Annotated in this window: 60 protein-coding genes and 6 pseudogenes (2 of these 66 cut by a window edge); 31 read left to right on the top strand and 35 right to left on the bottom strand. The window is 60.6% G+C overall.

Annotation, left to right across the window (positions count from 1 at the left end; translation table 11 throughout):
* From WN72_RS35795 to WN72_RS35750, 10 genes and pseudogenes are all read right to left on the bottom strand, one after another.
* A protein-coding gene (locus WN72_RS35795; RefSeq protein WP_038936675.1) for a low affinity iron permease family protein crosses the window boundary here: on the bottom strand, positions 1-366 show its 5' portion. 33 nt of this gene lie to the left of the window's left edge; only the first 366 of its 399 coding nucleotides appear in the window; its start codon is at positions 364-366; the stop codon falls past the left edge of the window.
* A gap of 86 nt (positions 367-452) precedes the next feature.
* Positions 453-809, bottom strand: a complete 357-nt coding sequence (locus WN72_RS35790; RefSeq protein WP_035632832.1) for a response regulator — start codon at positions 807-809, stop codon at positions 453-455.
* Positions 810-930: 121 nt separating this feature from the next.
* Entirely contained in the window at positions 931-1,302 is a 372-nt protein-coding gene (locus WN72_RS35785) for a hypothetical protein (RefSeq protein WP_014493222.1), read from the bottom strand.
* A gap of 27 nt (positions 1,303-1,329) precedes the next feature.
* Positions 1,330-1,731, bottom strand: coding sequence for a hypothetical protein (locus tag WN72_RS35780; RefSeq protein WP_014493223.1), 402 nt, complete (start codon positions 1,729-1,731; stop codon positions 1,330-1,332).
* An 835-nt stretch (positions 1,732-2,566) separates the two neighbouring features.
* Complete coding sequence (locus WN72_RS35775) at positions 2,567-3,376, bottom strand: transglutaminase-like domain-containing protein (protein WP_028170277.1); 810 nt, start codon at positions 3,374-3,376, stop codon at positions 2,567-2,569.
* Between the two features lie 126 nt (positions 3,377-3,502).
* Complete coding sequence (locus tag WN72_RS35770; protein WP_028170278.1) at positions 3,503-4,396, bottom strand: transglutaminase family protein; 894 nt, start codon at positions 4,394-4,396, stop codon at positions 3,503-3,505.
* A 227-nt stretch (positions 4,397-4,623) separates the two neighbouring features.
* Positions 4,624-5,139 (bottom strand): DUF1236 domain-containing protein, encoded by a 516-nt coding sequence (locus tag WN72_RS35765; RefSeq protein ID WP_244553652.1) that lies wholly within the window; start codon positions 5,137-5,139, stop codon positions 4,624-4,626.
* A gap of 648 nt (positions 5,140-5,787) precedes the next feature.
* Entirely contained in the window at positions 5,788-6,141 is a 354-nt protein-coding gene (locus WN72_RS35760; protein WP_014493227.1) for a CsbD family protein, read from the bottom strand.
* A 150-nt stretch (positions 6,142-6,291) separates the two neighbouring features.
* On the bottom strand, positions 6,292-6,798 hold the full coding sequence (locus WN72_RS35755; protein ID WP_049803101.1) for a hypothetical protein: 507 nt from the start codon (positions 6,796-6,798) through the stop codon (positions 6,292-6,294).
* A gap of 50 nt (positions 6,799-6,848) precedes the next feature.
* Positions 6,849-7,716: pseudogene (locus WN72_RS35750) on the bottom strand (fatty acid desaturase).
* Positions 7,717-8,358: 642 nt separating this feature from the next.
* On the opposite strand from WN72_RS35750, the gene WN72_RS35745 reads away from it, so the two are divergent.
* Positions 8,359-8,559, top strand: coding sequence for a hypothetical protein (locus tag WN72_RS35745; protein WP_014493230.1), 201 nt, complete (start codon positions 8,359-8,361; stop codon positions 8,557-8,559).
* Between the two features lie 56 nt (positions 8,560-8,615).
* On the opposite strand, the gene WN72_RS35740 is transcribed toward WN72_RS35745, so the two are convergent.
* Both WN72_RS35740 and WN72_RS35735 read right to left on the bottom strand, forming a co-directional pair.
* Positions 8,616-9,392: a sensor histidine kinase gene (locus tag WN72_RS35740; RefSeq protein ID WP_028170281.1), complete on the bottom strand. Its 777-nt coding sequence runs from the start codon at positions 9,390-9,392 to the stop codon at positions 8,616-8,618.
* 89 nt (positions 9,393-9,481) lie between these two features.
* Complete coding sequence (locus WN72_RS35735) at positions 9,482-9,865, bottom strand: response regulator (protein WP_028170282.1); 384 nt, start codon at positions 9,863-9,865, stop codon at positions 9,482-9,484.
* Between the two features lie 855 nt (positions 9,866-10,720).
* Between WN72_RS35735 and WN72_RS35725 the strand changes: the two genes are divergently transcribed.
* A complete protein-coding gene (locus WN72_RS35725; protein ID WP_014493234.1) occupies positions 10,721-11,011 on the top strand; it encodes a DUF1488 family protein in 291 nt (96 codons plus the stop codon).
* Between the two features lie 223 nt (positions 11,012-11,234).
* Here the strand turns inward: WN72_RS35725 and WN72_RS35720 are convergent, their stop codons facing one another.
* The 3 genes from WN72_RS35720 to WN72_RS35710 form a co-directional block, all read right to left on the bottom strand.
* Positions 11,235-11,549: a hypothetical protein gene (locus WN72_RS35720; protein WP_014493235.1), complete on the bottom strand. Its 315-nt coding sequence runs from the start codon at positions 11,547-11,549 to the stop codon at positions 11,235-11,237.
* A gap of 683 nt (positions 11,550-12,232) precedes the next feature.
* Positions 12,233-13,591: a tyrosine-type recombinase/integrase gene (locus WN72_RS35715; RefSeq protein ID WP_014493236.1), complete on the bottom strand. Its 1,359-nt coding sequence runs from the start codon at positions 13,589-13,591 to the stop codon at positions 12,233-12,235.
* Between the two features lie 363 nt (positions 13,592-13,954).
* Entirely contained in the window at positions 13,955-14,116 is a 162-nt protein-coding gene (locus tag WN72_RS35710) for a hypothetical protein (RefSeq protein ID WP_014493237.1), read from the bottom strand.
* Positions 14,117-14,127: 11 nt separating this feature from the next.
* On the opposite strand from WN72_RS35710, the pseudogene WN72_RS47210 reads away from it, so the two are divergent.
* The 3 genes and pseudogenes from WN72_RS47210 to WN72_RS35700 all read left to right on the top strand — a co-directional run.
* A pseudogene (locus WN72_RS47210) lies at positions 14,128-14,375 on the top strand (transglutaminase family protein); the annotation flags it as partial.
* 549 nt (positions 14,376-14,924) lie between these two features.
* The gene (locus tag WN72_RS35705) at positions 14,925-15,197 is read left to right on the top strand and encodes a hypothetical protein (protein WP_080588817.1); all 273 of its coding nucleotides are present in this window, start codon (positions 14,925-14,927) and stop codon (positions 15,195-15,197) included.
* 1,254 nt (positions 15,198-16,451) lie between these two features.
* A complete protein-coding gene (locus WN72_RS35700) occupies positions 16,452-16,682 on the top strand; it encodes a DUF6894 family protein (RefSeq protein ID WP_014493239.1) in 231 nt (76 codons plus the stop codon).
* Between the two features lie 65 nt (positions 16,683-16,747).
* Here the strand turns inward: WN72_RS35700 and WN72_RS35695 are convergent, their stop codons facing one another.
* The 3 genes from WN72_RS35695 to WN72_RS35685 form a co-directional block, all read right to left on the bottom strand.
* Entirely contained in the window at positions 16,748-17,140 is a 393-nt protein-coding gene (locus tag WN72_RS35695) for a hypothetical protein (RefSeq protein WP_014493240.1), read from the bottom strand.
* Positions 17,141-17,219: 79 nt separating this feature from the next.
* Complete coding sequence (locus tag WN72_RS35690) at positions 17,220-17,711, bottom strand: Hsp20/alpha crystallin family protein (protein ID WP_014493241.1); 492 nt, start codon at positions 17,709-17,711, stop codon at positions 17,220-17,222.
* A gap of 81 nt (positions 17,712-17,792) precedes the next feature.
* Positions 17,793-18,254 carry an Hsp20 family protein gene (locus tag WN72_RS35685; protein ID WP_028170284.1) on the bottom strand — a complete coding sequence of 154 codons (462 nt, stop codon included), beginning with the start codon at positions 18,252-18,254 and terminating at the stop codon, positions 17,793-17,795.
* Positions 18,255-18,578: 324 nt separating this feature from the next.
* Here WN72_RS35685 and WN72_RS35680 point away from each other — a divergent pair, with 324 nt between their 5' ends.
* Both WN72_RS35680 and WN72_RS35675 read left to right on the top strand, forming a co-directional pair.
* The gene (locus tag WN72_RS35680) at positions 18,579-18,803 is read left to right on the top strand and encodes a hypothetical protein (RefSeq protein ID WP_038935526.1); all 225 of its coding nucleotides are present in this window, start codon (positions 18,579-18,581) and stop codon (positions 18,801-18,803) included.
* Positions 18,800-18,979, top strand: coding sequence for a hypothetical protein (locus WN72_RS35675; protein WP_014493244.1), 180 nt, complete (start codon positions 18,800-18,802; stop codon positions 18,977-18,979). Before WN72_RS35680 ends, WN72_RS35675 begins: the two co-directional genes overlap by 4 nt.
* Before the next feature lie 480 nt (positions 18,980-19,459).
* Here WN72_RS35675 and WN72_RS47200 read toward each other — a convergent pair whose 3' ends face one another.
* On the bottom strand, positions 19,460-19,876 hold the full coding sequence (locus tag WN72_RS47200) for a hypothetical protein (protein ID WP_049803007.1): 417 nt from the start codon (positions 19,874-19,876) through the stop codon (positions 19,460-19,462).
* Between the two features lie 156 nt (positions 19,877-20,032).
* Between WN72_RS47200 and WN72_RS35665 the strand changes: the two genes are divergently transcribed.
* Positions 20,033-20,359, top strand: coding sequence for a gamma-glutamylcyclotransferase family protein (locus tag WN72_RS35665; RefSeq protein ID WP_244433047.1), 327 nt, complete (start codon positions 20,033-20,035; stop codon positions 20,357-20,359).
* 333 nt (positions 20,360-20,692) lie between these two features.
* Complete coding sequence (locus tag WN72_RS35660; protein WP_014493247.1) at positions 20,693-20,863, top strand: DUF2934 domain-containing protein; 171 nt, start codon at positions 20,693-20,695, stop codon at positions 20,861-20,863.
* Here WN72_RS35660 and WN72_RS35655 read toward each other — a convergent pair.
* Genes WN72_RS35655 through WN72_RS35645 form a run of 3 tightly spaced genes read right to left on the bottom strand, consistent with a single transcriptional unit; the run spans position 20,853 to position 22,973 of the window.
* Positions 20,853-21,296, bottom strand: coding sequence for a DUF3147 family protein (locus WN72_RS35655; protein WP_092212454.1), 444 nt, complete (start codon positions 21,294-21,296; stop codon positions 20,853-20,855). The two genes, WN72_RS35660 and WN72_RS35655, sit on opposite strands and share 11 nt — an antisense overlap.
* A gap of 5 nt (positions 21,297-21,301) precedes the next feature.
* Positions 21,302-21,628: a DUF3147 family protein gene (locus WN72_RS35650; protein WP_202557240.1), complete on the bottom strand. Its 327-nt coding sequence runs from the start codon at positions 21,626-21,628 to the stop codon at positions 21,302-21,304.
* Positions 21,629-21,662: 34 nt separating this feature from the next.
* A complete protein-coding gene (locus WN72_RS35645) occupies positions 21,663-22,973 on the bottom strand; it encodes an Nramp family divalent metal transporter (protein ID WP_041958803.1) in 1,311 nt (436 codons plus the stop codon).
* Between the two features lie 395 nt (positions 22,974-23,368).
* On the opposite strand from WN72_RS35645, the gene WN72_RS35640 reads away from it, so the two are divergent.
* The 3 genes from WN72_RS35640 (at position 23,369) to WN72_RS35630 (ending at position 26,079) form a co-directional block, all read left to right on the top strand.
* The gene (locus WN72_RS35640) at positions 23,369-23,923 is read left to right on the top strand and encodes a phosphatase PAP2 family protein (protein ID WP_039227682.1); all 555 of its coding nucleotides are present in this window, start codon (positions 23,369-23,371) and stop codon (positions 23,921-23,923) included.
* Positions 23,924-23,925: 2 nt separating this feature from the next.
* On the top strand, positions 23,926-24,534 hold the full coding sequence (locus WN72_RS35635) for a cysteine hydrolase family protein (RefSeq protein ID WP_014493253.1): 609 nt from the start codon (positions 23,926-23,928) through the stop codon (positions 24,532-24,534).
* A 144-nt stretch (positions 24,535-24,678) separates the two neighbouring features.
* Positions 24,679-26,079 (top strand): carbohydrate porin, encoded by a 1,401-nt coding sequence (locus WN72_RS35630; RefSeq protein ID WP_092213044.1) that lies wholly within the window; start codon positions 24,679-24,681, stop codon positions 26,077-26,079.
* A gap of 102 nt (positions 26,080-26,181) precedes the next feature.
* Here WN72_RS35630 and WN72_RS35625 read toward each other — a convergent pair.
* The 3 genes and pseudogenes from WN72_RS35625 to WN72_RS35615 form a co-directional block, all read right to left on the bottom strand.
* A pseudogene (locus tag WN72_RS35625) lies at positions 26,182-26,379 on the bottom strand (DUF6496 domain-containing protein); the annotation flags it as partial.
* A gap of 400 nt (positions 26,380-26,779) precedes the next feature.
* Positions 26,780-27,295: an inorganic diphosphatase gene (locus WN72_RS35620; protein WP_014493256.1), complete on the bottom strand. Its 516-nt coding sequence runs from the start codon at positions 27,293-27,295 to the stop codon at positions 26,780-26,782.
* Between the two features lie 66 nt (positions 27,296-27,361).
* Positions 27,362-27,877, bottom strand: a complete 516-nt coding sequence (locus WN72_RS35615; RefSeq protein WP_014493257.1) for a YciE/YciF ferroxidase family protein — start codon at positions 27,875-27,877, stop codon at positions 27,362-27,364.
* Positions 27,878-28,066: 189 nt separating this feature from the next.
* Here WN72_RS35615 and WN72_RS35610 point away from each other — a divergent pair, with 189 nt between their 5' ends.
* Entirely contained in the window at positions 28,067-29,572 is a 1,506-nt protein-coding gene (locus tag WN72_RS35610) for an FAD-dependent oxidoreductase (protein WP_014493258.1), read from the top strand.
* An 89-nt stretch (positions 29,573-29,661) separates the two neighbouring features.
* The gene (locus WN72_RS35605; RefSeq protein WP_080588674.1) at positions 29,662-30,825 is read left to right on the top strand and encodes an NAD(P)/FAD-dependent oxidoreductase; all 1,164 of its coding nucleotides are present in this window, start codon (positions 29,662-29,664) and stop codon (positions 30,823-30,825) included.
* Here WN72_RS35605 and WN72_RS35600 read toward each other — a convergent pair.
* Positions 30,822-31,100 (bottom strand): hypothetical protein, encoded by a 279-nt coding sequence (locus tag WN72_RS35600; RefSeq protein WP_014493260.1) that lies wholly within the window; start codon positions 31,098-31,100, stop codon positions 30,822-30,824. The two genes, WN72_RS35605 and WN72_RS35600, sit on opposite strands and share 4 nt — an antisense overlap.
* A gap of 271 nt (positions 31,101-31,371) precedes the next feature.
* Here WN72_RS35600 and WN72_RS35595 point away from each other — a divergent pair, with 271 nt between their 5' ends.
* The 5 genes from WN72_RS35595 (at position 31,372) to WN72_RS35575 (ending at position 37,340) form a co-directional block, all read left to right on the top strand.
* Entirely contained in the window at positions 31,372-34,083 is a 2,712-nt protein-coding gene (locus WN72_RS35595) for a PAS domain S-box protein (RefSeq protein ID WP_092212450.1), read from the top strand.
* Complete coding sequence (locus WN72_RS35590) at positions 34,083-34,562, top strand: response regulator (RefSeq protein ID WP_014493262.1); 480 nt, start codon at positions 34,083-34,085, stop codon at positions 34,560-34,562. The genes WN72_RS35595 and WN72_RS35590 overlap by 1 nt, the downstream gene beginning before the upstream one ends.
* A gap of 102 nt (positions 34,563-34,664) precedes the next feature.
* Positions 34,665-35,939, top strand: coding sequence for a DUF892 family protein (locus WN72_RS35585; protein WP_028170291.1), 1,275 nt, complete (start codon positions 34,665-34,667; stop codon positions 35,937-35,939).
* A 92-nt stretch (positions 35,940-36,031) separates the two neighbouring features.
* Positions 36,032-36,379 carry a hypothetical protein gene (locus WN72_RS35580; protein ID WP_014493264.1) on the top strand — a complete coding sequence of 116 codons (348 nt, stop codon included), beginning with the start codon at positions 36,032-36,034 and terminating at the stop codon, positions 36,377-36,379.
* A gap of 16 nt (positions 36,380-36,395) precedes the next feature.
* Positions 36,396-37,340, top strand: coding sequence for an arginase family protein (locus WN72_RS35575; RefSeq protein WP_039227688.1), 945 nt, complete (start codon positions 36,396-36,398; stop codon positions 37,338-37,340).
* A gap of 17 nt (positions 37,341-37,357) precedes the next feature.
* Here the strand turns inward: WN72_RS35575 and WN72_RS35570 are convergent, their stop codons facing one another.
* Positions 37,358-38,149: an SDR family NAD(P)-dependent oxidoreductase gene (locus tag WN72_RS35570; protein ID WP_028170292.1), complete on the bottom strand. Its 792-nt coding sequence runs from the start codon at positions 38,147-38,149 to the stop codon at positions 37,358-37,360.
* A 122-nt stretch (positions 38,150-38,271) separates the two neighbouring features.
* On the opposite strand from WN72_RS35570, the pseudogene WN72_RS35565 reads away from it, so the two are divergent.
* From WN72_RS35565 to WN72_RS35555, 3 genes and pseudogenes are all read left to right on the top strand, one after another.
* Positions 38,272-39,446: pseudogene (locus WN72_RS35565) on the top strand (zinc-dependent alcohol dehydrogenase).
* Positions 39,446-40,492 carry a DUF305 domain-containing protein gene (locus WN72_RS35560; protein ID WP_038935518.1) on the top strand — a complete coding sequence of 349 codons (1,047 nt, stop codon included), beginning with the start codon at positions 39,446-39,448 and terminating at the stop codon, positions 40,490-40,492. The pseudogene WN72_RS35565 and the gene WN72_RS35560 overlap by 1 nt, the downstream one beginning before the upstream one ends.
* A gap of 84 nt (positions 40,493-40,576) precedes the next feature.
* Positions 40,577-40,804 (top strand): con-10 family general stress protein, encoded by a 228-nt coding sequence (locus WN72_RS35555; protein WP_014493269.1) that lies wholly within the window; start codon positions 40,577-40,579, stop codon positions 40,802-40,804.
* A gap of 68 nt (positions 40,805-40,872) precedes the next feature.
* Here WN72_RS35555 and WN72_RS35550 read toward each other — a convergent pair whose 3' ends face one another.
* Complete coding sequence (locus WN72_RS35550; RefSeq protein WP_014493270.1) at positions 40,873-41,892, bottom strand: ATP-dependent DNA ligase; 1,020 nt, start codon at positions 41,890-41,892, stop codon at positions 40,873-40,875.
* Positions 41,893-42,034: 142 nt separating this feature from the next.
* Complete coding sequence (locus WN72_RS35545; protein WP_028170295.1) at positions 42,035-42,757, bottom strand: DUF72 domain-containing protein; 723 nt, start codon at positions 42,755-42,757, stop codon at positions 42,035-42,037.
* Between the two features lie 300 nt (positions 42,758-43,057).
* On the opposite strand from WN72_RS35545, the gene WN72_RS35540 reads away from it, so the two are divergent.
* The 4 genes from WN72_RS35540 (at position 43,058) to WN72_RS35525 (ending at position 44,429) form a co-directional block, all read left to right on the top strand.
* On the top strand, positions 43,058-43,513 hold the full coding sequence (locus WN72_RS35540; protein ID WP_014493272.1) for an Hsp20 family protein: 456 nt from the start codon (positions 43,058-43,060) through the stop codon (positions 43,511-43,513).
* A gap of 87 nt (positions 43,514-43,600) precedes the next feature.
* Entirely contained in the window at positions 43,601-43,924 is a 324-nt protein-coding gene (locus WN72_RS35535) for a hypothetical protein (RefSeq protein ID WP_014493273.1), read from the top strand.
* A 107-nt stretch (positions 43,925-44,031) separates the two neighbouring features.
* A complete protein-coding gene (locus WN72_RS35530) occupies positions 44,032-44,256 on the top strand; it encodes a hypothetical protein (protein ID WP_092212448.1) in 225 nt (74 codons plus the stop codon).
* A complete protein-coding gene (locus WN72_RS35525) occupies positions 44,253-44,429 on the top strand; it encodes a hypothetical protein (RefSeq protein WP_014493275.1) in 177 nt (58 codons plus the stop codon). Before WN72_RS35530 ends, WN72_RS35525 begins: the two co-directional genes overlap by 4 nt.
* 301 nt (positions 44,430-44,730) lie before the next feature.
* Here WN72_RS35525 and WN72_RS35520 read toward each other — a convergent pair whose 3' ends face one another.
* The 3 genes from WN72_RS35520 to WN72_RS35510 all read right to left on the bottom strand — a co-directional run bounded on the left by WN72_RS35520 (position 44,731) and on the right by WN72_RS35510 (position 46,398).
* A complete protein-coding gene (locus tag WN72_RS35520; RefSeq protein WP_014493276.1) occupies positions 44,731-44,898 on the bottom strand; it encodes a hypothetical protein in 168 nt (55 codons plus the stop codon).
* Between the two features lie 66 nt (positions 44,899-44,964).
* Positions 44,965-45,282 carry a hypothetical protein gene (locus WN72_RS35515; protein ID WP_014493277.1) on the bottom strand — a complete coding sequence of 106 codons (318 nt, stop codon included), beginning with the start codon at positions 45,280-45,282 and terminating at the stop codon, positions 44,965-44,967.
* A gap of 21 nt (positions 45,283-45,303) precedes the next feature.
* Positions 45,304-46,398, bottom strand: coding sequence for a DUF1236 domain-containing protein (locus WN72_RS35510; protein ID WP_092212447.1), 1,095 nt, complete (start codon positions 46,396-46,398; stop codon positions 45,304-45,306).
* A 214-nt stretch (positions 46,399-46,612) separates the two neighbouring features.
* On the opposite strand from WN72_RS35510, the gene WN72_RS35505 reads away from it, so the two are divergent.
* Complete coding sequence (locus tag WN72_RS35505) at positions 46,613-46,840, top strand: hypothetical protein (protein ID WP_014493280.1); 228 nt, start codon at positions 46,613-46,615, stop codon at positions 46,838-46,840.
* A 213-nt stretch (positions 46,841-47,053) separates the two neighbouring features.
* Here WN72_RS35505 and WN72_RS35500 read toward each other — a convergent pair whose 3' ends face one another.
* Together WN72_RS35500 and WN72_RS35495 are read right to left on the bottom strand one after the other, a co-directional pair.
* Positions 47,054-48,082: a glycosyltransferase family 4 protein gene (locus WN72_RS35500; protein WP_014493281.1), complete on the bottom strand. Its 1,029-nt coding sequence runs from the start codon at positions 48,080-48,082 to the stop codon at positions 47,054-47,056.
* A 444-nt stretch (positions 48,083-48,526) separates the two neighbouring features.
* The gene (locus WN72_RS35495; protein WP_014493282.1) at positions 48,527-48,931 is read right to left on the bottom strand and encodes a hypothetical protein; all 405 of its coding nucleotides are present in this window, start codon (positions 48,929-48,931) and stop codon (positions 48,527-48,529) included.
* A 212-nt stretch (positions 48,932-49,143) separates the two neighbouring features.
* On the opposite strand from WN72_RS35495, the gene WN72_RS35490 reads away from it, so the two are divergent.
* On the top strand, positions 49,144-49,458 hold the full coding sequence (locus tag WN72_RS35490) for a hypothetical protein (protein WP_014493283.1): 315 nt from the start codon (positions 49,144-49,146) through the stop codon (positions 49,456-49,458).
* 12 nt (positions 49,459-49,470) lie between these two features.
* A pseudogene (locus tag WN72_RS35485) lies at positions 49,471-50,098 on the top strand (hypothetical protein).
* A 432-nt stretch (positions 50,099-50,530) separates the two neighbouring features.
* On the opposite strand, the pseudogene WN72_RS35480 reads toward WN72_RS35485, so the two are convergent.
* A pseudogene (locus WN72_RS35480) lies at positions 50,531-50,893 on the bottom strand (formate dehydrogenase accessory sulfurtransferase FdhD); the annotation flags it as partial.
* A gap of 299 nt (positions 50,894-51,192) precedes the next feature.
* On the opposite strand from WN72_RS35480, the gene uvrA reads away from it, so the two are divergent.
* Positions 51,193-53,742 carry an excinuclease ABC subunit UvrA gene (gene uvrA / locus WN72_RS35475; RefSeq protein WP_014493286.1) on the top strand — a complete coding sequence of 850 codons (2,550 nt, stop codon included), beginning with the start codon at positions 51,193-51,195 and terminating at the stop codon, positions 53,740-53,742.
* A gap of 28 nt (positions 53,743-53,770) precedes the next feature.
* Positions 53,771-54,294: the 5' portion of a sensor histidine kinase gene (locus WN72_RS35470; protein ID WP_014493287.1), read on the top strand. 427 nt of this gene lie beyond the right edge of the window; the window shows 524 of its 951 coding nt (coding positions 1-524); the start codon lies at positions 53,771-53,773; its stop codon lies off the right edge, out of view.

Raw genomic sequence — 54,294 nt, 5'->3', positions numbered from 1 at the left:
TTGCTTGATTTCTTCATCCGACGCCTCCTCGATGCCCGCAATGCGGTTGCTTGCGGCCTTTGTCGCCAGGATCAATTCGTCGAGTTTCAACTGCAAGGCCAGCGTGTCGCGGTTCTGCGTTGCCTGGATCAGAAAGACCATCAGGAACGTCACGATTGTCGTGCCCGTGTTGATGACGAGCTGCCAGGTATCGCTGAAGCCGAATAAGGGACCTGTGATCGCCCACACGAGTACGACGGTAACTGCCAGCAGAAAGGTCGTCGGTCGGCCGGAAATGCGCGAGGTCGCAACTGCCAGCCGGGCGAACCAATTGCCGCTTGGCTGAGCATTCGCGGACGTAGAGCCTATGGGCAGATTTGCGCGCATTGAATGATTTCCTTGGCGAAGCGGAAGCCACACCGCAGATGTCTGCAAGTCAGCTATTGGCGATCGACGGACCGCAAGGAGCGCCGTCAGCTGATGGAAGGAGGCCGTCTTTCTTTTCCCATTTGTCTGACCGCTTCGACGATGCGGTCGGGTTGGTAGGGCTTGTGCAAGGTGAGACTGCCAGGCACCGGACGGGCCTCGACGGGCGAGAAGCCGGTCGCGTAGATCACCTGCAGCTGGGGATCATGCTCCCGACAACGTTCGGCGATCTGCCACCCGTCAACTCCGCCGGGCAGCCTGATGTCGGTGACCAGAACGTCCGCGATCTGCCTCTTGCACAATGCCAGCGCTTGCTCACCATTGGAGGCGTGAAAGACCTCGTAGCCTTCCTCGCGCAGAGCGTCGACCACCAATTCGCGGACAAGTGGATCGTCCTCGACCATAAGTATTCGCACCGGTGGCTCCTCAATACTCTTGACGACCGTTGCAAGTCTGGAACGGCCCAGCCTTGAGAGGGTTCCGCGGCGACGCTGCCAACGTCGCAGCATTCTCGGAATCAGAGACTCAGGCCATCCTGTGAAATGCCGGTGGCAACGTCTCTCGAACCAGTTGACTCAGATCCAGCGCCTCCCCGCTGTCCGCAATGTCGGAGAATAGAACCTCGACGAAGGGATGCTGTCGGTTGAATACCGCGCCTCGCTGGTATTTCGCGCTCACGATCCGCTGAAGTGCGGGAAGGTTCAGTCTGCCAAGCGCATTGTATTGATCGCGAAACAGGCTTTGTCGCCCTCCACGATGCTCGATGGAATCCGCCCAGACGTCCATCACCTTCCGCCCAATGAACGCCTCCACGCCATCATTTCCATCCTGAGCGAGAAGCCTTAGTCCATCCATGACGTGTGGTCCGTCATCGACCCGAAACTGTGTAAGCGACATGGGAGTCCTCCTGTTATCGGCGTCCATCTACATCGGCGGGCAGTCGTGGACTGCTCCTCCCTCGTTGTCCCATCGCGACAGCGCCAGGGCACTTGATCTTGCATCGGCAGGCGAGTCTTCTGTCACCGGCAATTTGCCGCGACCGGCATCATCCTTGTGGTTGTGGAGAAACCGGGCGATTTGGCTGCGGAGCGCCGATGTCGCCAGTAACTTGCCGACCGACCCCGCAGTGTTGAAGATCTGCCGTTGCAGCGTTGTCGGCAGGGCGTTCCATCGTATGATGATGGCCGCGCCCAGACACCGCAAAACACGTTCTTCTCGGGCCGCAAGGGCTGCACCGTACGAACGGTTCTCATCCGGAGCGGGCGGGTGCTTGGTCAGTTCGCCGTGCTTGGCTTCTCTCGCCCGAGATTGCTGAGATCTAAACATTCCGGGCCCCCTTTCGTTGAAAGTCGCGGCCCCTTCCGAACAACCCCCGATGGGGTGATCAGACTCAAATAGATATGGGGATCAAAGGTCCGGACAACGAGCCCAAAGTCCAAATAAACTTGCACGATAGTTGGCATCGTTTGGCGTCCAGTTGCGTCGTGCAAAGAGCATTGCCGCGACAGCGGACTGCGGTGATCCCGTCAAACTCCCGGTCGTGAGCAATATTGACCAGCGGGCGGCGCTGCCGGGTCCATACTGCTGCGATCGCCGTGGACGCCGATCGGTGAGAGTTCGATAGTGCCGCTGCCCTTATTCCGCAGGGGGCGAGCGTGCTCGGGTCACAAGCCAGGGCCCCTAACGCCTCGCGCGATGTGGCGACCAGTGCTGCCTTTGGAGTGCAAGGTGAGGACGATGAAATGACAACGCTGCCGCGCAACGATCTGGACTGTCACGATTGGGCTACCCGGGCATCCGAGGCTCTTGCGCAAGCAAGGCAGTTGCCGGCTTGGAGCGATCCGATTCGAAGCCATCAGAAAAGCCGAGCAACTTGGCTTTGCCGCTGAGATGAGGAAATGGCTGATACCGAAGAAGCCCAACCGCGCCCCGAAACGGACTGGCTGACGGCGATCTCAGTTTCGAAGAGTAAAGTGCTGCTTTGCGTGAGAAGCTCCGGCCCAGAGAGCAGATCAGAAGGGCACTCCTAAAGGAACGGCCCCAGAGCGTGGGGGCGCGCTGGGGCCGTCATTTCATCGGATGCGTGGGGGCACATGCATCCGGTCGCCGTCACCAAGTAACGCCGCAGACATTCGTTCCAGGAAATGCCCAAGTCGCGATGCTAGGAAGTGATCTCGTCGGTCCACACCTTGAAGCTCACCAGGGTGTTGGGCCCGAACGTCTGCGTAATCGGGACGTCAGCGGCGTCACGTCCCCGCGCAATCAGGATACGTCCAATCCGTGGCACGTTGTTGCGCGGATCGAACGTGTACCAACGTCCGCCAATGTAGGCCTCGAACCATCCGGCGAAGTCTCCTGGCGCATAGGGGGGCGGCATGCCGATGTCGCCCAAATAGCCGGTGCAGTACCTTGCCGGAATGTTCATGCAGCGGCAGAACGTAATGGCCAGATGCGCAAAGTCGCGACAAACGCCCTTGCCCTCGTGGTACACTTCCCGGGAGGTCTTGGTGGCGCGCGCGTGCTCGTAGCCGAATTGAATGTGATTGTGGACGAAATCGCAGATCGCCTGAACGCGCGCCCATCCGGGCGGCTGCTTCTCGAAGAGCTTCCACGCGGTGTCGGATAGCTGGTCGGTTTCGCAATAGCGACTGCCGAGAAGATACACAATCGTCTCTGCCGGCAAGTCCTCGACCGCGTGTTGGGAAGCCGAGGGCACGGTGGCGTCCGGCAAGCCCGTGTCGCGAATGATGCCATCAGCCGCCAGCCGCAGTCGACCGGCTGGAGCAACGATACGGCTGCACCAGTTACCGAAGCCATCGCGGTATGGGTTGATCGCCACCGGAGGATCAGTGGTCAGATAGTCAGGCACGATAACGTCGGAAGCCCGGGTAAAATGAACGCCCAGGACCATGATCATGGGTGTGGGTTGCGGAAACTCGTAGACCATCTCATAGCCGACCCGGATCTTCACTCGGCGTCCTCCAAAGTCGAGAAGGCTGCTCGACTACTTCGATCTTGTGTGTGCTCACCCTACACTCGCGACACGGCGCGGCGCGAACCCCAACGCCCTGGTGGTGCTTGTGTTCCAGCCACTTCATCACAGCAGCAAAAATAGAGCCGACGCCGTTTTGACGTTGACCTCCACATTCATTCCAAGCTCGTCCTCGCGACTTCCCCAATAGGTGCCGAACAGGGGAATGGCCTGGCTCGGGATTCTGGCCACCGCGACGCGAATTAAGTCCCGGTTTCCGACGATGCCGTTGGTCGGATCGAACTCGACCCAGCCCGAACCGGGGACGTAAATCTGGCACCAGGCATGAGTGGCTCCCCCACCCAGCCAGGTAGGTCCATCGCGATCCGGTACGTAGATGTAGCCCGTGATAAAGCGCGCGGCGAAGCCCAGACTGCGTGCGGCTTCAATCATCAAAATGGCAAAGTCCCTGCAGGTGCCTTTCCTCAGTTCAAGTGTGGTGGAGGGAATTTGAGTTCCTGGCGCCGTGCGGCGGTCATATGCGAAGCCATCCGAGATTGCTTCATTGAGGGTCATCAGGAGCTGGCCCGTCGGACGTTTCGTCCCCCGCGTGAGAAAGGTGTCCAGCCACCGGCCAACATGATCTTCCGGGTCGGAGAACCATCTCTGAACATAAGGTGCCAGGTCAGGCGCCTCTTCGTCATGATACGTGAATGGATGGTCCTTCGCGTAGTCCTCAATCCTAAAGTCCGGGGCGTTCTCCGGAGTGTGGTCAACCTTGATTTCACAGTCGAATCGCAAGTAATCGCTCGCGCGGTCAAATTCGATGTGCGCGACGCAATTCCCAAAGACATCATGAAGCCATCTCACCTCTGAGGGCTTCGGCGTCACATCGAGCGAGAAGTCAATCAGTCGTTGATCGAAGCTGTCCCTCGGACGTGCCATTAGCTGATGCCGGCCGAGCCTTACCTCGCGCTCGTACCGGTACGTTGTACTATGCCGGACGATGAAGATCGCCATGATGTCGCCGGTCGACGAGGGTTAAGGGCTTACGATCCGCTCGAATGATGGAGACGGATCGCATTCCGACGGGAATGGTAGCTGGATTTGCCAGCAACTGGCGAAATCTTCGCAAGGCCGTGGCGCAAGTGATGCCAGGGCAGGGTCGCACGTCTGGTGGGATCAGACAATAAGGGCGGCTCTCGAGCCGCCCTCGTAACTGCCTGTCATACGCCTGGCGTGGTCGCCTAGCCTTCGATGATGTAGACGATCTCGTGGGTGCGCGGGCGAAGAACAATGTACCTTCCGTGCACGAGGATGAAATCGTATCCACGCCATTCCGGATAGATCTCGACGATACGTGCTGGCATCGGGTAATAACGGACGCCCGCCGGCACGGCCGTTCCGATCGAGAGGTTGAAGTTCACGTTTGCAACTTCCTCGACCTTCTCTTGCTTCATCGCCGAACTGATCTGGGTGCGCTTCTCGGCGGGAGGCGTCGCTGTCGCTGCGGCTGCGGCGTTGCCGGTCGTCTTGTTGTCCGAGGTCGAGGGCTTGGTCTCGGCAGTCGGAGTCTTCAAGTCCTTCGAGGTCGCGGCCGAATCAGACGATTTCGTCTTGCTTTCGGCTTTCATCTCGCTCGCCGCCTTGCCGCCCGAAGGCGACGTCGTTTCGGCGGCCGGATTCTTCAGGTCCTTCGTGGCGGCCGGCGTCGTTGACTCCGAGGCCTTCGACTTGCCATCGGCCACCGGTCGTTTTCGCATCCGGCTTGCCCTGCGCTTGTTGGGGCGCCATCTCCTTTGACCCAGCACCTGGGGTAGCCTTCTCGACTCCCTTTGCCGCCGGTGCATTCATCGGCGCCGCAGGATCACCTTTCGGCGAAGCGGCCGTCGGAGAGTCCTTCGCCGCTCCTTGGTTGGCGCCTTGAGCTGTCGCAAACCCGGTGGTGGCCAATAGGGCCGCAACGGCCGCAGAAACCATTAGTGACTTTCTCATCTGATTTTCCAATTCAAATTCAATCTATGCCGACGGACGCCGGCCATAGGGTGCAACGGCTCCGACCTCCTAGAGTTCCGCTTTCTCCGATTGAACCATCACTCGAGCTGCGCAAGCCGTCATCGACGGCGGGCGATGGCAACTCCCAGCAGGAAGGCGACCAGCAGAGAGCCAAGAGGGCTTCGCGCGCGATATTGCTCAGGATGCTCAGCGGCATTCCTGGCTTTCGTCCAGCCTTTATCGCGCCCGCAACCCGATTGGCCGTCCCCTTCACGGCGTGGGAGACTTCCGCGATAGGAGATTTCGGCTCTGAAGCAGGATCCAGGCCTTCGTGCGGGAAGGGGGGCGAGCGGGATGTGGTCACTCATGATTCAATCTCCAATCCAGCAATTGCTCGGCTGCACCCGTCCCAAACGCTATCGCGTGCGCCGCGTCGGGCGCGCCAGCCATTGCGCCAACACAAATCCGATCGCGCCGGCGATCAGCATCGAACCGAGCGGATTATCCTGCACCTTCCTGGCGATCGCTTGTGTGCCCTCGCGGAAGGTATCGCCGCTGTTCTCATAGGCGTCCTTGGCGTAGTCGGCGGCGGCATCCGTAACGTCGCGCGCGGCGTCCTTGGCTTGGCCGTACAGGTTCTGCGCGGTGCCCTTCGCCTCGCGGAACCGGCCCGCTGCCTGGCTCTTTGCATCGCCGGCGATATCGCCGACGGTGCCCTCGAGCTTACCGGCGAATTCCTTCGCCGAGCCGGCAATGCGATCGTTCTCCATAGCGGATACTCCCTGGGGTGAAAGTCTCGGAGAGCTAACTGGTGGGATCACGCGGCGTTCCTGCGCGCACAGAGCGCGGCCTGCAAATGTGGTTGCGATCTGAGCTCCCAGCAGTCCACGCCTGCCGCTCGACCGCGCCGAAGAGACGGATCAAGATCGCCAGGAAAGCCGCTTTCGCTTCTGCGCAGCCTTGAATTCCAGGGCATGTCGTTGAACGGCGTGCTTGGCATTGAAGCTCCAACGACGCACGAGTTGCCATGCCGGCAGGGACGCGACCCAGTCCTGGCCTTGGCAAAACCTATCGTGGCACCAGGCGAAAGCAGGAATTGACATCAGCTTGTCGCGGTTGACGCAGAAGAGCCGCTCGATGAGCAGGAGTTTGAGAAGCTCGCCGACGATGAGGAGCGCAAACCCGCGACCGATGTGCCCGGTCGCCGTCAGGTAAGCCGCAAGAGGCTTGACAGGTTCAAGCAAGATGACCGGCACGAGGAACAGTGCCAGAGCCGGATACGGGCGAAGCGACTCGATCCACGCTCGCACGCGCTCGAAAAACCAGCAGTTCGCCAACCGGCGAAAGACAGGTTTGAAGAGAGTGAAAAAGACCGCGTCCACCAGGAAGTAGATGGCTGCGATCAGAAACACAAAGGGTTTGAACATGCGGCTCAAGCGGGTTCTCCAATGAACCAAGCGCGAACCCATCGTTAAGTTCACGAATTCAAGCGGCGAATTCCAGGACCCGCAACGGAACCATTGCTCTGCGTCCCCTTATGGCGCGCGACCAGACCTATTTTGGCGTCTCGGAACGAAATGAGCCGTCGCTCCTTCTCGTCCCACAAGGCCTTCGGCACACATCGCAAGCTCTGGACGAGGGTGATTCGGCCCACATTTGCGAGCTCCGGATGATCCCGGAGCACGTCCGGCAGCCGATAGCAGGGAATTCGACTGCATAGATGATGGACGTGGTGGACGCCGATGTTCGCGGTGAACCAGCGCAAGAACCCACGGCAAGTGATAGTGCGAACTGCCATAGAGCGCAGCTTCGTGAAAGCTCCAGGCTTCATCGCATGACCATGAGGTGTTCTCGAACTGGTGTTGGACATAGAACAGCCAGACGCCGATCGACGCAGCCAGAACCATGATCGGCAGATGCACCAGCAGGAATGGCCCAGGGCCTACCAGCCGGATCATGCCGACGATCAGAACCGCGATGGCGACGTTCGTGCCCATCGTGCTCAGCCATGGCTGCCAGCCGTTACGCATCATCCCAATCGGCAATCGATGCCGCAAGATGAACAGATATGTCGGGCCCACGCCAAACATGACGATCGGATGCCGGTACAGGCGATAGAGGATCTGGCGCCATCGAGACCGTGCGGCAAACTCACTCACGGTCAATGTATCGATGTCGCCCGAGCCTCTATGATCGAGATTGCCTGAACTCGCGTGATGCCGCGCATGGTTGCGCCGCCAAAAATCGTAGGGAGTTAAAGTGACAACGCCGATGGCTCGGCCGATCCAATCGTTTGCAAGTCGGCTGCGAAAGAAAGACCCGTGGCCGCAGTCATGCTGGATCATGAAGAGACGAACGAGCAGGCCTGCCGCGGGCACGGCCAGCAGCAGGCCAATCCCATGGCGGCGGACAACGCCGACGAGCATCAGAGCCCAGATGACAGAAAAGGGTACTGCCGTGATCACCAGCTCGAAAATGCCGCGCGCGTCATCGGGTTGGCGATACCGGGCGAGCAGCGCTGCGAGCGAGCGGGCTTCCGGTGGATATTGAACCATGTCTAACTGCTTTCGGAGTGAGCCGCCAAAGCCAGGCCGCGACATCATCGACGACCGGAATGATCACGACGAGCCCGGGTTCGGCACGAGGTAACCCATGACACCGAGCACCGCGCCGATAAGCGACGCGGGCTACCGCAGGACATGCGATGATCGAACCCAATGCTAATCCGCGTCCGGATGTCTTGCTGAGCAATATTGCTCAGTCCGGGAGCCGGCACTTCAGAAAGGACGCGGGTTGATCGAGGCTACGGGGTGTACGCTTTCGGGATGCGGCGAATGCGGGCCGGACTCCTTGACCGATCTTGCAATCACTTCTCGGAAAATGTGAGCAATATTGATCAGCAGCCGGTCAGGTGGTGCGCGATTTTGGTGCCGTCCGATTCGCTTCACGACCATAGGTGAACGGCCCCGACCCGGAAGGAGCATCACATGCCCGAAATCTTCGCGCGCCCCGAGCCCTCGCTTATTCCGATCGCACGACCGCGCTGTCCGAAGTGCCAGGGCCGCATGACGCTGACCCGGATCGAATCCGACCACGGCAATCCTGACCTGCGGACTTTCGAATGCTCCAATTGCGAGCTCGTCTGCCGGCTGCCGGCAGATGAACAAGTAAAATCACTCAAGACCTAAGGGCCCGAAGCCCGAAAAGGGAGTCCACTCACGTCACGCGATACGTCGCGCACAAGCTATGTGGCCGGGGTGCTCAGCGCGGCTATTGGCACGTCGAACGTGTACGAAAACCCCGTCGACGCATAGGCTAGTTGCACGTCACCCCGCAACTGCTTGCCCAGGGTTTCGATCAGCCGTGTTCCGAAGCTGCGCTTTGCGGGCGGCTGGACGACCGGGCCATTCTTTTCGGTCCAGGTGAGGTGCAAGCGTTGTGTCGCTTGGTCCACCGTCCAGATGATGTCGACGCGTCCCTCCGGGACCGACAGGGCGCCGAACTTCGTGGTATTCGTGCAAAGCTCGTTGAGCGTCATCGCGACGGCGATGACGGCACCCGACGCCATCCGGATATCGGGCCCCGTGATCGAGAATTTCGATTCGTCGGGATTGTCGAAGGCTTCGATGGCGCTGCGAACGACCGTGCCAAGATCGGCGCTGGACCATTTTGCCTGCAGAAGGAGATCGTGCGCCCGACCGAGTGCCAGGAGCCGGCCCTCGATGGCGCGCTGCGCGTGCTCAACCCCCTGCAGGTTGCGCAGGCTCTGGGAGACGATTGCGGCGACGGTCGCGAGCGTGTTCTTGATGCGGTGATGCAGCTCTTCGAGGATCAGCTTCTGCAGCTTGTCGGATGCCTCGCGTTCTTTGGCATCGATACCGGCCTTGGCAAGCAGGCTCCTCGTATTGATCTCAGCCTGCGCCAGGAGTAGTCGCAGGCTGACATTCTCCGCCGCCAGAAAGTCCTGGTGGAATTCTGCGCCGCCGGGGCGATTGTCCGTACGGAGATCAACTTCAAGCATTTGCAACTGTATCACCTTGGGCTGGGTGCCGCACTTGAATTCGGCCGAGCGTTCCCTCTGGCGGCATCCAGCGCCAAGAACGACGAGATTCAGGCGTGACCAATCATGCTGCGTAACTCAGCTATGATCTGCCAGGCTTGGAGTGGTTTGCCAAAAAATCTGCTGCAGGGGGGAAGATCGATGCTCGATGGGTTCAATTGGCCCGACACCAGGATGATCTTGATCGCCGGCCAACGCTTATGCACGGTATGCGCAAGACCCAGGCCGTCCATGCCGCCGGGCAACTGAATGTCGGTGTATATGAGTGCGACGTCGGACCTGGATTCCAGGATTGCGACGGCGTCGTCGGTATCCAGGGCTTCAATCGGCGTGTAACCGGCGTCTTCCACCATGTCGACCGCGTGCATGCGGAGCATCGTCTCGTCCTCGACAATGAGAACGACGGCCGGACTGCGCGAAAGATCGTGCACCATCGGATGGGCATCCACGGGAAAACGGGTGTGACTGAAACAAGCGATTGATCTGAGACAAGCATCTCGGTGCCCCTACGATCCATGCCCGGGTGCTGTTTTCCTAAATATCCGAGTTTGGGCCTGAGCGGTGGAGCGCGAAAAGAAGATAGCTCTCAACCGTCATTTTGCTGGCACGCCGACCCTGCCGCTGAAATGCTCGAGCATTTCAGCGGCGTTCTCCAGGATCGTAGCCATTTTCATCGCCTCCGCGCGCTCGTCTCCCGGCGGCATCTTGCGGGCTCCATCCAGGGCGTCTGCCGCCCGGATGTTCAGCTTGCAAGCTAACGACGATTGGACTCGCTTGACTGGCCGGAATGAGCGGTTGGCTTCAGCAGACGGCGCGGGCCCAACGAGGGAAATTACCACTGAATAAGCATCGCAGCAGCGATCAGCAGCACAAAGAAGATCGGCAGCAGTACCGGAGGCACCAGCCACTCGCGAACGCTGAATTTGGAGATATCTGACATAGTAACCGCCTCTAGGTCGCGGCGGGAGCACAATGCTCTCAGTCACCGATAACAGCCGAGGGGCGGGCGGTGATGTCTAGGATATAGTGCCGATCCGCAGAATTACGAGGCCAGGCGCAACTATTTGCTGTGACAGGATCGAGCGGGGTGGTAATCCGCTTCCAGCATAGCAATTTGGAGGGTGGCGCAACCGGATCGCTCCAAACTCCCTCCCTTCGCGCCAAGCTTTGGCTACCGCACATCTTGTCAGCGTATCGACCGGTTGCACGCAAGTGCGTCGGAGACAGGATCGGCTATCGCCATCGAATATGCCGCGACGCAAATCGCGTGCAGCCGGCACGGAGGTCTCGTGCTCCGACAACTGATCGGCCCCGACAACATGATCGAGTTTCCGAACCATAGCCGGTCTTATGACCGCACGCGGCGTGCCGTCCGATTCTGGGGACACGACAGCGCTATTGAGGCATCGTTCTTCATCAACGAAAATGCGCTGAAGCGAATTCAACCGGATATCGGTTGCGATGAGCCGGGCTTCCTCCGCGCATTCGATTCCAATCGTGACTTGATATGCGCCGCCGCTGCCAAGATGTACGTCCGCGGCAGCAGGGGCTCTTACGACCTGGTCGCCGCAAATTTTTGAACCGATCGTGCTTCTGGATTTCGCCTGATCGGCGAAACTGCTTGATGTGCTTCGATCTGGCCATCTGAATACTCTCGACTGACCACGAGGGGTAGCGGCAGAGTTTAACCGAGACTGAGCGTCAGACGCCGAGTGAAGCGTTCGATCTATGCCATTTGAAGATGGCCTCAATGAAAATGGCCGCGGAGTACTCCGCGGCCATTCATAGATATCCCGTCGTCTCTCAGTAGCGGTCGGTCCCGATTCCGACGCTCACGCCGGGAGCGCGGAAGCCGACGCCGGCACGGTCGTCATAGCCGCGCCGCTCGATGTAACGCTCGCGTGGAGCGTATCCGTAAGCATCGCGCCCGTCGCGGATGATAACATGGCGTTCGCCGCGTTCACGCCAGCAGCGACCATCTTCATTGCAGACCATGCGAACGTTTTGAATGTTGCTCTCCGGTGCAATCGATACACTGGCGAAAAGCGGGGCGGCTGAAGCGGCGGTCACAATAAGTGTACTTGCGGCGGCTGCCAGAGCGATTGCGAAGGTTTTCATAATAGCATTTCTCCAAAAGTGATTGTGTCAGTGAGCCAATAGGCTCGCGACAGGATGGTTCCAGGAGCTCGACTGTGAATATTTTCAACGCAGGTGCAGGCGAGGAGCAGGGTTTCCAAGTTGATGGCGGCTTGATACCCACACCCGAGAAAACCCGCCTGACGTCGGACGCGAAGGGGCGCGGGGCCCCTCGGTTAATCGCGACCTAGACTGGAAGTCGGTATCGGTGATTACGTCTCCGGGATTTGAGCCTGCTCGCGATCATATTAGACCGCAATGATGGCGCACGAACCCCCCGACCCTTGGATGCATCGATCTGCCGCCAGTAACCCGCTGCCACGCCCGCAACCCCGGTGGCGTTCGGACCCTATCTTCACTGGGAGAGGAGCTTCATTATTTGGAAATGCTTGCTAAGCAATTGATGTTACTAGCGGCGAATTCGGCTATTTTTTTCCAAACGCGCTTTGAAATCGTTGAATAATCAAGCAGGTTTTTGATTCCGCCATTCGGATTCTGATCCGTTGCCCTCAAAAGGACGCTTAAGCCCGTGAGTTCGTTACGTACAGAAGGCCGGTAGGCGCGGGTCCTTGGGGGCGTTTGGAAACCGCTGCTAACTCTCGGCACACCGTCCAGAACAGTCTCCCGAGTTACACTGTCACACTCCTCAGGCGGCCAGTTCGAAGTCATGCTACCTGCTGAGTTCGTTCTTGCCCCTCGCCCAGAGTGTTTGGCTCCAATCGGACTTGGGTAACGGTGCTTCGGCTAGCCCCGGGACCGAGCCAATTGATCAGAGCTTTATGTTCCTTTAGCGACTCACCAAGTGCGGAAAACACGACGGTACTGATAGCTTGCTGTTGGCTGCGCAGGTGGTCTTCAACCAGCTTGTGCCGAGTGACATAGCCTGCGTTCACGCCAGGGATAGAATGGTTCATGAGGAGCTTAGCATCGAATTCGGAAACGCCGGCAGCGGTCGCAATCGTCCGAAATGTTTGACGAAGGTCATTGCCCCATTTTGACAAGACCTCTCGATCTTCCTTTGTTTCCGCTAAGTGTCCAGAGGCGCTCTCAGCGGGGAACAACCACTTTTGCGCCTGAGACGGCTGCATTTGCCTGCCGAAACGAAGCACCCGAATGAGACACAGGATCATTTGCCGAGATAGCGGGATGTCGAACGCTCGCTTGCTGCCTCCTTTGGGCTTTGGGATGTGAAGCGTACGCCGTCGAAAATTTATGTGTTCGGGTCTGGCCTGCTGCAAGGCGGTGGGTCTAGATCCACACAGCAATGCTAAAAGATGGAATTCGCGCCGGATTGGGTTCTCTAGATTGGCCAGTTCGAAAAACCATCCTTTCAAATCGCCGGTCCCCATACCAGTATTCCTGCGCTCTTCCTGATTCCAATCGACAGCATCTGCGGGGTTGTCACGCGGCAGCGATCGATTGGTCTTCCGCGCATGATTGTAGATGGCCCGCAGCGTCCGCATGCTGCCATTCGCGATGTAGGGACCGTTCTCCTTAGTAAGCTGATCATGCTTTTTGGCGACGCGAGCGGGATCATTCGCAAGATCCAGCAAAGGGGTCTTCAGCCATTCCGAAAAGAGGCGTTCAACGTGATCGCGATACCCGCTGATCGTTTTCTCGCTACGGCCTTTTCGGATCAAGTGGGCTTCCAGGTAGCGTTGCCAAGTCTGCTCCAGGGTAGCGGCCCCTACAGCACCATTCCCATCGGTCGCGGCTTGTTCTGAGTTTCCGTTCTCCCTCGCTTTCGGGTGCTGTCCCTTGCTGATCTGAGCAAGATATTCCTTGGCAATCGCGCGGGCTGCCCTGGTCGTCAACTCGCTGGCGTCACCGATCGATACTCTGATGGAGGAGGCCCGCTTTCCTCGTTGTCTAAGATCACCTTGAACAGTGAAGGTCCTTTTTCGCTTCCCGACGACCACGAAGAAGCCTTTCAACTCGGTGTCGCGAGCCAAATACCAGCCATCTTCAGGAGTCGGCAGCTGAGCGATGGCCTTATCGCTGAGAGCAATGCGAATGTCGGTCATGAGGGTCGACGTGAACTGCTAAAACGGTTTTCAAACGGTTTTGGCGAACTGAGGTGTTTGAAGGTCAGGGTTCGCTGGGCTGCGAAGCTATGCGACAAGTCTCTATAAATAAAAGACCTTTCTCGACTTCATCGTAGTGTGGCGCAGATTCAGAAATCGCAGAGAGGCGCCGGTTTTGAACTCTTAATCAGCGGGTCCCAGGTTCGAGCCCTGGTGCGCCCCACCAAATCAGTAGTTTAGCGGGCAAAACCGTTTGAGCGTCTGATTTTTCAAACGGTCTTTTTCAAACCAACGGCCAACAGCGCCCGATAAAGAGGGGCGTCGCGCGACACTCAGCAGTTTGTTGGGATGACGGAACGGATCCTAGGCGTCGATCGGCAATTGCAGGCCGCGATCATCGCGAAAGTTGAGCAGTGCCGCAGGGCAAACCAAGTTGATGATCCAGTGACGGCTCAACGTCGCGGCGATCTTGCGGTCAAATATATCCATCAGATCAAGAGCGCCGCTGTCGAGTAAGTCCGCCAACTAAGGCGTCCTCGCGCTGTTGCACCGGCTGTCTCGGCGACATCGGCATCCCGGCGTCCCACGCCGCCCGGGGACTTTGCAGGCTGGTTCGAAGCCTATCTTGGCGCCGCTGGTACACATTCGATGCAGGCAACAGCACTCCGCGATTCGGCCGCGTCCTGATCGCGCAAGGCCGCGATGCGGCGGATGTTCCGATCGCCCAAACTTTCGACCCAACACGCTCGTCAGCTTCAAGGTGCGGACTGATGAGCGTGTGTAAAGGGCTCGCCTTGGGCGATTGGCTACCAGGCGGCTGAGATTGATCTCGCTAATTGGTTAGAAGGCTGCTACACAGTTCACATCACCGCGCGCTACGTGGCTGTTATCGGTGACTGAGAGCGTTGCGCTCCCGCCTCAACCCAAGAGAAGGCGGTCAGATGTCAAATTCCGACAAATTCGACATTCGTGAGTGGCTCGTACCACCCTTGTTGGTACCGGTCTTCCTCGTACTGCTGATTGCGGTGACGGCCATTTTATAGCGGTAAATCCGTTCAAGCACGATGCGTCAGAACTGCAAACCGGGGCGTTGAGCCAGTTCAGGCCAAACGGGAGCCCAAAATGGCAAACACGGCAATCATCAGGGATGCCTACGGGGTTCCGGCAATCTTCGTTGGTTCGAAGACTGGCCGGGACGATGCGCCCTTTGTCTTCGTGAGGGTCGGAGGTGAGGAGCGCCGGATGCGTTGGTCCGAATGGGATGCTCTTCCGGCCTGGACCGGCGAGAGCCCCACCTGGGCGAGTAAAACCAAATAGCTATGGAGTGCTCAGCATGAGGATGGTTCGAACAGGCAGATGGACCGCGGCGCTTTTGCTGACATCCGCACTGGGCACATTCACGCCAGCAGCTGTTGCCGCGGAGCCGAATTGCCGTGCGATCGAAAGCACCAGCGCCCGCCTTTCCTGTTACGATGCGGCATTTCCTCCAAAAGCCAGGAAGCCCGCCGAAGCCGGCATCGACTCATCGTCAGGCTACAAGGATCCATTTCTTGCGGAAGAAGCCCGAACCGCCGCGAAGCTCAAGAATATTTGCCGCGGTTGCTGAGTTTCGCTTCCGAACATGCGCGCCAATTAAGAGACCTATAAGATGACGAACGATGCTAAAGATCGCCGAGTGGGCCGCCAACGAAAGCGCGCTCTTCATCTGGCGGGCACGGCTTTGGATGGGAGGGCAGACCACTCTGCGATTCTAAGGACCCATCGGCCAGAAAGCAGCGCCTGCTTGACGGGCCAGCGGAATTCAAAGCGGTCCGCGTCGATCGTTCGAAGAGACTTCAAGCGATGCTGAGTAACCGAGGTTTGTCGCCGCGTACGGTTGCTTTAGCCCCATAGTCGTGATCGCGTATGGAACATCAGGGCATTAAATATACGGTGGTCCAGACGATCAATCCGCCCGGCTGGAAATGGTCGTTTGAGCGAGACGGTCGGTCACCCCGAACCGGAATTGCCTTCAATCGAGTGGAGGCTGTCAGCGCAGCTGAACGAGCGATCAGCCGATCGCTCAGAGATCAGCAACGCCAATAGAAGCGCTCGGTGTGCAGCTCCTGCTTCAATTTGAATTTGGCCTCTGTCGTAAGGCGCAAGTGCTGATCACAGAAAGGTCGGCGCCAGGGCGGAGAATTGCAAGAGAGTTGCTCCCTGCCAGTACTGCATTGCAGACCATCGACTAGCTTCCGGCACTTCGCAAATAGTTCCTGCCAGGAACCGAACAAAGCGCTCGCTATTCGACAGATAAAGGCGCACTGTCCCACTGCCATCGAACGGCCCATAGCATCTATCGGTGGTGTGAACGCAAGTTGCGCTCCCGCTCAACCCCGCAGCGGAGCGTCATACATGCCGGCTCAACGGTCCCTAGAACAATCCTCGACATTCGAATACCGCCTCGCGCAAGAGGCGATCAATCTCCGCCTACAGGCCAGGGGAATGCCCGCTGGCGTCCGCCGCACGGAGCTTCTGCGAAAAGCCCGGCAGATCGATGTTGCCGGGGACATCAACAAGTGGCTAACCTCGCCGGGACTGCAGCCGCCATCTTGAATTTTGGTCTCGTTCTTGTCCGACGTGATGAACTTCAGCACGCCATGCGGAGACCAACCTTTATCGGGATTTTACTCTCACCTTCCCGGGGCTGGTAAGCCGCCGCCTGCGCTTTATTTAAGCGGGCGGCGTTTTTGCTTGCGATGGAAAGCCATTGAATGCGATGTCCAGCGGCCGACTGATATAGCCGCAGTCACGCAGAAGGCCTCCGCGAGGAACGACGTAACAACGGTTGCATTGCCCTTCCTAAGCGAAAGGGCCAAGCATGACCCGGTACTACTTCGACATCCGGGACGACGCCGGCCTTTGGCCGGATGAGGAAGGCTTGGAGTTCGATACTCAGCAAGAGGCAGAGGTGGAGGCCGCCCAGTCACTGGCAGGCTTGGCTAGGGAGTTTGCCTCGATACAGCAAGACGTTGCCGTCGAAGTGCGAACGGATATTGAGCGCGTGTTCCAAGCCGCGTTCATCTTCGATAGAAGCACGACGAAGCAGTAGGACCTGGCATCCTCTCGCATCCAGTCGCGCGCATGGCTTCACGCTGCGCCGCATCCAGATCGCGCCTAGTTCTTGCCGGGCGCTTGGATCGTCTCAAGAACCTCGCCGTTGGCATCCCCTGCGTGAACGTCATGCCGACTCCACAACGCGGCGGCCCAAGGCCGCCGCAACCGCATCGGCACCCCGCCGCGCGGCGGTGGCTCGTCGTCGTCTCCGTCGAGGCGACGCAGCGCGGCGAGGATGTCGGCGAGCCGGATCGTGTGGCCCATGCCGGGGATCTCGCGTAGCGCGGGGCAGGATTCGACCGCGAACATGTCGGACGCCCAGGACGACAAGATGATCCGCTTCTCCGGTGCGGAGAGTTCGTTGTCGTTCAGGACATCCTCCGGAGACGCATAGTGCGCGGCCGGATGGAAGAATGGATTGAGATTTCCGGTGTTCGTGTTGGCGTTGCTCATCGGTTGGGCTCCCCTTTACGCTCCTTTTCTCGAGATCGCTTTCGGTTCGGGCGGCGACGACCGTCGCCCGAACTGGTCGTTACTGCTTGTTGATCGCGATGCGTTTGACCCCGGCGCGCGGGTTCTCGGACTTCGGGAGGGAGATCGTCAGGACGCCGTTCTTGAACGACGCCTCGGCCCTGTCCTCCTCGACGTCCTCAAGGGCGATCTGCCGCTGGAACGAGCCGTAGTGGCGCTCGGTGAAGTATCTGCCTTCGTCCTTCTGCTCGCTCTTTTTCTCGCCTCGGATGGTCAGCACCCCGTTCGCGATTTCGATCTGGACGTCATTCTCCGTCATGCCGGGAAGCTCGGCCGAGATGGTCAGCGCCTTGTCGGTCTCGCTGAGCTCGATCTTGGGCCAGCCGAATTGCCCTTCCATGAACGGCGACAGGCCCGTCCCGCCGAAGCCGCGGATGACATCGTCGAACATTCGGTTCATTTCGCGATGCAGCGTCATGAACGGATCGTGGGGGCCGCGCGCCGGCGCAAGCTCCTGGTTTCTCGACCAGGGAATGAGATCACGAACTGCCATGGTTTTCTCCTTCGTTGCATGAGCCAGGGAGCGCGGCCACGCTTGCGCGCACCGCGTTCCGCTGTCGAACCTGATCCGGTGTCAGGCCGCCTTCTTCTGCTCGATCTGCGAGGCGGGAGAGGCGCCGCTCCCAATCTGGATCCGGCGCGGCTTCATGGCTTCCGGCACCTCGCGGACTAGATCGATGATCAGCAGTCCATCGCGGAAGGAAGCCTCGTTCACCTGAACGTAGTCGGCCAGGTTGAACACGCGCCGGAACGGCCTTGCGGCGATGCCCTGATACAGGTACTCGCCGGCCGCCTTCTCAGGCTTCCTGCCCTCGATGGTCAGCGCGTTCTGCTCGGCCGTCACGGCGATGTCGTCCGGGCCGAAACCGGCGACGGCGAGCGAGATCCGGTAGTGGTCTTCACCGGAGCGTTCGATGTTGTAGGGGGGATAGTGCTCTTCGCTTGCCTGGCGCAACGTGCTGTCGACGAGGTCGGCCAGGTGGTCGAAGCCGATGGTGGAGCGCCACAGGGGCGCGAAGTCAAAGGTGGTCCTCATAACCAAGTCCTCCAAAGAGCAAGCTGGATACAAGGAGCGCAAGGCAGGAGTCAGAGCGGGTCTGATACCGGCCCGGCGCCCGCGCCGGACCCGTGAAGGCGCCCGGCACACCGCTCTCGCGGCGAAAAATGACTTAGAAAAGCGCAAAGGCCTTTCAAGAGGTGGCCGAAAAAAATTGCGGGTGGCTGCGTGCCCGTCGACCCGTGCCCGGGACGACAGAGGCGCTTGACAGTTATTCGAGCCCGGATATTTTGCGTCGGGAATTCGCTTTCCCGGTTTTCTCAACACCGAAAAGGACCGTGACGACCGTCAGGAGAGACGACGATGCTCGACGAAGATCTGGCCCGCATCCGTGCGCACCGCAACAATATCCATCGCTATCGGCGACTGCTTCGGACGAAGGTCTCGGAGTTGGAACGCCAGTTCATCGAACGGCGCCTCGCCGAGGAGCAGACCGCACTCGATGCGCTGACCGCCGATACCTTCCCCGTCGCGTTTGCGATGCCGAAAGGTTCGGCTGGCTCCGAAGGGGCGGGGGCCGAGCCATGAGCGACATCCGCGGCCTCCTGATCCGCGGCAGCGAGAAGGTCATCGGGCACTACCGGCTGTTGCTGGCGAGCGCCAAAACTGACAGCGAGCGTCAGCTCTATCAGACCCGCATCGACCGGGAGCAACGGCTGCTCGATCAGCTCCAAGGTAACTTTCCGGATCGGTCTGCCGCCTGATTGGTGCCTCGCATCAGCTGCCTTCTTTCGAAGCCCTGAGCTTCGGACAGCTGTCCCAAAGCGAAGCCAGCGCCACGCTAATTTGAGCGACGGCTTCGTCCGCGGCGATGCCAAGCGGATCCTGACAGGTCGGTTGGAAGGCGTCGCCGCGGACATGCGATCGGGGCCTCAATGCAACTGCATGCGGAGTCTCTTGATGATCTCCCATAGATCGTTCGCGTACTCCCCGATAGCTCGCCGGGTCTCCGCCACGCGCGACGGCTTGGCCTTCGGCGTCTTCCTCACCGGACCTCGCTCGTCGGGCTGGTTCATGGGAAGAAAGTTCCGCTCAACCGAGCGGGACCACTGACCCAAATCAAAAAAGCTCGAAACGATGTGCCAGTGTTCGATTTTGCGCAATGAGGATGCTGAATGAGATGGTTGACCTTCCAAGCTCGCTCGGTGTGTGCCCGCCTTCTCCATCAGCGTCGTCCCGCGCAGCTACGGCGACTTCGACGACACCGAGGGCGCTAACCAGGCCTCAATCTTGGCCGAACGCTCAGTCAGCTCGGCCTTCCGAAGCAGCCTCTTGCGTTCTTCGCCTTCCGGAGCCTCTTCCGCCCGCCGCCTGGCCAGCTTCGCCATCGCCAAAAGGCGCTCTTGCAGCGAACCTGGGGGGCGGCTGCGGTTACGTTTGACTGACACGACTGAAATCTCCAGTTTCTGGTCCCCTAACGGTTTAGGAACATCGCGGTTCCTAGAGAATTGACCCGCAATTCGGCCAAGCGTCCCGTCGGGGGATTGCATGAAACAGCTCGATGAGCCTACCAAAACCATACGTGATGCCGCCCTCGAGAATGCCTGCCGCACGGCGACGATCATCTTTTCCGAAAAGCGATAGCCCAGAAGCTGATCCACAGCGTGAGTCGGCGAGCCGCAAGTCGGCTTAATGATCCACGCGATTTGGCGCGCGAAAGAGAGCTAGCGTCTCATGCCGCACGTCTTCGTATTCGGCACGTTGAAAAGAGGACGCCCCTTCATACGTGCGGTCTGGATGGGGCGTTTCCGCTGGGCGTGTATCAGACGGTCGAGCCTTTTCCCCTTGTCATTGCCGGGCCATGGTTTGCGCCGATGATGTTCAATGAGCCCGGTCGTGGACATCGGGTCTTCGGCGAAGTTTATCGCATTGATGTCGGCCGTCTTCAAAAGCTCGACCGGTTGGAATCGCTCGGCAAGCCGGGCAACTTCCGGGTCGCTATAGAGGTCGTCCCACTTGGCGTCGGCCAGCCGGTCCGGGCCTTTGTTTATTTGAAATCGCGCGAACTGGCCGGCGGCGCCTATCACAGCGATCTCCTTGAAAACTACGAAGCCGACCGATTTGTCGTTCCTTGGCGACGGTAAGAGGCCACGACGTTTTCACGGTGCGCAACAGTCGTCGCACGCCGCAGGGTGTTTTGAAGATAGATCCGCGGTTTCTCCGAGCGCGACGCGCGACCGTGTCTGCGATGACAGTCCGCCGAACAAGGTCCGATGCGCGCAGAATCACCGCGATGCCAGAAGCCATTTTCAAGTGCGACGGCCTTGACGCTAGGCGCATCTCGCAAAAGGCTGCACTGTACAGCTAGCAACCTCCTCTGACGAGATAATCGTGGAAGCGAACACTTGAACGGTGTCAAGTTGGAACCCGCGACAGAGGGCCGCGTTGCGCTCCGCAATATGTAGTGGGAGGACAGCATGGAAAAGCCGACGGACGAACAGAGTCGGGAGCGCGCTCACTTGCTGTGGCAAGCCGCGGGAGAGACTGAAGGGCAGCAAGATCGGTTTTGGTTTGAAGCCGAGCGCGAGCTCATGCAGCAAGATCCCGCCATGAATACCGATGAGAATTCTGGCACCTTTACTGAGTAGCGATGCCGGGCTTGGGCAACGCGCGCCGCAGCCGCCACATACACACGGCGACGGCGAACCAAACCAGAGAGGCGGCAGCTAGGCAGAGCGGCGGATTGAGACCGGGGGCCTGCCACGAGATCATCAGTGCGAAGCTGGCCATGCCGATGCTACCCCAGCCGGCTCCGGCGGCATCAAGCGCGGCCGCCCCCTTGCCCCGCTGCTCGCCAAGCAGGCCCCTTTGTTGCTTGCGTTCACGTTCATGCTTCTCGATTAAAGTCGCGCTGGCGCAGAAAATTGCCGGGAAGGCGAGCATCAATCCGCCGGCCTCAGGCCCTGCCCAGTCTGCCACCAGACCGGCAACGACAGTCGCCAATCCGCCCAGCGCAAAACGCACGATGTACTCGTAAGTATGTCCCTGCTTTAGCGCCGAAAGTTTGAAGCGTACGGCCATAATTGTCACCCGATCAAGACTTGCTTGAGGCCTGCCGCCACCACAAGCCAGACGGCAAGAGCGGCGAGGGTGGCCTTCAGCGCCGACCAGTCGGCCCGCATCAGCAACTGACACACAACCATGCTATAAGCCGCCAGCGCGATCGAACCCAGGATCATCGAGCGGCCTTCGATCGCCACATAGTCGCCGCCGTGCTTCCAGAAAGCGAGGCCGAGCGTGGCAAGCGCAACGGAGGGCGCGGCGCCAAACAATCCCGCGAAACTCTTGGGTCGCAGCACGTCGCCTATGACCGCAAACAGTGAGACCACAAGGCCGCCGATGATGAAGCGCAAAGCGTAATCCACGACACCTCCTTGCTTGTCGCTTCTAGGATGTTGTAGGCATCAGCATGCTGACGGCCATGCCCACGATGCAAAGAGCCATCGCGGCCGTGGATGCCCAGCCAAGCCAGTACAGCCAGCCTTCGACGACAAGCTTGCCCATGACGTCACGGCGCCTGACCAGCAGCATCAGCATGGTCATCACCGGCGCCGCCAGCACGCCATTGATGACCGCGCTCCAGTAAAGCGCCTTGATCGGATCGATGGGTGTGAAATTGAGCGCAACACCGAGGCCGACCGAGAGGGCAAGAACCGAATAGAAAGCCACCGCCTGCTTCGGTTTGCGCGCGAGACCAACCGGCCATTTGCGGCCTTCGCCGATGGCATAGGCGGTCGATCCGGCCAGCACCGGCACGGCGAGCAAACCCGTGCCAATGATGCCGAGCGCAAAAACCAGTTCGGCCAGCGGCCCCGCGATCGGCTTCAAGGCGGCGGCCGCCTGAGCCGATGACTGCACATCGGTCACCCCCCGCTGATGCAGCGTGGCGGCTGTCGTCATGATGATCGCGATCGCAATGATATTCGAGAAGGCCATGCCAATCATCGTGTCGAGGCGAATGCGCCAAAGCTCGCGCTCTTCAGTACGCGCGTCCTCCTTGAGCGGTTTCTTGTCGGGATGAATGCGCTGCTCCTCGGCTTCCTGCGAGGATTGCCAGATAAACAGGTACGGCGAGATCGTGGTGCCGAGGATGGCGACCAGCGTCGTCAGAAAGGCGCCGCTCCATTCGACCTTCGGGATGAACAGTCCCTTGAGCGCGTCAGGCCAGGGCACTTTGACGACCGCCAGCGCAACCACATAAGCAAAAAGCACCAGCGTCAGCCATTTGAGGATCGCGACATAGCGCTTGTAGGCGATGAAGATCTGCGCCAGTACCGAGACGACCGCAAAGGCAACGACATAGATGATCGCCGAGCCGCCAATCACCAGCTTCGCGGCATCCGCCATGGCGCCGAGATCGGCCGCAACATTGATCGTGTTGGCGACAAAGAGAAGACCGACGAGCGACCAAATCACCCAGCTGGGATAATTGCGGCAGACATTGCCGGCGATGCCGTGACCGGTCACCCTTCCGATCCGGCCCGAAATCTCCTGGATCGCTACCATTAATGGATAGCTGAGAAGCATCGTCCAGCCGATGCCAAAACCAAGCTGCGCGCCGGCCTGGCTGTAAGTGCCGATGCCGGAAGGATCATCGTCCGATGCGCCCGTAATCAGTCCAGGACCGAGCCGTTTCAGAAGGCCATTCTTCTCATCCGGCTTTTTGTCATCCGGCGTTTTGGCCTCGGCTTTTGCCATGTGCTCCTCGGGATCAGGGCTGCGCAGCGTCCCGTTTGCCACGTCAAGAAGCAATGAGGACTTCTCCGGTCAAAGTTCAACGCGCGACAGGGGACGCCCGCGCCGCCGGGGACGCGGGCTCGCCAGCCTAATGGTGCCAGAAGATCGCCAACAGCAGAATGATCGGCAGCGGGATGCCCAGCAACCATAACAATGCGCCTCGTCCAAAACCCATGGCTCTTTCCTCCAATCATCTGTCCCACGCTTTCAACGCCACCGTCCGCCGCACAGTTCCTCGCTGGGAACGGTTTTCGCGGCTGTCGATTGAGAGACCGAGACGACCTGCTCCGCTTGCCAATCGCTATTTTATGGGGATTGCGGCAAGGCCGATCGTGGAAAGGAGGTCAAGGCTATCGATGACAATACGCGTGCACCCTTTGCCAGCCGACACCGCGCTCGCACGCATAATCGCGCGCAACACACGGCCTCTGCCTGAAGACGTATCCTCGATCATCACTTGGGGAGCCGATGGACATGTCCTGACGGCGCTCGCCGTCGGATGGTGGCTCTGGTCGCGTTCCAAGTCACCAGCACAGCGACGGGCGGGCGATCATGTGCTGCTGACGACGTTCGCGGCGGTTCTGCTGCCTCACCTTTTGAAAACGCAGTTCGATCAGGTGCGGCCCGATCGCCGGACCGTGCGCGGCCATCTTCATGGCATTCCGCTCTCGGGCAAGGCGCTTGATGCGTTTCCTTCGGGGCACGCTGTGCATGTCGGCGCCCTTGCTTCCGCCGCAACCGAGTTGCGGCCAGCCAAGAGAAACCTTGTCTGGGCCATTGGTGCCGTTCTCGTCTCGACGCGCATCGTTTTGCTCGCGCACTGGGCAAGCGACGTGATCGCGGGACTGGCGATCGGCGCGGTCCTCGAGCGCCTGATGCGGCGGCTGACCGGCTTTGGAAGGTCGGGCTAGTCATGGGCCAATTGCTCTCGCCGCCTGGCCCGCATGCCGTCCATCTCTGCATCGACATGCAAGGATTGTTCGCGCCCGGCGCTGCATGGGCAACGCCCTGGATGGAACGTGCGCTACCCGGGGCGGTCAGGCTGATTGCACATGCGCCACAGCGTACCGTGTTCACGCGATTTATACCGGTCCGCAACAAGGCCGAGGCGCGCGGCGTCTGGAAGGCCTATTACGAGAAATGGGAATGCGTAACACGTGATAGGGTCGATCCGGCGCTGCTGGAGCTGATGCCGGCCCTGCTACGCTTCGTGCCGCCTGCCACGGTCATCGACCGCCAAACCTACTGCGCTTTCGCCAATGGGCGGCTGCACGGCTTCCTTGATGGGCATCAGGTGGATACGCTGATCGTTTCCGGCGGTGAGACTGATGTTTGTGTGCTGGCCACCGTGCTTGCCGCGGTCGATATTGGCTACCGCGTGATCCTTGCCGAAGACGCGCTATGCAGCTCATCCGATGAGAGCCACGACGCGCTGATCGAGCTCTATACCAAGCGCTTCAGCCTGCAGATCGAAGTGGCATCGGTTGACCGCATTCTAGCGAGTTGGGCGGTCGATGATTGAGCGCGTAGGATGATGGTACTTCTAGGGCGCGCTTAACATAGGTTAGACTTGCGCTTGCAAAGCAAGCACTTCGATCAACGGGCTTGAATTGAAGCCGATCACATGGCCCGATGGGTGGGCGTTCCGCCAATCAGGATCGAAACTGTGAGCCGTACCAAAGGGCGCCTTTACCAATTGCTTCTCGCCGCCGCGCTGCTGGCGGCGGGGGCAGCGGCCGCCCAGGAAAACAAGAAGACCGACGACGATAAGCCGGTCGATCCCGATACGGGCGAAAGTACCTTGGAGGAAAAGACGCTGGGTCTCCTTCCCAACCCTTTCCAAAAATACGGCGTCAAATTCGCAGCCACCTATATCGGCGAAGTGCTGGGCAACCCTTCGGGCGGACTGAAACAGGGTTCGGTCTACGAAGGTCGGTTGAATCTCGCCGTGGACCTAGACCTGCAAAAGCTCGCCGGCCTCGATCAGCTGACATTCCATGCCAACATGTTCCAGATCCACGGCGGCGGGTTGTCGCGCGGCAGTCTACAGAACTATTTGGTCGTCAGCGGCATCGAGGCATTGCCGTCCACGCGTCTTTACGAGGCGTATTTTGAAAAGCAGTGGGGCAGCGAGAAAGTCTCGCTCAAAGTGGGACAACCCGCGGCCGACAGCGAGTTCTTCAATACCAAATATACCGACGTCTTGACCAACGCCTCGATGGGCTGGCCGGCGATCACCTCGCTTGATTTGCCCAGCGGCGGTCCGTCGCCTCCCTTGGCTGCCATGGGAGCCCGGCTTCTGGTGAATGTCACTGAGCAGTTGTCCGTTCTTGGCGGCATCTTCGATGGCGATCAGGCTGGGCCCGGCCCCGGGGATCCGCAGGAGCGTAACCGCTATGGCGTCAACTTCCGCGTCAACGATCCGCCCCTCCTGCTCGGCCAGATCCAGTATGCCTGGAATAACACGAAGGGCGATCCGAACCCGGCCGGCCAGATCAAGTTTGGCGGCTGGCGCCATTTTGGGTCTTTCGCCGATCAGAGATTGGCGTCCAATGGCGTCTCACTCGCTTCACCCGTTAGCAGCGGCGAACCTCTGCTCTTGTCCGGTGATGTCGGCGGTTGGATGGTATTCGAGCAGAAGCTCTATCGTGTGCCGAAAAGCGACGACCGTGGCATTGGCATCTTTGCGCGTATCTCGGGGGCGCCTGCCGACCGCAATCTTATTGATCGCTACGCCGACGCCGGCATCGAATTCATCGGACTCGACGACCGCCGTCCCGACGACAAGTTCGGAATTGCAGCCGGCTACGCACATGTATCGAAGCGCGCACAGGCGCTCGATGCAGATTATCGAACATTTGTCGATCCAACCTGGCCGATGCGAAGTTTCGAAGGCCTTCTGACAGCCGTGTATCAATATCAGATCAGGGACGGGTGGACGTTACAGCCCAATCTTCAATACATCATTCATCCGGGTGGAGGTGCCACCAGCCCTTCCAGTGCAATGCCCGGCAAGGCGCTTCACAATGCGACCGTGCTTGGCCTGCGAACGACCCTGAAGTTTTGAGCCATGTGCCTGGAAACCTGGCGCCACGCGTGGCAGGGAACGTCGAGACGGCCCGAATGACGCGTGACTGCGGAGTGCCTGCATATTGCCCCGTTACTTCTTTTTCTTGGGGACCTTCTTGCCTTTTTTGCGGGCCTTGGAGAGGCCGATCGCGATTGCCTGCTTCTTGCTTTTCACCTTGCCGCCCTTTCCGCCACGGCCGCTTTTGGCGGTCCCCTTCTTGTACCGTCGCATCTCGCTCTTGACGTCCGAGCCCGAGCTCTTCGAGGTGCGACGCTTCTTCTTTGCTTTCTTTGCCATGGGTTTCTTCCTTTCCGTGTTCGGATAACGACAGACGTTGTCAAGACGGCGGGCTGTCACCCCCACCGACCATCCAATCCTCGATGCCTTCGTCGTCTTCCTCAGTACTCAGCCGCCAACTGCGTCGGCGGACTCGGTCGGACATCTGTTGCTTCAGCTGAGTTCTGGTGCGGCGCATCGATCAAGGGTACTCCACGCCATCAATCATGCAACATCTGGCGGCGTTCCTATGCGGTCAATCCTATTCAGCGCGTGCCAGGTCGGATGCGCGGAGCTGTACCTTGGAATTTGCCCGCGCCATCGAAATGTGTCGCCACACAGCTTAGCCGGGCGACGGATCAGCAAGATACACGCTCTAGTCACCAGTGATGAGTTCGATGGCGATGACTGAGAGTGCAGCTCAGCGGGCCAGCCGTTTGATGGCCTTGGTCGCACGGTTTGGCCCATGCCAGCCGAGAAACTTCAGATCCTTGTTCTCCAGGGCATTCGTTGCCAGGAAGAACTGTTCGAGATCATCGCGCGCATGCGATGGAAGATTGCGGATATCCTTGAGATCCGTTTCGAGCGGTGACCGGTCCGGTACCGCAAAAATGCGGTCGTTTCGCTCGCTCTTGCCCTTTTTCTTCTGCTCGACTTCGAGAATGCCGATCGGCCGACAGCGTAGCACAATACCGGGATAGGTTTGCGCGTCGTGCAGGATCAGCACATCCAGTGGATCGCCATCCTCGGCCTTGGTCGAGGGAATGAAACCCCAATCGTAGGGATAGGTCAGGCCCGCCATCAACGGCTTCGCCAGAGCAAAAGCACCGAGCTTAGGATCGAATTCGAGCTTGCACGAACTGCCGCGCGGCGTCTCGACCACGGCGAAGATGTTGTTATCGTCAGCCCAACTCGGCAGTTCTGTCAGATTGGTCATACGGATGACTTGGCCTCGAAAGGAGTAGCAGGCCCGATGGAAAACGATCCGTCGGGCCCTGCCGGATCATGCGGCGGTGGAGGCCTTCTTGTTGACGCCCTTGCGCAACGCGACTGTGTTGAGCTTGGTGTTCGCCGCCTTCTCTTCGTTGAGGTTCGTCGTCAGGAAGCGCACGATATCGTCGTGGCCGAGCTCTTCCGCCCAGGCGATCAGTGTGCCATAGCGGCAAATCTCGTAATGCTCGACGGCCTGCGCGTTGGCGACGATCGCTGCATCCAGCACCGTCTTGTCTTCGATCTCGCCGGCCGTTTCGTCGGCTTCCTTGATGATGCCGTCGATGGCCGGGCATTGCGTGCCGCTTGGCGACTGGCCAAGTTTCTCGAAGACCTTTTCGAGACGCTCGATCTGCTTGTTGGTCTCCTCGAGATGATTCTTGAGGCCCGTTGCCAGATCACGGTTGGTGGCCTTGTCGATCATTTTCGGCAGGGCCTTGGTGATCTGCTGCTCTGCATAATAGATGTCCTGCAAGCCATGCAGCAGCAGGTCATCCATCGTCTTGATGTCCTTTGTGAAAATTCCCATGACGTCGCTCCTCCAATTCAAAGCGATGGAACGGCGGCGCGACGGCTTTGTTCCTCGCGCGTTTGCCGCTACCGGACGGGCGAATGCGGTCCCCGAGCGTGAGCGGCCTTCCACAGCGACTGGCTTCCCGCGCCTTCGCAGGAACCCGCGACAACAGCCCGCGTTTTGCCTCTTTGGGTGGAGTTCAACATGGTCAGCACCTCGCTCTGGATGGAGACCGAGATCCTGCCGGAGGCGGGGGCGCTTGGAGGTGATGTGCACTGCGATGTCGCCGTGGTCGGCTCCGGCGTCGCCGGGCTCTCGACGGCGTACGAACTCATGAAGCGCGGCCGGTCAGTCGTCGTCATTGATCGCAAAGGCATCGCAAGCGGTATGACGGCGCGCACGTCGGCGCATCTTGCGCCGCTTTGCGATGATCTGATGAGCGAATTCAAGAAGCTGCGCGGCGCCGATGCCGCCAAGCTGTTCTACGAAAGTCAGGCTGCCGCCGTCGACCGGATCGAGGACATCCAGGCCGGCGAGAATATTGCCTGCGACTTCCTCCGTACTGACGGCTATCTTTTTCAGGGTAACGGCATGCCGGCCGATATATTCGATGAGGAGCTCGAAGCGGTGCGCGAGGTCGGCGCTCCCGTTCATCGGCTGGTCGGCGTGCCGCTCAAAGGCTGCGAGAACCGGCATGTCCTTCGATATCCACGCCAAGCAAAATTCCACCCCCTTAAATATCTCGCCGGACTTGCGGCCGTTTGCGAGAGCGGCGGCGTTCGTTTCTTTGCCAACAGTCCAGTGGAAGAAGTTGCCGAGCAGGACGGCGCTGTCACGCTGCGAACATCGCAAGGGCAGGTCACGGCCAGCCACGCCGTGATCGCGACCAACGCATCCATCGCCGATCGCTTTCAACTGCACACGAAGGTGGCTCCCTATCGCACGTATGTCCTCGCTTTCGCCATTGAACGGGGCGAACTTCCCGATGCGCTCTATTGGGACACCGAAGATCCCTACCACTATGTACGGCTGCAAACCGGCCCAGACGATCATGATTTCGTTCTTGTCGGCGGCGAAGACCATAAAAGCGGCGAAGCCAACGACGCCGACAAACGCTTTACACGTCTGGAGAGCTGGGCACGCGACCTGATTCCGGCCCTTGGGCGCATCACGCACCGCTGGTCGGGCCAGATTCTCGATACGATCGACTATGCCGGCTTCATCGGCCGCCAGCCCGGCAGCGAGCGCATCTACCTTGCGATGGGCGATTCGGGCCAGGGTCTGACCCATGGCGTGATGGGCGCGATGCTGAACACGGCGCTCATTCTCGGTGAAGATCATCCATGGCAGTCCGTCTATGCGCCGGATCGCAAGCCGTTGGCAGCGGCCAAGAATTTCCTGCGCGAGAACGTGACGATCCTGCAAAACCTCGCCGAATACGTGGCGCCGGGTGAAATCGCCTCGCTGGAAGAGCTTCAGCCGGGTGAGGGCGCCATCCTGCGCCGTGGTCTCGAAAAGATCGCCGCCTACAAGGACAAGGCCGGCGAACTGCATCTTCATTCGGCCAGTTGCACCCATATCGGCTGTCATCTGCTCTGGAACAGCTTTGAGAGCTGCTGGGACTGCCCGTGCCACGGTTCGATCTTTGCCCCCAACGGACAGCCGATCAATGCACCGGCCGTGTCGGCCTTGCGCCCGGTGAAAGTCTAGCGGGTCAAGGCACCTGGGAGCGTTCCATCTTCAAAAATGATGACATCGAGCAGGACGATCTGCGCAGCCCGCGCGCACCGTGGGCCGTCCTGCCGCCGCCGCCGATTGAACCGATAGCTGACAGCTTTCGATGCGAGGTTCTGATCATCGGCGCCGGCATCACCGGCGCGCTGGTGGCCGAGCGTCTGACACGGCAAGGCCATCAAGTTGTCATTATCGATCGCGAGCTTCCGAGTCTCGGTAGCACGGCGGCCAGCACCGCCATGCTACTCTGGGAAATCGACCGGCCGCTGTTCGAACTCGCGCAGCTCTATGGCTTCGAGAGGGCGGCGCGTTGCTATCGAGCCAGCCACCATGCTGCGCAAGGCCTGCTGTCCCTGGTTGCGCAGCATGGAATTGCCTGCGAGATGCGGCCACGTCTATCGCTCTATCTCGCCATCGATGACAGTCGGAAGCTTGTTCAGGATGAATATGCGCTGAGGCGTCGTGCCGATCTGCCATCCCTCTATCTCGATCATGCCGCGCTGCTGAGGCGCTTCGGCATCAGGCGGGCGGGCGCCCTTTTGTCAGCAGACGCGGCGGATGCCGATCCGGTGCTCCTCACGCATGGCTTGCTTGATATCTCCGTCCGACGCGGCGCCCGCCTTCTCAAGGACAATGCGGTTGCCTTTGATAGCGCCGCCCAGAGCGTCATCGTTGGCCTTGAAAGCGGGCTTTCGATCGAGGCGCGCCATGCCGTGCTCGCGACCGGCTATGTGGTACCCGACATCGTGAAGCTCAAAGCCCGACCAGCCTCCAGTTGGGCTATCGCGACCCGCCGGCAGCCGAGCCATCTGTGGCCCGAACAGGCGCTGATCTGGGAAGCGAGCCGGAACTATCATTATGGACGGACCACCGCTGATGGCCGCATCATCCTTGGTGGCGAGGATGATCACGCGTTGATCGAGCCCGAGGCTCGAAATCATGCCACACCGACAAAGGTTGCGGCGCTCAAGGATTATCTGAAGACACTTTGGCCGCAGGCATCGGACCGGGTCGACTTCGCCTGGTCCGGCGCTTTCGATACCACCCATGACGGCCTGCCGTTGATCGGCGCGGTGCCCGGCTGCAAGAATATCTTTGCCGCCTTTGGCTATGGCGGCAACGGAATTACCTTTAGCTTCCTCGCGGCGGAACTTCTGGCTGCGTTGCTTGCCGGAGGCTCTTCGCCGCTGCTCGATGATCTTGCGATTGACCGCGATATTCCCGGCTAACGACGCGCGATCAGGCAGCCCAGCATGAAGGCGACGAGCAGCGAGGGCAGCGGGGCCTCTCGCACCACATCCCGCAGGAAGGCGAGCGCCTGGCCGGGCGGCTGTCCTTCTTCGAAGCTTTGCCTCACCGTGCGGGCGGTCTCACGCACGCCTTCCGAAACGTCCTTCACTTTTGCCAAGGCGTCTTCGCTGTCCATTTGATCCTCCTCCGGCTTATCCAACAAGCCAAGCTCATGGATGCCCAGTCGTTCCTCCACCGTTCTGTCCTTCACCATGAAGCCGTTGTGGTGAAGTGAACCATCGGCGGAAGCCTGCCTCGGCGCCTGAGACGAAAGACGGAGAGCAAGCCCCAGCGACTCCGCTTATCGTAGCGTAATGGTTCGTCTTCGCGTGTGCCCTACGGAAGACCCGATTTAGGAACTTTTGATCTCGGCCGGGCGTTTAGGCATGTTTCGCGGAGTCGGGAACCAACCGGCCAAGGCGACCAGGGGCAGGAAGAACAATGGTGCCGCACCCCTCTTGGTCCTGGCGCGGGGGATGAGGCCTATGAATATTCAGCAGACGGCGGTCGATCTTGACAGTCTCGAGCCGCTCGCAGCGCTCGGTTTGCAAAGCCCGTCACCCGCTTTCCTCGCGCAGCTTCCCATCGCGATCCACGCCTGTGACGCGGAGGGTCGCATTCTTTGGTTCAATTCACGCGCGGCGGACTTGTGGGGCCGCGCACCGCGGGTTGGAGATGATAGCGAACTCTTCTGCGGCTCCTACAAGCTCTTCCTTGATGGACGGCCGATCTCGCGCGAGCTAACGCCAACGGCCGAAGTGCTGCGGACCGGAACTCCGGTCCGTGGCCTCGAAGGTCGCCTGGAAAGGCCCGATGGCTCACACGTCTGGGTCACCATCCATATTGCGCCGGTCTTCGATGAGGACGGTGTCCTGGCCGGGGCCATCAACTGCTTTCACGAGCGCATCGGCGGCCGAGTCGAAATGTGCGACGCCCGTTCCGACGACTGGATGCAGGCCCGCGACGAACGACTTGCCGCCACCTATGAGCATGTCGGCGCCGGCATCGTCGAAATCGATCGCGACGGCCGCATGCTACGGGTCAACCAGCAGCTTTGCCGGCTGACCGGATATATGGCTTCCGAGCTTTTGGGACGAACGATCTTCGAGGAGACGCTGCCCGAAGATATTGCCGAGGATCGCGCGCAATTCACCCGCCAGATCGCGGGCGAATTCGATCGCTACAGCATTGAGAAACGCATTTATTGCAAGGATGGCGGACATATCTGGGCGGCCGTCACGTCATCGAGCATTCGCGACGCCGCCGGCAAGTTTCTTTACGCCGTCCGTGTGCAGCACGATATTACGGACCGCAAGCGCGCCGAACAGGCGCTCGCTCGGCGCATGGAAGAGCAAGCCGCCTTGTTCGCTTTCTCGGAGCGACTTCAGCACTGCCAATCGGCCGAGCAAATACACCAGGCCGCGCTTGATGCTATCACGCGCGCGCTGGGCTGTACGCGGGCCTCGATCCTACTCTATGACCAGGCCGACATCATGCGGTTCGCGGCTTGGCGCGACCTTTCGGAAGCCTACCGGAAGGCGGTGGAAGGACATTCCCCGTGGGACCGCAATGAGACAAGGCCGGCGCCTGTTTGCATCGAAGATGCTGCCCGCAGCGACCTGCCGGATGATCTGAAACAGACAATCCTCAACGAAGGCATTCAAGCCACGGCCTTTACGCCCATTGTCCAGGATGGCCGGCTTGCCGGCAAGTTCATGGCCTACCATGATGAGCCCCATCATTTCACGCCGTCCGAGCTCGACACCGCGCTCACGCTGGCACGCCTGCTCGGCTTTGCCCTTGCGCGCCTTTCCGGCGATGAAGCCCGCCGCCTGGCCGAGCGCGATGCCCAGCAACTGGCGGCCATCGTTGAATCGTCAGCCGATGCCATCGTCAGCAAGAATCTCGATGGCATAATCCAGACCTGGAATGATGGTGCGCGGCGTCTGTTCGGCTACAGCCGAGATGAGGCTGTCGGCCGATCGATCACGATGCTTATTCCGCCGGACCGGCAGGATGAGGAGCCGCGCATTCTGGCCAAGATCAAAGCCGGCGAGCGCGTGGATCATTTCGAGACCGTGCGTCGCCGCAAAGATGGCAGTCTAGTCGACATTTCGCTGACAATCTCGCCGATCCGCGATCGCATGGGGCGCGTCATTGGAGCCTCGAAGATCGCCCGCGATATCACAGAGCGCAAGCTCTCCGAAAGGAGATTGCAGGAGAGCGAACAGCGGTTGCAGGAATTGCTCGACGCCATACCGGCCGCCATCTACACGACCGACGCCGACGGAAGGATCACCTATTTCAACCAGACTGCCGTCGAATTCGCCGGCCGGACACCGTTGCTCGGCAGCGACGAATGGTGCGTGACCTGGAAGCTCTATCTCCCCGACGGCACGCCGTTGCCGCATGACCAGTGCCCGATGGCCGTCGCCCTCAAGGAAGGCCGTCCGGTGCGCGGGGTCGAGGCTATTGCCGAGCGGCCGGATGGCACACGCGTTCCGTTCATCCCGTTCCCGACGCCCCTGTTCGATGCATCCGGCCGGGTCACCGGCGCCATCAACATGCTGGTTGATTTGAGCGAGCGAAAGCAGGCTGAGACCCAGCAGCGCCTGCTGCTCAATGAACTCAACCACCGCACCAAGAACAACATGCAGATGCTCCAGGGGCTCCTGTACACGGCGGCCCGCAGCGCCCGGAGCGAGGAGGCCCGGCGTGTGCTTGACGATGCCTGTAGCCGGATTGCCGCCATGGCCGCTGCCCAGCGTGTTCTTTATGGCACCACCGACGCGACCAGCTTCGCGGCGGATGAGTTTCTTGGCGCAGTGGTCGAAACGATCCAGCAGACGCTGCCAGCGAGAATCAAGATCACGCGTACGCAGGCAACCGGTGCTCTGTCCAATGATATTGCCATGCCGCTCGCCCTGATCCTCAATGAATTGCTGACCAACGCAGCCAAGCACGGGATCCGCGATCCAGCCGCCGACAGCATTCGCGTCAGCCTTGTTGAGCATGATGGACAGTTCGAGCTTCATGTCGAGGATGACGGGCCCGGATTTGACTTGAATGCGGCGCGGCAAACCTCGTCGGGCCTTCGTCTGGTACTTGGCCTGGCCCGCCAGCTCCATGCCGAGCTTGCCGTGAGCCGATCGCCATCGCGCGCTACGCTTCGTTTCGGCGCATCGCGAGGTGCATGATGACGCAGCCGAGCATGTCCGATAGCCATGAACTAGCCGCTCCGACCGATCATCCGCCTGATAAAAAGATGGCGCCCGCCGCCGACGAAGCGAGCGATCGTGTTGATCAGTCCCACGCGGTCCTGATCGTCGAAGACGATTTTCTCATCGCCATGCAGGCCGAAGCCGCGTTGCTCGATGCCGGCTTTCGAGTGACCGGCATTGCAACCACCGCCGAGGAAGCCTTGACGATGGCAAGGGAACAGATGCCGGCCCTTGCCATCATGGATATACGTCTGGCTGGCCGACGCGACGGCGTTGAGGCGGCCGGTGATCTCTTTCGCGAGCTCGGCTTGCGCTGCGTCTTCGCCACGGCCCATGATGATCTCCTGACCCGCACGCGGGCCGAGCCGTTCGCGCCGCTTGGCTGGCTCTCGAAGCCTTATACCATGGCTTCCCTGACGAGCGTGGTCCGTGCATCGTTGGCGCGGCCAGACTAGCATCTGCGCGCCAGCGTCGATGCCGCGATACTTCAGTAGATAGGAACAACCGCAGCGCCTGGCTGTTCGGGACTCATCTCCCTCCAAGCCCGAGGCTTTTCCATGTATCACCACGTCAAGAAGTTGATGTTCACCGTCCGCGTCGATGAGCCGGACCCGCGCTTTGGCAATATGCTTCTTGAACAGTTCGGCGGTGCCAACGGCGAACTCGCGGCCGCCATGCAGTATTCGATACAGGGGCTCAATTGCGAAGACCCTGATCGCAAGGACCTCCTGATGGATATCGGCACCGAAGAGCTGAGCCATCTGGAAGTCGTCGGTACGCTGGCCCGCATGCATCTCAAGCCGGCGAAGTTTGATCGCCAGGCTGCCGAGGCCGATCCGTTGATCGCGATCGCGGGTGGGGGCGGGGTGAACCTCTTCAACTCGCAAGGCAACGCCTGGACCGCCGATTACCTGAAGATCACGGGCGAACTGGACGTGGATCTGCGCAGCAATATCGCCGCCGAAGCGCGGGCCAAGATCGTCTACGAACGCCTGATAAATTTTACCGATGACGCCGGCACTAAGGACGCCTTGCAGTTCCTCATGACCCGCGAAATCACCCATATGAAGGCCTTTTCGCTCGCCCTTGAGAGCATGAGCAAGCCAGCCTTCAGTATCGGCCGCCTTGCGCCGACGCCCGGCCTGGTCGACCAATTCTTCAACGACTCCACGGGCACCGGCGATCATGGCGAGATCGACACCCGCGGGCCCTGGAACGAAGGCGGCGAATGGGTCTTTACGGAATCGCCGGCCATTCAGGCCGGGGAACCAGGACCCGCGTCGGCTATCGTCACCGAAAGCTCACCGCCGGTCGACGAGGCCGGTCTTGGCGACCTGCTGATCGACGAGCTCCGCGACATCCTTCACGCCGAGAAGCAGTTGACGAAGGCGCTTCCCAAGATGGCGGAAGCGGCGCGGTTCGACCAGTTGCGCGAGCTGTTCGAGCTGCATCTCGGCGAGACCGAAACCCAGATCGAGCGCATCAATGAATGCTTTGAGTTGCTCGGCAAGTCCGCGCGCGCCAAGCCCTGCAAGGGCATGATGGGTCTTGTCGAAGAAGGTCAGGAAGTCATGACCGAGGGCGAGGAGAAGGAAGATGCCGCGGCCGACCTCGCCCTGATCGGCGCGGCGCAGCGGGTCGAGCATTATGAGATTGCCGGCTACACGACAGCGCGCAACCTTGCCCAGCAGCTACGCCATAGCGCCGTCGTCAGCCTCCTATCGAAGTCACTGGCAGAAGAGGAAAACGCGGACCAATTGCTCAACCAGGTCGCGCGGTCCTTGATGTCGGTCGCGAAAATGCCAGCCGCCGTCGAACAGACCGAACAGTAGGCGGATGAGGGCGGTCCCGGGCAATGCCACGGTAACTGCGCAGCTTTGCGTCTGTCAGCTGCTGTGCCTTGCTGTAGTCGGAGGCGTTGCCGATGTCGTCCATCGTCCCCCTGCGTGACGAGCAGGACATCTATCTCGTTGAAGACGATCGTGGCGCCTCGGGCCCTGTTTGGTGCGAGGCGCCCGTCCTTGGCAACGACTTCGAAGCCGTTGTGATGGATCTGCTGGAGGGAAACTATCAATGCCCGCGCCGGGTCGCGGTCTTCAATATCGCTCAAGGCTGGGTTCGCGATGCGTCGGCCGAGGTGGTTCACGAATTGCGGCGGCGCTGCGATCTCCAGCTCCGCGATATACTGGAGGCCCTGCATGCCTTTACCGACCGCTATGAAGGACGCTTCGCGGACGTGCAATTGCCGTTGCCAATACCAATAGGCATTTAGGCCTTCCACACACGCCATGACACGTCCTGTCACCCCCGCCACCTTTCTAGGCCTTCCTGCGGCGGCGCCCGACATAGTCTCGAGCGCGGATGTCGTGATCTTTGGTGCGCCGGACGCGACGCCGCATGTTCCGGGCTCCACCAGCCATGCCGCACGCGCTCCTTCGGCTCTACGAGAAAGTACCGAGCAAATTGCGCGTGATCCCTTGCGGTGGGATTTCGATCAGGGCGGCCCTTTGATCCCGGAAGGACTGCGGGCGGTTGATCTTGGCGACCTTCCAACCGATCCGGCAACACCGCAGGAGAATCGCTCGCTGATCACATCGACAACCGTGAGCATTCTGAAGGCGGGCGCCGTGCCTCTGCTGCTCGGCGGGGATGACTCGGTTCCCATTCCATTCTTCGCGGGGTTCGAGCGGTTTGGCCCCGTCACCATCTTGCAAATCGATGCGCATCTCGACTGGCGTGATGATCGGGATGGCCTCAAGCATACATTCTCCAGCACCATGCGCCGCGCCAGCGAAATGCCATGGGTGGAGCGGATCATTCAGGTTGGACAGCGCGGCATCGGTGGTTCGCGGGAACGGGATCTTGCCGACGCCCGAGCTTGGGGCGCGACACTGTTCAGTGCGGCGACCGTGCGCCGACACGGCGTGCAGCCGGTCATCGACCTAATCCCGCCGGGCAGCCACTGCATCGTCACCCTCGATTGCGACGGGCTCGACCCGGCTGTTATTCCCGCGGTGCTGGTCCCACAGCCGGGTGGTCTCGGCTATCTCGATATCGTCGAGCTTTTGCATGGCGTTACGCAACGGGCGAGGATCGTTGGTTTTGATCTCGTGGAGCTGGTGCCGGATGCGGATGTACGAGGCTTAGGCGTGCTCGCCGCCTCGCGCATTCTCTGCGTTGCCCTTGGATGCGTGGCGCGACAGCGATCCGCTATGAGGCTAGCGGATCCATGACAGCATGAGAGGCCTGATCAGGATTTTGCAGTGCCGGGCTCCGCCTGTTTGCGATGCTGCTTGGCGAGTGTCTCGGCCGGCGTCACATTGGCAACCGCCGACTGGATCTTGTTCTTGAGGCCTGTCACAACGTCGCCTTCGCCATTCATCATCGCCTCGAAACCCTTGCGGGCGACCATCGCCGCATCGTCCTTGTCCTCAGAGCCCACTTTGGAGTCGAGCATATCTGCGCGCGCGAAGAACTCGGTCTCGGTGGCACCCGGCATCAGGCAGGTGACCGTCACCTTCGTGTCGCGCAGTTCCTCGCGTAGCGCAAAAGAGAGGGAGTTCAGGTACGACTTAGATGCATTGTAGACGGCCTGAAAGCTGCCGGGGGTAAAGCCGGCGATCGACCCGGTAATAAGGATCCGTCCCTCATTGCGCCGGCGCATGTCCTGGCCGACGCGCTGGAGCAGATAGGTCGTGCCCATGACGTTGGTGTCGATCACCTGCCGGATACGCGCCCACTCCTGATCCAGGAAAGCATGGCCCAGACCGCGGCCGGCATTGGCCATCAGCGCGTCGACCTTGCGGCCTTGTGCCACCTCGCAGAGTTTGTCGACGCCTTCAATGGTCGCGAGATCGGCTTTCAGCGCTACAGCGGCGATGCTGTTGACTTCTTTGCGCAGCGCCTCCGCCGCCGTCTCGATCTCGGGCTCATCCGCGGCGATGAGAAGGTCATATCCTTTGGAGGCGCAGAGCCGGGCAAGCTCAAAGCCGATGCCGGTCGAGGCACCCGTCACGATTGCAAACTGTCCGGCCATGGGCATTCCCTCTCGGTTTTTTACGTGGCTTTGAGCCTAATGGCGCACGGGCGCGAGCGTTCCTAAGCAGCTAGGAACCAGCCGCAAGATTGAGGCTTGGTCTGGTCGCGCAACCTTTGGAGCGGTCCATGAAAGCCCTCACCTGGCACGGCAAGAGCGACATTCGCTGCGAGTCAGTTCCCGATCCCAAGATCCAGGACGGACGTGACGCGATCATCAAGGTGACGGCCTGCGCGATCTGCGGCTCGGACCTTCATCTGTTCGACGGCATCATGCCGACCATGGAAAAGGGCGACGTGCTCGGCCATGAGACTATGGGTGTGGTGGTCGAGGTCGGCAAGGACAACAGCAAGCTCAAGGTGGGCGACCGGGTGGTCGTGCCCTTCACCATTGCCTGTGGCGAATGCTTTTTCTGCAAGAACGGCTTCTACTCCGGCTGCGAACGGTCTAATCCCAACGCCAAGCAGGCCGATAAGATGTGGGGACATTCGCCCGCCGGCCTGTTCGGCTATTCGCACATGCTGGGCGGCTTTGCCGGCGGTCAGGCCGAATATATGCGTGTGCCTTACGCCGATGTCGGCCCCTATAAGATCCCCGAGGGTCTCACGGACGAACAGGTCTTGTTTCTCTCGGATATTTTCCCGACCGGCTATATGGCCGCGGAATTTTGCAACCTCAAAGGCGGCGAGACAGTCGCCGTCTGGGGCTGCGGACCAGTCGGCCAGTTTGCCATCAAGAGCGCATTTCTGCTCGGCGCCGAACGCGTGATCGCCATCGACACGGTGCCCGAGCGGCTGTCGCTCGCCATGCAACGGGCGCCATCATGCTGGATTTCATGAAAGAGGATGTCTACGAGCGCATCCAGCAACTCACGCAAGGGCGCGGCGCCGATGCATGCATCGATGCGGTCGGCACCGAGCCCGAGACCATGGCAAGCAAGGATTCTGTGATCGATCGCATCAAGGTCGCGACCTTCATGGGAACCGATCGCCCGCATGTTTTGCGGCAGGCCATCCAATGCTGCCGCAACTTCGGTACTGTCTCGATTGTCGGCGTCTATGGCGGCTTGCTCGACAACATCCCGATGGGCAGTGCCATCAATCGCGGACTAACCTTCCGCATGGCCCAGACCCCTGTTCAGCATTACCTGCCCAAGCTTTTGCAACGCATCGAAAAAGGCGAGATCGATCCAAGCTTCGTTATCACCCATCGAGCGACGCTTGAGGAAGGGCCCGATCTCTACAAGACGTTCCGCGCCAAACAGGATGGCTGCATCAAGGTCGTAATGAAGCCGTTCGGCTGATGGGGGAGGGTGCCGCGAAAGAGCTGAAGTCACGCTGGCTGGCGGCCGCTCAGCTCGGGCTCGTCAGTAGCACATTCTCGACGCTCATCGGTCAGCTTGCGGCGTCACAGTTAGGACGGGACGCGGCGGTTGACTGGATGACCGTCGCTGCTCAATGGGCGGACTTTTCCTGGGCGCTTGTCTTCTTCGGTCTGTTTGGGCGCTGGACGAGCCGTCTCGCGCCCCGCACTCTTTTCTGGCTGGCCATTCCGTGGGCTGTCTTTACCTCGGCAACCGAGTGGTTTGGGCTGGTGCCGCTATTTCCGTTCTTCCAGCCGATCTTCACTTTGCAGCAACCCTACTGGATCGGCTTTCTCGTTCATCTCTCGTCCGCTTTGATCTATCCCTTGTTCGCCTGGCTGCGTTGGCCGCTAAGACGTGCGCCGCCAACATCCGCGGTGCGCTTTGCCAAACGGTGGGCAGCGGGAGCACTTCTCGTGCTCGCAACGTTCGGCCTTGTTTCCGTGATCGATGGGTTGGGTTGGCCGCTGCCAACCCTCAGCCGCGATGTCGCCGGTGATCAGCGTTATATCCGCCATATGGTGACGCATCACGAGCAAGGCATTGAGCTTGCAAAGCTAGGCAAGCAGCGCGCACAAGACCCGCACCTGCGCGCGCTCGCGGCTTTGATGGTCGCCAGCCAGCAGAGCGAAAACCGCATCTTCGATCGTTGGTGGCGCGGGTGGTCCAGCGAGCCGATGGCGCTCTGCTCCAGCGAGGAACGGTTGGCCATGCCTGGCTATCTGACGTCGGCACAAATGGCGGATGCGCGCAACGCGGCCGATGGTGAGTTTGATGCGGTGTTTATCCGTCTGATGAGCCTGCATCATGCCGGCGCCGTCCAGATGGCGGATAACCAATGGCATTCGTCCGGCGATCCCCGCCTGCGTCTGATGGCGCATGCCATACGACATGAGCAGCAAGGCGAGATTGCTTTGATGAACAACGTCACGGGCATCGAAGCCGTGCGGCAGGCGACGCGCAACATGCTGGCCAACAATCTCTGACCAACCTTAATCTTTCTCTCAGGAACGAGCTTCTGATCTCGCCATTAGCCTTCATGGGCCGGGCAACAAACAAGGAGAAGATTGATGGCAGACGAACAACGTGGTGGCTCCGGAAATTTCGCCAACGATCCGCAGCGCGCGTCTGAGGCCGGCAAGAAGGGTGGCGAGCGAAGCCACGGCCAGCAGGGACAGCAGACCCAGGGCGGAAGCAAGCCCGGCCAGCAGGGCGGGAGCTCGACGGACAATCCGGGCAATTTCGCCAACGATCGCGAGAAGGCCAGCGAAGCCGGACGTAAAGGCGGCCAGTCCTAAGGCTCCACTGACCCAGCAAGGCCAGGACGTCGACGAGATGTCCTGGCCTTTGTTAAAAGCGCGCCGAGCTACGTCGCTGCTCGGAAGGTTTGTGTGGCCGCCCTCTGCCGAAGCTGATCCATGCGACATTGCGAGGGCTTCTTGTCAGGACGCCAGCGGATGACTTTCGTGCCGTGCCGAAAGCGGTCGCCCGTCACATGGTCATAGGATACTTCGACCACGAAAGTTGGACGCACGGCTTTCCATTCAGCCGATCGCTTTGTCGACCAGCGGCTTGGACCGCCCGGTGAATTGCCGGTGAAGCTCTGCAACCCGACGATTTTCTCCAGCCGATCGGTGAGAGCCAGTCGATCGGACGATCGGATGCCGGACGTAAATCCGACATGGTGCAGAAGTCCACCCTTGTCGTAGAGGCCGAGCAGCAACGAGCCAACGACTTTTCGATTGCCCTGCTTCCTCTCGGCATAACGAAATCCGCCAACAACGCAATCAGCCGATCGCAGCAGCTTGATCTTCTGCATGCCGTCTCGGGTGCCGCCTCGATAGGGTAGGTCGAGGCGCTTGGCGACCACGCCATCATGATCTTCATTTACGCTGTTGAGCCAGGCCTCGGCATCCGCATAGTTTCGGCTTGCCGGTGTCAGCCGGAAAAGCCCGCTCGCCTGGAAGGCCTTTCCCGCAAGTGTTTCAAGAGCGGCGCGGCGCTTCATAAGCGGCAGACCCGAAAGATCTCTCGCGCCCGATCGCAACAGGTCAAAAACCATGAAGGTTGCGGGAGTTTCTTTGGCAAGGTGCTTGACCCGGCTGGCGGCCGGATGAATGCGTTGAAGCAACGCATCAAACGAATAGCCCTCATCAAGCTCGATGATCAACTCACCATCCAGGGTGAGCGTCTTCGGCGACAAGGCGGCCGCGGCTGCGGCAATTTCCGGGAAGTAACGAACCAGATCACGGCCGCTTTTGGATTGCATGCTGACTCGGCTGCGTTCGCGGATCAAAAGACAACGGAATCCATCCCATTTCGGCTCGTATTGCCACTGGGCCCCCCGTGGCAGTTGGGCGACGGACTCGGCTTCCATGAGCTGCATTGTGCGGTTCAAGCTCCGGGAGGGGGCGCAGGACATTGATCGTGAAGCCCTGGCTTTTCACGGCATCAAGCGAAACCGTCCAGAAACGTTCCTCCGTCACGGTTATGCTGCGACTGAAATACCAATGTTCTTGGGACAATCGCTATAGCAGTTCTCTTAGGGCCTGCGCGTCGGCCGGCGCCGCACTCTTCTGGTCGTTGTCGAAATAGACAAAGGCGTCGCAGCCTTGGCGCTTCCACGATTTGAGGCGCTTGGCCCATTGGGCGAGCGTGGCCTGCGAGTAATGGCCGTGATAGCGTCCGCCTGGGCCATGTCCGCGGACATAGACGAAGTCCGCCGTGCGCTTCCAGGGAGCCGGCGCATCGTGATGGTCGGACAGGCAGAGTGAGATATTCTCGTCAGCCAGCATCCGGAGAACGCGCGGCTGATACCAGCTCGGATGCCGAAATTCGAAACTGTAGCGGCGCTTCCTGGAGAGAAGCTTGAAGAAGGATCCCAGCCGATCGGGGTCCGCTTCAAACTGTGGCGGAAGCTGAAACAGGATCGGGCCGACCTTGCCGCGTAAAAGGGAAATGCGACTTTCAAGCAGGTCGAGGCTGTTCTCGGAGCGTTCGGACAAGCGCTTCCAGTGCGTGATGAACTTCGAAGCCTTCCAGGCGAAGACGAAGTCGCGCCCGGTCTGGTCGCGCCAAGCCTTCACTGCCTCTGGTGTAGGGGTGCGGTAGAACACCCCGTTCAACTCGGTGGTCTCAAACCGCCCGGCATAGTAGGGGAGCTGCTTCTTGAGCGGCAATCCTTCTGGAAAAAACGGACCTCGCCAGGAGGCGTAGTGCCAGCCGGATGTGCCAATCAGAACGCGCGCCATCTGCTTTGCCATCATTGGGCGCGATGCATCCAAGCCGCGCTTTCAAAGAATAACGTTGGGGCGCAGGATACGTTGCTGTCGGCATAGCCGGCCTTCCAAGTCCGGACAACCGGGCGCACCCGGCCGACTCCTCGGCAAAAAAAATTTCGTCGGCCTCTTGAAACTTTTTTGAGCCGACCAATTTTTTTTGGCGTCGCCGCGGGCGACCGGGACGCCTTACGGGTCCCGCTGTCATGAGACGGGCGCCGGACGGTGTCCGGAGCCTGCTCGTACCCATCTTGCTCCAAGGAGGATTTGGATATGAGGTATGATTGGACTCCCCTCTGGAGGTCGACCATTGGGTTCGACCGCCTGTTCGACGTTCTCGACGAGGTCCAGCGGACCGCCGAAGAGAGCTATCCCCCTTATAATATCGAACGTCTCGACGAGAACCGTTTTCAGATCTCGGTGGCGCTCGCCGGCTTCACACCGGATGAAGTTGCTTTGACGGTCGAGCAGAACGTCCTGAGCCTCGAGGGCCGCAAGAGCGAGAAGGAAGAAAAGACCTTCCTGCATCGCGGTATCTCAGCGCGGAATTTCAAGCGCCAGTTCACCCTTGCCGACCATGTGGAGGTGAGGGGTGCGCGCCTCGAGAACGGCCTGCTCATCATCGAGCTGCAACGCGAAGTTCCCGAAGCGATGAAGCCCCGGCAGATTGCAATCGGCACAGCCACAACCCCAAGAAGCGTGAGCCAGATTGGGGCCAAGGCCGCCTGAACGAGGCCAGGACCTCAGCTTGATCCAGGCCGCGCGGGACGAGCCCGCGCGGCTCTTCCTCAAACCCGTCTCGAACAGGAGGCAATCATGCGGCCGACGACCGCGCTCCCCGACAACGTTTTCGATTTCGACTATCTCCTTCATCCGGGCACCAGGTTCGATCACCCGAGGGATGTGCTCGCGCATTCAGGCCTCACACCTGCCGAAAAGCGCGCCATCCTGGCTTCATGGGCGTCGGATGCGTCTGCAATCGCGTCATGCCCATCGCTGCGGGCTCCCAAAGGCCTGAAGGCGCCTGTAACGATCGACGAAATCCTTAATGCGCTTTGCGCGCTGGATGGTGGTCCGCGGCATCCGCCAGGTGGCAAGCCAATGCGTAGGCGGTCAATCGAGCGGTGCGCCGCAGCCTGATCGCAGGCGCTTGACTCGCAAACCGCTCCGCATATTTTTGGGTCGGGAAATTCGCTTCCCGACCCCTGAATCACAAAGGACGATGACGACCGTCAGGAGTGACGACGATGCTTGATGTAAATTTGGCCCGCATCCGTACGCACCGCACCAACATCCACCGCTACCAGCGTCTGCTACGGACAAAGCTCTCCGAGCTGGAGCGCCGGTTCGTTGAAGGACGGCTGGCGGACGAGCAGGCAGCGCTCGACGCGCTAGCCGCCGAGACATTCCCGATCATACTTCCTTCGCCGAACTGCCAATCCGCTTCCCCCGGCCTGAGGAGCGAGCTATGAGCGACATCCGGCAGTTGCTTATCCGCGGGAGCGAGAAGATTATCGAGCACTATCGGCTTCTTCTCGCAGGCGCAGCGAGCGCACAGGAGCGCGAACTTTATCAACGCAGGATCGAGCGGGAGCAGAAGCTGCTCGACCAGCTCCATGGCCTTTCCGATCGCGCCGCGGCTTAACCGAGGCATAAGCGATACCTATCAGGAGGCCGGGCGGGCTCCACTCCGAACGGCCTCGTGTCATTGCTTCCTGAAGATCCTGGAATTGAAGACCGCCGTCAGCTCGAGCACAGGCCCAATTTCATTGCGGACCTCATCCTTCGATAACGGCTTCGCGGGCGGCGTCCACGAGTGCATCAAGCGCCACGTCGTGCGCCGCTTCCGCGTCCGGCAAGCCCATGAAGCTGCAGCGGTCGCCTCCGGACGGGGCGCCGAAAATCGTAGCCCGTGGGGCAAAGGAAGATCCCGCGCCGGCGGAGGGCTATTCGTCGACCGCGGCGGCGGTATCCTGGGTGCCAAGCAGCTTCAGCGCGGTCTCGATCTTGGCGAGGAGCGCCTGGATTTCGGCGCGCTCGTTCGGGCCCGGATCGTTGTCGAGGCGCGCGAGCAGTTGCTCCTTCTGATTCTGGAGCTTCGCAACAGCTGACATCTTTTCTCCGCGAAGGCGAGCATGACGTAGAAGGGGCCGCTCAAAGAGCGGCCCCTTCTCGGGAGTTCACCAGCTTCGGGTGCCGAAGCTGAAACCAATGCTCGGGCCACCGCCGTAGTGGCCATAGCCGCGGTCGTAGTAGCCGGGTCCGCCATAGTAGCCGTAGCTTCGGCGAACCACATACCCGTCGTCGCCGCCGTAGTAGCGCTGGACGTAGCGGGGGCCGCGGGTCCGGTAGCAGCGGCCATACTCGTCACAAACGAGGCGCACCTGCTCGACGCCGGCAGCCTCGGTCGAGGCAGTGGCCGCAGGCGCGATTGGGGCGGCATTCGCAGAGGCCGCCAACAGTGCGGCCCCGAGCGCTCCTAAAAGGATGGCTTTCATCATGTTCTCCTTTGTGCGAGATCAATCGATCTCTTCGATGACGCGACGTTCGTGGGGTTCGACGATGTAGGTGCGGCTGTCCCGGTTGATGTACCGGTACTCGCGAAGGCTCGGAGCATCCCGATAAACCTCTTCCGGAAACGCCTCGATCTCAACGCTCTCCGGCAGGCGCTCGCCGGTCCGGATCTCCCTCCGGACGGTGCTGCCGGTCGTGCGGCTCTCGCGTTCGACCGGGCGCGCCTTGGCGTGCTTACGGACGACCTCGCGATCGCGGTCGCTGAACGTCACCTTGCGCTGCTCGGTGCGCGTCGGCGCCGAGGCGGTGGAACGGCCGGAGTACGGCAGGACTGTCACGATCTTGTAGGTGGATGGCTCCACGATCACGATCTCGTCCTTCACCAGGACGAAGTTGTAGCCGCGATACTGGGGCACGATCTCGACGACATCCGCGGGCAGCGGCTGCAGGCGGACGTCGCGCGGCACGACGGTGCCCACCGACAGCGAGAAGTTCACGTTGGTGAGCGGCTGCACGTTCAGGTGAGAGATCGACGCGCCGATTCGTGTCCGCTGCTGATCGTTGATGTTCACTGAGGCATTCACGTTGGTGTTCGACGAACGATCCGCCGTGTTCTGCTGATTGTTCGGCTGCTGGGCGGTGTTGGTCGATCCGCTACCCACCGGCGATTGGGCCTGATTCGTGCCCGACGCGGGCGGATTGGCGCTCTGCGTCTGATTGTTCGTGCTCGACGGAGGGTTGGTCTGCGCCTGGTTGGCTGGCGTCGTGGTCTGGCTGGACGGCTGATTAGTCTGGGCCTGGTTGGTCGAGTTGTTCGAGGCAGGCGCCTGCGTCGTGTTGGTGCCAGAATTGGACGACTGGCCGGCTGTGGAAGATGAAGACTGAGTCTGAGCCGAATTCGTCGAAGGATTGCTCTGCGCGGATCCGGACGACGAGCTCGGTGACGTGGTCGAAGGCGATGGCGACGTGGTCGAAGTGGAATCCTGCTGACGCTGTGTCGCCGACGGACTTGAGCTCGACGTGCTCGGAGAAGATTGCGCGAACGCCGAAGTCGCGATGGCGACGGCGGCGGTGGTAGCCAAGAATAAACGTTTGTTCATCGAAAACCTCCGAAATGGGGACGCCGATCAAACCCTCGACGCGGCGCGAGGTTCCGATCGGGATATCCTGGCAAAACGCGGCAGCTCACACGCTTTTGGTAGCCGCGTTATGCTGCAGTAGCGAAATAGTGTACCCGCGCAACAATCGGGAATAACTGGAACTCTGGCCCCGCGTGCTCGTTGGCAGCTACATACAAGCTTTGAGGAGGACACCATGAAGAAGCTGATCGTATGCGGTGCTCTGGCCGCTTTCGCCCTCGGCACCCAGGCCGCGAGCGCCGCCGAGTTCTATATCGTTCGTGACGCGACCACGAAGAAGTGCACCATCGTCGACACCAAGCCAACGACCACCACTACGACGGTCGTGGGCAACGGCGTCTACAAGACCAAGACGGAAGCTGAGTCCGCCGTGAAGACGACCAAGGTCTGCACCGAGCAGTAATCGCTCCACGACTCTGGTCTGAAAACGTTATTGGAGGAGAGCATGCCCGTCTTGATTTTGTGGGCCGTTCCCGCCGTCCTCGTTGTCGGTGGTGTCGGCTATTTCCTGGTTCATATGCACTGAGCGAACAGATCATTGCGGAACGGCTCGTCCGGTACGCCGGGCGGGCCGCTTGCGTCCGGTCATCCCAACGAACGCGTTCTTCGACCGGCGTCACCTGCAAGCGAACAGCTCGCGATAACGGCTTTCGTATTCCCTCGCCATCCGACTGGCGGCAAAGCGCTCCTCGAAGCGGGCCCGAATCCTTCTTCTATCCAGCCGCACGGCTTCCTTCACGGCCTCGATCGCGTGCTGCTCGCCGTCCACGATAAAGCCGGTGACACCATCTTCTACTACTTCCGGCACCGATCCGGAACGATAGGCGATCACGGGCGTTCCGCACGCCATCGCCTCGATCATCACCAGACCGAAGGGCTCGGGCCAATCGATCGGAAAGAGCAATGCGGCGGCACCTGCGAGGAAGGTTTGCTTGCGGACGTCGCCCACCTCACCGATCAGGAGGATGTCCTCTCCGTCGATCTCGGGCTCGAGCTTCTTCTTAAAGTAGGTCGTTTCCGCGCGAGGAATCTTGGCCGCGATCCGCAGCGGCATGCGGACGGCGCGAGCGATGCGTATCGCGGCTTCTGGTCCCTTCTCCGCCGTAAGTCGCCCGAGAAAGGCCAGGTACGAACCGGCTCCGTAGGAGGGACGAAACTGCTCCTTTGGCAGCCCGTGCGGAATCGTCGCCACCCAGTTCGCGTCCGGGAGGGGCCGGCGCTGGTTGTCGGAGATAGAGACAAAGGGGGCCTGTGGGAAAGCCCCGATCACGTCGGACAAGCCCGGAAGGTCGAGCCGGCCATGCATGGTCGTCAGAAACGGCACGCCGGTGCGGTTCAGGACAGGCAGCGGCAGCCAGTCGACATGTGAATGAATGACGTCGAAATCGCGTGCGCGCCCGGCGATGGCCTCAATCAGTAGCGCGCAGGCCGCGTTCGGATCGACGCCCTTCCGTCCCAGCCGTAGGGCGCGAGGTAAGACAGCATGGAGCTTACCCTTCGTCCTCGAATCTCCGCTTGCGAATAGGGTGACGTCGTGCCCGAGGTCGACCAGCTCATCTACCAGCCAGGCGATCACCCGCTCCGTGCCACCATACAGTTTCGGAGGAACGCTCTCGGCCAACGGGGCAAGCTGGGCTATCCGCATCGATCAGTCACCAAAGACGACCCGCAAGCCGATCACGACCACCGCGGAGATGAGAAACGAAATCGCGAGCAACGTCCAACTGGGCCTTGTGCTTCCGCAAGCTACGCGCGCTACGAGCATTTTCACGCTCGTCAACATTCGAATCGGGGAAGCCGGTGCAAATACGCGATACCTAAGCTGGCGAGTTCTTCGGTATCGCTATCGCGCCCTTCCCATCTCCTGTGCAGATGGCGCTCCAGCAAACAGCGTCGGCTATCGCGTGCGCCGACATGGGGGTGCCGAGCCCGGTAAACTGTCCAGGCGGTTTCCGTGGCATTCTTCAAGACGACATCGTCGACCATCTTGACGCTCCCGGCGACCGATCCGATCGCTGGCAACTCAACACGGTCAGCAAAGTTTCCTGTTTTTCCCGGGCCGTTGAAGTCAGTCGGAGCACGGCCGCATTCAGCACGCTTTGGCACGGGCCCGCTTGCGTGCCGCACGGCGGCGCTGCAGGCGCTGGCTTCTGCCAGAGCGCCTTGCGGCAAGAAGCGAGGACGCCTGTTTGGCCGCAGGAGGCTCTGCCGGAGGCACGGCGCTCTCCGTCCGCATCTCGGCAGGCCTTGCTTCCATCAATTTCAGCACCGCGCGCCCCTCCTCAGTGATGCGCCAGCCGCCGTTCAGACGTTCGACCAATCCTTGCGAGAAGATGTCGAGAGCGGGCACGCGAGCGGCGAGGCGCTTTGTCCGCTCGGCCCAGTCGCGTCCGCTCGTCGCCAGAATCGCCATATCGCGCTTGAGCTCCGCCATCATGGCGAATCCATCGGGATAGCTCACTAGGATCTTGAGAACGGTGACCTGAAAGTTCACCCCGCCTTCCTATGCCTATCTCTGTACACGACAGCCGTGTCGGACGCGGTAAGGCGGTTCCGGAACATCGTGGCAATCGCTCCTGACCGCCTCATCTGCTCAAGCTCGATCTGAGGTGAGAGCGTAGTGCGGCATTCCGCATATTCGCGCAGTAGCAACCAATTCGAAACTCGCTTGTTGTCGCCGGCACCATCACTTGCAGGAGACAAAAAATGTCACGTCTGACTCTGCTGGCGGCAACCTTGTTGTTGCTCGCATCTGCGCCCGCGGGCGCGCAGCCCGCGCAAAGCGGGCCGGGCAACAACGCCGTCAACAGCTCCGATAAGAACAATTCGAACGCACCGGTCTCGGGCCGCAACAGCTTCACCGAGGGCCAGGCGAAATCACGGATCGAGGACGCGGGATATTCCAACGTCTCCGGCCTGCAGAAGGACAACGAAGGCGTCTGGCGGGGCAAGGCCGACAAGGCTGGCACCAAGACCGACGTCAGCGTCGACTTCCAAGGCAACGTCAATCCCGCAAAATAAGGAGCAGATCGCATGACGACTACCATTTCTCGCCTCTACGACAATTATTCCGACGCCGAGCGGGCCGTCGCCCGACTCGAGAGTGCCGGCGTATCGCACTCCGACATCAGCATCGTCGCCAACAATTCCGACAATTGGTACGGTTCACAGCGCGGCAAGGCCGATCGAGACCGCGACGGCGTGGATGATCGCGCCGAAGGAGCCGGCACGGGTGCTGGCATTGGCGCCGGGATCGGCGGCGCGGCAGGCCCTTCTCGCCGGCCTTGGCCTATTGGCTATTCCAGGTCTCGGGCCGGTCGTGGCGGCGGGATGGCTGGCCTCCACGGCTGCAGGAGCGGCCGCGGGCGCGGCCACAGGCGGAATTGTCGGCGCACTCACCCAGGCCGGCGTCTCCAGGGAAGACGCATCGCGTTACGCGGAAGGCGTTCGCCGCGGCGGTACGCTCGTTTCCGCCAAGGTATCCGATATTGATCGTGCGCGACTGGATGCGCTGCTCCACGAGAGATCCGTCAACCTTCAGGAGCGCAGTTCCGCCTGGCAGAAGTCGGGCTGGACGGACTTCGATGCCGCAAGCCCGCCGCTATCACCGGAGGACATCGGCCGCGAGCGCGAGCTTTACGGTGCGGGTGTGCGACGATAAGTTTCCTCAGACTCGGAAAAGGCCCCGCAGCGCGGGGCCTTTTTGATGAAGATGGCCTCTGCAAACTCGGGCTAATCGGACCCGTAGGAACATCGTTCCGCTTGGCTGGTTGCTTCGCCCGTGAAGGGGCGATGAAGCTTTTGGTCGAGTATTTGGAATGAGCTCATCGACTTGAACGATTGGCCGCGAGCGAACGCGATCCAAATTTCAAAGAGCAACTGCTTATACGGGCGCAAGGCTATCGGAATCTCGCCGCTAAACGAGCGAAGGACTATGGCCCTTCCAGCTCCAAGCCCCTCGGAAGCGGCGCGGGTATCGGTCCATCCTTGACGATTTCTAGCATGCTCTCCGCGCCTAACCCGCGGCAATAACCGACTTGCCGTAGATCAATTCGCATTACTAAAGAGCGATGCGGCCGAAGGCCGCTTCACGTCAGGTGATTCCACTGACATGGCTGAAGATCTCAAAGTCTTGACCTCGCGCAATGCCGATCAAGGTGATGCCGCTTGCCTCGGCCGTCCGTATCGCAAGCGCGGTCGGCGCGGACATTGCGATTATGAAGCTGGCGCCGATCGCGGCGGTCTTCTGCACCATCTCGACCGAGATACGGGTCGTTAGCACGACCGCGCCAGTGCATCCCGAGACGCCCGCCATGGCGAGAGCACCGGCCTGTTTGTCGAGCGCATTGTGGCGTCCGACGTCTTCACGAATGATCATGCTTTGGTTGCCGGGATCGAAAAGTCCCGTAACATGAGCCGCGCGCGTCACGCTGCCCAGAATCTGTAATACGGCGAGTTAGGCAATTGCGCATTGACGCAAGGCGTAAGGGGAACTCGTCCGAGCCTCGAACTGGAAAGGGCTGCCTGCGCCGCCAGCGGCATTGCGAGAAAGGCCATGAGCAACCCATCGAGCGATCCGCACGCGGGGGCGGCTCGCGGCCTTGTCGATCCAGCATGAGAATAACACAATGCGCCTCTTACCGGGCCATTGTTCGAACGAACCGGCGCGCTTGATAATGGTTCCAAGCGCCAGGCCGGTTGGATCATTCGGATTTCAGGTCCGTTACCTGTCCTAACGACAATGGCGGCGAGCGAATGGACGACAAGGTTTACAAGCTGGAGCAGGGCGCCGGGCGATCGTCTCCCGGATTTGTCAGGGTGCGCGGTGCGCGCGAGCACAATCTGAAGAACGTGGACGTCGACATCCCGCGCGATGCGCTGGTGGTGTTCACCGGCGTCTCCGGCTCGGGAAAATCATCGCTGGCCTTCGGGACGCTGTATGCGGAGGCGCAGCGGCGATATCTGGAATCCGTTTCGCCCTACGCCCGGCGCCTGTTCCACCAGATGGCCGTGCCAGAGGTCGATGAGGTCGAGGGCCTGCCGCCGGCGGTGGCGCTCCAGCAGCAGCGGGGATCGCCGACCACGCGATCCAGCGTCGGCAGCGTCACGACGCTGTCAAACCTGTTTCGGATGCTCTATTCGCGCGCCGGCGACTATCCAAAGTCGCAGCCGCTGTTGTACGCCGAGTCCTTCTCCCCCAATTCGGCGGAGGGAGCCTGTCCCAGGTGTCATGGCCTCGGCCGCGTCTACGACGTGACCGAAGGCTCGATGGTGCCCGACGACACGCTCACCATCCGCGAGCGCGCCGTCGCGGCCTGGCCGACAGCCTGGCACGGTCAGAACCTGCGCGATATCCTAACGACGCTCGGCTACGACGTCGACACGCCTTGGCGCGAGCTTCCCAAGAAGGACCGCAACTGGATCCTGTTCACGGACGAGCAGCCCACGGTCCCGGTCTATGCCGGCTACGATCTCAAGGAGGTCCAGCGGGCGCTGCGTCGCAAGGAAGAGCCGAGCTATCAGGGCACTTTCACCGGCGCCCGGCGCTACGTTATGGAGACGTTCGCCAACACGACCAGCGCGATGATGAAGAAGCGCGTTTCGCAATACATGCTGAGCACTGAGTGCTCCGCCTGCCACGGCAAGCGGCTCAAGCCGGAGGCGCTGTCTGTCAAGTTTGCCGGGATGGATATCGCCGACATGGCGCGTGTTCCGTTGAAGCAACTGGCCGCGCTGATGCGGCCTTATTGCGGGGGCAAGGCCGGCCGGAAGGAGGCTCACCCGGAGAAAGCCATCGTCGTACAGCGGATCGCGCAGGACTTGAGCGCGCGACTTTTTGTGCTGCTCGACCTCGGCCTCGGCTATCTCACGCTTGAGCGGAGCACGCCCACCTTGTCCCCGGGCGAGCTCCAGCGTCTGCGTCTGGCGACGCAAGTGCGCTCTAATCTGTTCGGCGTGGTCTATGTGCTCGACGAACCGTCCGCCGGGCTCCATCCATCCGACACCGAGGCGCTGCTCCGCGCGCTCGACAGGCTGAAGGCGGCCGGCAACTCCCTCTTCGTCGTCGAGCACGAGCTTGATGTCATGCGCCATGCCGATTGGATCGTCGACGTCGGACCGGACGCAGGCCGGCATGGCGGCGAAATCCTCTACAACGGTCGCATCGACGGGCTGAAGTCCGTCGCGAGATCGCGCACTGCGAAATACCTGTTCGGTCAGGCCGTTCCGCCACAGCAAAAGCAGCGCTCGCCGCAGGCTTGGCTCAAGCTGCGCGGTGTCACGCGCAACAATCTCAGGGGGATCGACGTCGCATTCCCGCTGGGTGTGCTGACGACGGTCACCGGCGTATCCGGCTCGGGCAAGTCCAGCCTGGTCAGCCAGTTCCTCGTCGAGGCGCTGGGCGCGCATTTTGGACAATCGCATGCGTCCGACAAAGACGGCGAAGACGTCCTTGAACGCGCGCCGGTCGAGACCTCGAGCGGCAAGATCACCGAAGGGCTCGATCGCCTGAAGCGGCTGGTGGTCGTGGACCAGAAGCCGATCGGACGGACGCCTCGCTCCAATCTGGCGACGTACACCGATCTTTTCGACGACGTGCGAAAGCTATTCGCGCAGACGAAAGAGGCGCGCCGGCGGCGGTTCGGTGCCGGGCGGTTCTCCTTCAACCTGCCGAAGGGCCGCTGCCCGAATTGCCAGGGAGAAGGTTTTGTCTGCGTCGAACTGCTGTTCCTGCCGAGCGTCTATGCGCCATGCCCGGAGTGCCAGGGCGCGCGCTACAACAAGGAGACGCTCCAGATCAAGCTCGACGGCAAATCCATTGCCGACGTGCTCGGAATGACCGTCGATGAGGCGCACGCGTTCTTCGCCGACGACAGCTACATTGCGAGGTCGCTCGATGTGATCCGGCAGGTCGGGCTTGGATACATCCGCCTCGGTCAGCCGGCAACGGAGCTGTCCGGCGGTGAGGCGCAGCGGGTCAAGCTTGCCACTGAGCTTCAGCGCACCCAGCGGGCGGGCAGCATCTATGTCCTCGATGAGCCGACCACGGGCCTGCATCCCTCGGATGTCGAGAAGCTGATTATACAGTTGAACGGATTGGTGGAGGCGGGAAGCACCGTGATCGTCGTGGAGCACGACATGAGCGTCGTGGCCGCGAGCGATTGGGTGATCGACATTGGGCCGGGCGCCGGCGATGAGGGCGGGCAGGTCGTCGCAGCGGGGCCACCGGCAGAGATCGCGCGGCGCAAGTCGAGCCGCACGGCGCCGTATCTCGCGCGGGCGCTGGACGAGCATCGATTGCGATGATGAGCAGCAAGTCCGAGGTGGTTGTTGGATGAACAGGCTCTACCCGCTAGTGCTAGAGCACCGGATACCGGCATTCCTCAGGTACTGCATCTCCACCTGCATCATGGTGGTCTGCGCCGTGCTGGAAATGGCGCTGCAGATGCAAACCGGGTCCGCCGGATACTTCGTGCTGTTACCGGGTGTGTTTCTATCGGGTCTGATCTTCGACCGCGGCTCCGGGATCTTCGCCGCCGCCATCGCAATCGGCGTGGTCGCGTACATGAGCTATGCGGGCGCGACAGGCCTTGACTATCTTGCGCCCAACGCGCTCTTCGCGATCACCGCCGCCGGCGCGGCGACGGTCGCCGAATTCCAGCGCGCCGAGCTGAAGCGGGTCATGCAGGCGGACAAGACCAAAGCCGTTCTACTGCAGGAGTTGGCGCACCGAACGAAGAATAACCTGGCCGTCCTGAGCGCCATGATCCGGCTGGAAGCCAGGAACGGAGGGCCGGAAGTCGCAGCAGCCCTCGAAGCCACAGCGCGTCGGCTGCACGTCATGGCGGAAGTGTACGA

The sequence above is a fragment of the Bradyrhizobium arachidis genome (assembly GCF_015291705.1).
GTDB classification, from domain to species: Bacteria; Pseudomonadota; Alphaproteobacteria; order Rhizobiales; family Xanthobacteraceae; genus Bradyrhizobium; species Bradyrhizobium arachidis.
The sequence above is the reverse complement of the archived record's forward strand: the minus strand, read 5'-3'. Positions and strand labels throughout refer to the sequence as shown.

Coding starts and splice junctions, on each gene's coding strand:
- WN72_RS35595 (WP_092212450.1), top strand. CDS start 31,372: ATGAATATTCAGCAGACGGCGGTCGATCTTGACAGTCTCGAGCCGCTC.
- WN72_RS35655 (WP_092212454.1), bottom strand. CDS start 21,296: ATGGCCGTACGCTTCAAACTTTCGGCGCTAAAGCAGGGACATACTTAC.
- WN72_RS35685 (WP_028170284.1), bottom strand. CDS start 18,254: ATGAGGACCACCTTTGACTTCGCGCCCCTGTGGCGCTCCACCATCGGC.
- WN72_RS35545 (WP_028170295.1), bottom strand. CDS start 42,757: ATGGCGCGCGTTCTGATTGGCACATCCGGCTGGCACTACGCCTCCTGG.
- WN72_RS35525 (WP_014493275.1), top strand. CDS start 44,253: ATGAGCGACATCCGGCAGTTGCTTATCCGCGGGAGCGAGAAGATTATC.
- WN72_RS35735 (WP_028170282.1), bottom strand. CDS start 9,865: ATGGTGCACGATCTTTCGCGCAGTCCGGCCGTCGTTCTCATTGTCGAG.
- WN72_RS35720 (WP_014493235.1), bottom strand. CDS start 11,549: ATGAAAACCTTCGCAATCGCTCTGGCAGCCGCCGCAAGTACACTTATT.
- WN72_RS35645 (WP_041958803.1), bottom strand. CDS start 22,973: ATGGCAAAAGCCGAGGCCAAAACGCCGGATGACAAAAAGCCGGATGAG.
- WN72_RS35785 (WP_014493222.1), bottom strand. CDS start 1,302: ATGTCGCTTACACAGTTTCGGGTCGATGACGGACCACACGTCATGGAT.
- WN72_RS35515 (WP_014493277.1), bottom strand. CDS start 45,282: ATGAAAGCCATCCTTTTAGGAGCGCTCGGGGCCGCACTGTTGGCGGCC.
- WN72_RS35695 (WP_014493240.1), bottom strand. CDS start 17,140: ATGAGCAACGCCAACACGAACACCGGAAATCTCAATCCATTCTTCCAT.
- WN72_RS35570 (WP_028170292.1), bottom strand. CDS start 38,149: ATGCCCATGGCCGGACAGTTTGCAATCGTGACGGGTGCCTCGACCGGC.
- WN72_RS35700 (WP_014493239.1), top strand. CDS start 16,452: ATGACCCGGTACTACTTCGACATCCGGGACGACGCCGGCCTTTGGCCG.
- WN72_RS35530 (WP_092212448.1), top strand. CDS start 44,032: ATGCTTGATGTAAATTTGGCCCGCATCCGTACGCACCGCACCAACATC.
- WN72_RS35600 (WP_014493260.1), bottom strand. CDS start 31,100: ATGGTGAAGGACAGAACGGTGGAGGAACGACTGGGCATCCATGAGCTT.
- WN72_RS35755 (WP_049803101.1), bottom strand. CDS start 6,798: ATGTTCAAACCCTTTGTGTTTCTGATCGCAGCCATCTACTTCCTGGTG.
- WN72_RS35540 (WP_014493272.1), top strand. CDS start 43,058: ATGAGGTATGATTGGACTCCCCTCTGGAGGTCGACCATTGGGTTCGAC.
- WN72_RS35505 (WP_014493280.1), top strand. CDS start 46,613: ATGAAGAAGCTGATCGTATGCGGTGCTCTGGCCGCTTTCGCCCTCGGC.
- uvrA (WP_014493286.1), top strand. CDS start 51,193: ATGGACGACAAGGTTTACAAGCTGGAGCAGGGCGCCGGGCGATCGTCT.
- WN72_RS35590 (WP_014493262.1), top strand. CDS start 34,083: ATGACGCAGCCGAGCATGTCCGATAGCCATGAACTAGCCGCTCCGACC.
- WN72_RS35585 (WP_028170291.1), top strand. CDS start 34,665: ATGTATCACCACGTCAAGAAGTTGATGTTCACCGTCCGCGTCGATGAG.
- WN72_RS35580 (WP_014493264.1), top strand. CDS start 36,032: ATGTCGTCCATCGTCCCCCTGCGTGACGAGCAGGACATCTATCTCGTT.
- WN72_RS35615 (WP_014493257.1), bottom strand. CDS start 27,877: ATGGGAATTTTCACAAAGGACATCAAGACGATGGATGACCTGCTGCTG.
- WN72_RS35765 (WP_244553652.1), bottom strand. CDS start 5,139: ATGCGAAAACGACCGGTGGCCGATGGCAAGTCGAAGGCCTCGGAGTCA.
- WN72_RS35675 (WP_014493244.1), top strand. CDS start 18,800: ATGAGCGACATCCGCGGCCTCCTGATCCGCGGCAGCGAGAAGGTCATC.
- WN72_RS35690 (WP_014493241.1), bottom strand. CDS start 17,711: ATGGCAGTTCGTGATCTCATTCCCTGGTCGAGAAACCAGGAGCTTGCG.
- WN72_RS35635 (WP_014493253.1), top strand. CDS start 23,926: ATGGGCCAATTGCTCTCGCCGCCTGGCCCGCATGCCGTCCATCTCTGC.
- WN72_RS35620 (WP_014493256.1), bottom strand. CDS start 27,295: ATGACCAATCTGACAGAACTGCCGAGTTGGGCTGACGATAACAACATC.
- WN72_RS35550 (WP_014493270.1), bottom strand. CDS start 41,892: ATGCAGCTCATGGAAGCCGAGTCCGTCGCCCAACTGCCACGGGGGGCC.
- WN72_RS35640 (WP_039227682.1), top strand. CDS start 23,369: ATGACAATACGCGTGCACCCTTTGCCAGCCGACACCGCGCTCGCACGC.
- WN72_RS35500 (WP_014493281.1), bottom strand. CDS start 48,082: ATGCGGATAGCCCAGCTTGCCCCGTTGGCCGAGAGCGTTCCTCCGAAA.
- WN72_RS35510 (WP_092212447.1), bottom strand. CDS start 46,398: ATGAACAAACGTTTATTCTTGGCTACCACCGCCGCCGTCGCCATCGCG.
- WN72_RS35575 (WP_039227688.1), top strand. CDS start 36,396: ATGACACGTCCTGTCACCCCCGCCACCTTTCTAGGCCTTCCTGCGGCG.
- WN72_RS35680 (WP_038935526.1), top strand. CDS start 18,579: ATGCTCGACGAAGATCTGGCCCGCATCCGTGCGCACCGCAACAATATC.
- WN72_RS35745 (WP_014493230.1), top strand. CDS start 8,359: ATGCCCGAAATCTTCGCGCGCCCCGAGCCCTCGCTTATTCCGATCGCA.
- WN72_RS35660 (WP_014493247.1), top strand. CDS start 20,693: ATGGAAAAGCCGACGGACGAACAGAGTCGGGAGCGCGCTCACTTGCTG.
- WN72_RS35535 (WP_014493273.1), top strand. CDS start 43,601: ATGCGGCCGACGACCGCGCTCCCCGACAACGTTTTCGATTTCGACTAT.
- WN72_RS35780 (WP_014493223.1), bottom strand. CDS start 1,731: ATGTTTAGATCTCAGCAATCTCGGGCGAGAGAAGCCAAGCACGGCGAA.
- WN72_RS35715 (WP_014493236.1), bottom strand. CDS start 13,591: ATGACCGACATTCGCATTGCTCTCAGCGATAAGGCCATCGCTCAGCTG.
- WN72_RS35520 (WP_014493276.1), bottom strand. CDS start 44,898: ATGTCAGCTGTTGCGAAGCTCCAGAATCAGAAGGAGCAACTGCTCGCG.
- WN72_RS35610 (WP_014493258.1), top strand. CDS start 28,067: ATGGTCAGCACCTCGCTCTGGATGGAGACCGAGATCCTGCCGGAGGCG.
- WN72_RS35770 (WP_028170278.1), bottom strand. CDS start 4,396: ATGGCGATCTTCATCGTCCGGCATAGTACAACGTACCGGTACGAGCGC.
- WN72_RS35740 (WP_028170281.1), bottom strand. CDS start 9,392: ATGCTTGAAGTTGATCTCCGTACGGACAATCGCCCCGGCGGCGCAGAA.
- WN72_RS35760 (WP_014493227.1), bottom strand. CDS start 6,141: ATGGAGAACGATCGCATTGCCGGCTCGGCGAAGGAATTCGCCGGTAAG.
- WN72_RS35555 (WP_014493269.1), top strand. CDS start 40,577: ATGGCAGACGAACAACGTGGTGGCTCCGGAAATTTCGCCAACGATCCG.
- WN72_RS35560 (WP_038935518.1), top strand. CDS start 39,446: ATGGGGGAGGGTGCCGCGAAAGAGCTGAAGTCACGCTGGCTGGCGGCC.
- WN72_RS35490 (WP_014493283.1), top strand. CDS start 49,144: ATGTCACGTCTGACTCTGCTGGCGGCAACCTTGTTGTTGCTCGCATCT.
- WN72_RS35790 (WP_035632832.1), bottom strand. CDS start 809: ATGGTCGAGGACGATCCACTTGTCCGCGAATTGGTGGTCGACGCTCTG.
- WN72_RS35705 (WP_080588817.1), top strand. CDS start 14,925: ATGAGGATGGTTCGAACAGGCAGATGGACCGCGGCGCTTTTGCTGACA.